The sequence below is a fragment of the Labilibacter marinus genome (genome assembly GCF_001659685.2).
In the GTDB taxonomy this organism is placed as follows: domain Bacteria; phylum Bacteroidota; class Bacteroidia; order Bacteroidales; family Marinilabiliaceae; genus Saccharicrinis; species Saccharicrinis marinus.
The window spans coordinates 1-57671 of record NZ_LXYE02000016.1; the positions used below are offsets into that span (position 1 = coordinate 1).

Below are 57671 nucleotides of genomic sequence, written 5' to 3' on the forward strand. Positions count from 1 at the left end.
AAATGTCAGGAACAATTGATGCTGTGGGTGAAGGAGTGAGTGATTTTAAAATTGGTGATAAAATTACGGTTCGTCCTTTGGATAATCGTGAAGAAGCACCTTCTGATAAAGGATTCGGACATATCGCTAAAAAATTAAAGTTTATCGGTATCGATAGTCCTGGAGCAATGCAAAATTACTGGAATGTTCCTGCTTTTACATTACATAAATTAAAAGAAGAAACAGATTTAAAATTGGCCGCTTTAATTGAGCCTCTTTCTGTTGCTTGTCATGATGTTCGTATGGGTGGATTAGTAGCCGGAGAAACAGCAGTAGTTTCAGGTGGAGGTCCTATTGGATTATTGGTTGCTTTAGTTGCCAAAAGCAAAGGAGCCAATGTAATCATCTCTGAAGTAAATGAGGTTCGTATTAAAATGGCTCAGGATATGGGATTTGATGTTGTCAATCCTATTAAAACTGATTTAGTGGAGTACGTTGACAAGAAAACCCACGGAGCTTTAGCTGATGTTGTTTTTGAGGTAGCTGGTGTTCAAGCTTCTTTAGATATTACAACAGAGGTAGCTGGTATTCGTGGTCGTATTGTAATGGTTGCTATTTACGGCGAGCCAAAACCAGTTAATTTATTTAAATTCTTCTGGAAAGAGTTGAAACTAATTGGAGCTCGTGTATACGAAAAAGAGGATTACGAAGAGTCTATCCAATTAATTACAGAAAATAAATATCCATTTGAAACAATCATCACCGATACAAAACCTTTAGAAGAAATTCAACAGCTTTTCGAAAGCATTGATGCCAACCCTGAGGGAATGAAGTATTTAGTGGATTGTCAATAAAAAGTCATTGACTTTTTATTGAGGAGTACGGAGAATGGAAAAAAGGAGACAGGAATTTACAGCTTACATAATAAGGCTGAAAGCCTGTAAGAACACAAACCGTCGCATCTCTCGGTTCGCAGATATACTTAAGATTTTGCGACGGAATAATCATCAAAAAATAAAGACTAATATGGAGATTGTTGAGTCCACAATACTTTTGTCTTTATGCTTAATACTTTAAAATAGAAATGAGCATACTAAATAAGTTTAGTGTAGAAGGAAAAGTAGCCTTAGTAACAGGTTGCAAAAGAGGAATTGGAATGGCAATGGCGGTTGCCTTAGCGGAAGCTGGAGCCGATATTATTGGAGTAAGTGCTTCGTTGGAGAAAAATGGGAGTAAAGTAGAGCAGGCTGTTACAGCTGTTGGTCGAAAATTTACAGCTTATACTTGCGATTTCAGTAATCGTGAATCATTATATGAATTCATCAAGCAGGTAAAAGCTGAACATCCAGTAGTGGATATCTTAATCAATAATGCGGGTACTATTTTAAGAGCGCCAGCGGCAGAACATCCAGATGAAATGTGGGACAAAGTGATTGAAATCAATCAAAATGCCCAGTTTATCTTAACGCGAGAATTCGGAAAAGAGATGGTTGAAAGAGGTTCTGGTAAAATTGTTTTTACCGCTTCATTATTGACTTTTCAAGGAGGAATTACGGTGCCCGGATATGCAGCTAGTAAAGGAGCAATTGGTCAAATGACGATGGCTTTTGCCAATGAGTGGGCTTCAAAAGGAGTTAATGTAAATGCCATTGCACCAGGTTATATCGAAACAGATAATACAGAGGCATTGCGTAATGATTCTGTTCGTTCTGAGCAAATACTGTCTCGTATTCCTGCAGGAAGGTGGGGTAAGCCAGAGGATTTTGCTGGACCTGCGGTTTTCCTTTGTTCCGAAGCTGGAGCATACATGCATGGAAGCGTGATGTTAGTTGATGGCGGCTGGATGGGAAGGTAGTTTCCTTAAAATATAGGAGGAGGGATGATTAGTGGCAGAAACTAATTATCTTTATTACAATTAAAAGAATACAAGATGCATATAAAATCACAATTTTTTGAAGATTACACCTTAGGTGATTTTCGTGAAACTTTAGGACGAACTATAACGGAAACCGATTTTGTAGTTCATGCGGGACAAACGGGCGATTTCTTTCCACATCATATGGATAAAGAATGGTGTAAAACACAACCATTTAAAGAGCGTATTGCGCACGGAACCTTAACGTTTAGTGTGGCTATTGGAATGACAGCTACTGAAATTAACCCGGAGGCTTTTTCAAAGGGCTACGACCGATTGAGGTTTATTAAACCAGTTCATATTGGAGATACGATTCATGTGAAAGTAACCATCTCGGATAAATCTGAATCTAAAAAACCAGAGTTTGGACAGGTAGTAGAACATGTGGAGGTTTTTAATCAACGAGATGAAATTGTGTTAGTTTGTGACCATATTTTATTGGCTAATAAAAAAGCATAAAGCAGATAAATTATTAGAACGGATTACTAAATTTAGTAGTCCGTTTTTTTGTATGTACTTAGGGTTCGACCTCTAATAAAATGGCTTTTGTTTTGAAGAAAGCTATAGTAAGTCCGGGAAGTTGAGAGCTTGCTCGAAAATCACCCGGCCGCACTTAAGCTTTCGATAAAAAAGAAAGGTATTTTATTAGCAGTCTTGATTTTCTTTGCTTCGTTTCTTACATCAAGGTAAGAAATGAAGTCGGGTTTGGGCGGAAGCCCAATTGTATTCATTTTCAAAACAATGAGAAAATACTAAATAATAAACAAAAGCATGCAGGTTATAACAGGTTCTTACACACAGCATGTAGGTGGCGATTTAGAAGGCACTGGTAATGGAATGGCTTTTTTTGAGTTTAACGAAGAAACGGGTCAACTGAAGTTTAAAAAAGAACACCATAGTACCAATGTAGGATACCTTGCCATCAATAAAGATGCTTGTCTCATATATACTTTTCAGGAGTTATTGCTTGACTTAGAACCGAAACTTCTGTGTTATCGTTTAGAGGGAGATAGTGTAGAGCTAGTTTCTGAAATACCTATTGCAGGAGGTCTTCCATGCCATATTTTATGGCTTAATGACGCAAAGCAAGTTGTAGTCAGTTGCTACCAAACAGGTAATGTATTAATTTATGCTTTGGATGATTTTGGCGTTCCAACGGAATGTGTTCAGCAAATTCAATTTGTAGGTTCAAGCATAAATGCCGAAAGGCAAGAAGCTTCTCATGCGCATATGACTTTTTATATAGAGCATCAAAATGTCTTAGCAGTTAGTGATTTGGGTTCGGATAAAATATACTTTCTGGCGCAGAATGAAAAACAACTTTGGGAGCAGGTATGTGAGTTAGAATTACCCAAAGGAGGAGGCCCGCGTCATTTATGTATGCATCCCAATGGAAACTATTTGTTTGTGATTAATGAAATGACGGCTGAACTTAGTTTGGTAAAATATCAGGATAATAAATGGGAATGGCTAAAAAATGAGAAGCTGTTAAACGCTCCGCAAGATGGTTGTGCTTCAGCTTCAGCGATAAAGATATCTCCCTGTGGAAAACATATTTACTGTGGGGTCAGAAGTGTTAATGCTATAGCAATGATGACTTTCGATATAGAAACGGATGAATTGAGTTTGCTTGGGCATACAGAAACCAAAGGCCAAACGCCTCGCGATTTTGAACTTTCAAAAGATGGAAAATGGTTGTTGGTAGGTAATCAAGATTCATCTTCAATATCCGTTTTTGAACGAGATGTTAAATCAGGTTTGCTGACTTATAAATATCAAAATGCTGAAGTAGAGTCGGTGTGTTGTATTAAGTTTTGTGAGTGAGTTGTGAGATATTATTAAAAATCAATATCTTTGTAATGTTATGACAAAGCCAAAAGAAGATGTAAATATTGTACAAGCTACTAAGGAAGGTAGGATGTATATTAAATCGGAAGATTTCTTTAAGCAAAAGAAAGTGAGGGTTTTACTGAAAAAACTGGAGAACTCTTCTATCTTGAAGACGATTGAGGATAATAAAAATCGATTAGAGTCAGCTTAAGGCATGCCGTGGAATCTGTGAATATTACCATTGGTAGGCGGCTACTATGTTATATCCAGATTTAATTATTATAAATTTTTGCAGCAGAGGTTAGATAGGCAGCGTTTAATCTTTGATTCCATTCTTTTAGGAATTTCAATTTTAGCCATAACCATAGTCATAAGAAAAGTTGCTGAGATATTTATACCGGAGTTTATTCAAACTTTACACAGTTACCTACCATTACAAACGCCATACATCGGAACAACTATCTTTTCATTTATTTTTTCAGTAGCTTTTACCGAGCTGGGTAATCTAACTTTTTGTTCAAATCATAAAAAACAGATTGAAAAAGCCATTAAAAAGGTGGGTAACGAATTAGAAATTTTGTTACGCTCTTCATTTAAGGATTCTAAACTGTTAGAGTTTACCCTTGATAACAATAAAGTGTACATAGCCTGGGTAAAGGAATTGCCTATTCCTACAGTGTCTAATTACATAAGGGTTATTCCTGTTTTGAGTGGTTATCGAAATGAACAAAGGCAACTCAACTTTACCACTCATTATCTTTCTGTGTATTCTGAATATGTAAATGAGGGCAGGGTAGAAGATGTTTCAGAATTAGATGTTGATTTAATTTTAACCTTAGATAATCTGGTTAGCGTATCGTATTTTGATATTGGAATGTACGAGAGGTTTAATAGTACTACAGGTGCGAATAATATGTAATTGTTATTTCCTAGTTTATACACTATCCAAGCTAAAATTAGGCATACGTTCCATCAAACTTACTTCAATACTAATAAAGCCATATTCATCCACCACAGTGCCTTCAATAACATAACATCCTGGGCCTCGAAACGGATATGTTTGTGCTGCAGGAGGAAAGTGAACTGTATCTAACCAATGTCCGTCTAAATCAATCCAGGTGCCAAAAAACATAGTTTTTCCATTCGATGTTCGGGTAGGTTTACGATGAATCAGATAGCCAACAATACGTACCAGTTTGCCAATAAGCTGTGGCAGATGGCAAGCTTTTAAGGAGGAAGGAAGTTCGTCTTTGAGAAGTTCAAATGGCGACTGTATGGATAAGCCCAATAACTCCATTTCATCAAAAGCATCTTCTAAACGATGACGCCAAAGTGCAGGAAGCTGGAATTCTTTTACCTCAGATTGAAACAAGGTTCGTTCGGGTTTGGTCTTTTTGTTGTGCCCCAGTAAAAAATGAGCATCCCAAAGCAGCTCCTTTTTGCCCACGCCCATAAATCGAAAAGCGCCTATGCGGATAAGAATGATGAGTTGCTCTAAACTAATAGGTACTCGTTTGATAAATTCGCGTAGATTGGCAAAATTTCCATTAATTCCTCTTTCATCTAAAATGAGCTTTACGTTGTTTCTTTCGAGTTCGCGGAGTAAATAAAAACCCAGAAAAACAGTATCGTCCTTAACAGTATTCTCCCAAAAGCTACGGTTGATGCAAGGTACTTCAATTTTGGCTCCGTGCATCATGGCATCGTGCAGGTATAGTTGTGGCGAATAAAAACCACCGCCATTATTCAGTGTAGCAACCATGTACTCTATGGGGTAATAGGCCTTAAGGTAAAGTGCCTGAAAACTTTCAACGGCATAACTGGCCGAGTGGCCTTTGGCAAAAGCATAGTTGGCAAAGCTTTCAATTTGTCGCCAAATATCCTGAACTACAGCATCAGGATATCCTTTCTGCTGACAGTTGCTGAAAAACTTGTTGCGAACCTTTCCAAATTCGTTTCGCTGTTTAAACTTCCACGACATGCCTCGTCGTAATACATCTGCTTCATCCAAGGCTAGTCCAGCAAAATAGTGCGCTACTTTAATCACATCTTCCTGATATACCATAACGCCGTAGGTTTCTTCCAATATGGCATATAAATCAGGAAGCGCTTGTTGTGCTGCTTCGCGTTTACTTTTATCCTGAAACCGAATAATATATTCGCGCATCATTCCGCTTTTTGCCACGCCTGGGCGAATAATGGAACTGGCTGCTACCAAACGTTTATAATCCTCAGCTTTAAGTTTGGTCAGTAGCATGCGCATGGCTGGCGATTCAATATAAAAACAACCAATGGCTTGCCCTTTTTTGAGCATTTTTTTTACGCGAGTATCTTCCATAAATAACTTGGTGTTATTGATGTCTATGTCTATTCCATGATTTTCTTTAATGATGCTCAGCGTATCTTTAATTTTGCCTAAACCTCGTTGACTTAAAATGTCGAATTTATGTAAGCCCAAATCTTCAGCAATGTACATGTCGAACTGTGTAGAAGGATAGCCTTTGGGTAATAGCTCGGTAGCAGAGTAATTACTAATAGGCTCTTCCGAAATTAAAATACCACTGGAGTGGATGCTTGTATGGCTAGGGAAATTGGCAATATATTTACTGTATTGTATTACCCATTTCCCATATTCATCGGCCTGCTCGGGAGTCGGATTCTTTTGCAGGCGTGTAATTTCTTCATCGGGTAAACCGAATACTTTACCTATCTCTCTAAATGCCGACTTGTGGTTGAAGGTGATAAATGTTCCAAGCAGAACTGTTCGGTCCCAACCATATTTGTCAAACAAATAACGGGTAATATCATCGCGGTCGGTCCACGAAAAGTCAATATCAAAATCGGGCGGAGAAGTACGGTGTGTATTAATAAAGCGTTCGAAATATAAATCTAGCTCAACAGGATCTACATTGGTAATGCGCAGTAGGTAAGCTACCAGACTGTTAGCGCCGCTGCCTCGGCCAACGTGGTAATAACCCATGCTGAGCGAATATTGAACTAAATCCCAATTGATGAGGAAATAGGAGCAGAAATTGAGTTCCCGAATTACACTGAGTTCTTTTTCTAAGCGAGCAGATATTTCATCAGTAATTTCATTGTATCTATATTTTAAACCCTTGTAAGCTTCGTTTCGAAGAAGTTGAAAATCGTTTTCTTCAGAGTCGGTAAATAGCTTTTTGTTTTTGTTGGTTTTAAACTCAAACTCCATGTTGCAGGAGTTTAGTAGTTGTTGGGTATTAATAATAATCTGCGGATAGTTTTCGTAAATAGAAAGCAGTACTGCAGCACTTTTGTACTGATTGTCGTAGCTGGATTGTTCTTCTTTAGCTAGCTTGCTTAATAGGGTGTTTTTGTCGATGGCACGCAATAATCGATGGATATTATAATCGCGCTTATTGCGGAAGGTAGCGGTTTGTAATATCACTAATTTATCCAGATGTTTTTTCCACGGATTAAAAGGTAGGTTTCTTAAATCCTGCGGACTAACACCAATGTATTCGTTGTCTTCCAGTTCTCTAAGTTGTGTTGTAAAAGGGTATATAATATATACATCGCCAAACTCAGGGGCATCGGGTTCAAATGTTAGGTTGTTATGCAGGTAAGGATTCAAGAATTCATTGATTTCTCTAAAGCCATCGGCATTTTTTGCCATCAGTACATATTGTTGTTGCGCACCATTTCTGATATCTGCACCAACAACAGGTTTAATGTTGTGTTCTGCAGCTAAGCGAACAAACTCAAGGCTGGTGGCGGTATTATTAATGTCGGTTAGAGCCACAGTAGAATGTCCTCCTGCAGAAACTTCTTGTAGAAGTTCTTCTAAAGAGAGCGTTCCGTATTTAAAGCTATAATATGAATGACAATTTAAAAGCATTTGTTGTTTGTGTTATTAAAATTGGGCAAGGGTAATAGTTATAGCATTTTTTCAAGACGGGAATCAGTTCTCCTTGGTAAGGAGGAGAACTGATTCTCACGATTACAATGACAAGATATCTTTCTGTGCACTAGAGTTTAGAGATTGGGCTACTGATTTTGCCCACTTTGGAGCTCTTATTTATATGGTGAAGACTGTGAACTGCCTACTGTATTGTTGCCCACTATTTCTACTACTGTCGCCGGTGTGCAGGAATTACAGGAGCTTGTCCGTTAAAAGGATTCATACCGCCAATGCTTTTTGCATCCATAGCCACAGCTCGTTTTACAGCATTCTGCCCGTAACGATTTCGCATCTTATCCATAGCCTGATATAGTTTTATAATCTTCTCCGAATCTTCGAATAATCTAATTTGATAGCTGCCTCCAATTAGGTGACTAAGTCGTACGCCGATGAGTCGTATTAGAACTCGGCGATCGTACATTTTTTCAAATAAATCCAAAACCGTATCAATAATAGTATGGTCCAGCGAAGTGTAAGAAACTCGCCGTTGCTTGGTGTAGGTTTGAAAATCGGAATATCTTATTTTTAAAGTGATGCAGGCGGTTAGTTTATTGCCGTTGCGCAGTTGGTAAGCCAAGTTTTCGGCCATAGCTACTAAAATACTACGAAGCTTAATTACATCGGTAGTGTCTTTTTCAAAGGTTCGTTCGCTGGATATGGATTTACGCTCGTGCCAGCCAATAACAGGCGTATTGTCTATGCCTTGTGCTTTTTTCCAGATAACAGTTCCGTTTTTACCCAGCACGCGCTCCATTAATTCAACGGGCATTTCTTGAACTGTTCTCACCTTTTCAATGCCCATGCTACGTAGTTTATGATAGGTTTTGTCGCCTACCATAGGTATTTTTTTTATGGATAAAGGAGCCAGAAAAGGTTTTTCGTTACCCTGTGCAATTTGAATATGGTTATTAGGTTTGGCTTCTCCTGTACCTACTTTAGAAACGGTTTTGCTAGTGGATAGCCCAAACGAAATAGGTAAATGAGTTTCTTTTAGTATTTCCTCGCGCAACTCCTGCGACCACAGATAACTGGTTTGGATGAATTTGTCCATTCCCGTGATATCTACATAAAATTCATCAATAGAAGATTTTTCAAAAAGGGGCGAACGCTCTTTGATAATGTCGGTTACCATATCCGAAAATTTACTATAGATACCACTGTTGCCTCTAATCACCACAGCATCGGGGCATAACATGCGAGCCATTTTCATAGGCATGGCCGAATGAACTCCATAGGTACGAGCTTCGTAACTACAAGCTGCCACTACGCCTCTGTCTGTAGTACCACCTATAAGCACTGGACGGTTGTTTAATTTGCTGTCCAACAACCTCTCACACGACACAAAGAATGTGTCCAAATCTAAATGTAATATTGTTTTTCTCACGATTGTCGAATATTTCGTCATTTATTTGACTATAAATTAGTCAAATAATATTACATTTGGAAGAAGAATGTAAAAGCATTGATGATGAATAATTCAGATATTAGAATATTTACAACGGAAGATGGAAATCAAGAGATACGAGTAAAAGTTGAGGGAGAGACTGTTTGGTTAAATCAATATCAATTAGAAGAGTTATTTGCTACAAATAGAACTTCTATTGTTCGGCATATATCAAATATTTATAAGTCGAATGAGTTGGACAAGGAAGCAACTTGTGCAAAAATTGCACAAGTTCAAAAGGAAGGTAAAAGAGAAATAACTAGGAAAGTTAATTTTTATAATCTGGATCTTATAATTGCAGTAGGCTATAGAGTTAACTCAAAAAGAGGTACTCAGTTTCGTATTTGGGCTAAAGCCCATTGGTGTTGTCTTATTTATCCCTAGGCTGAAGCCTAGATCTAATTATAAATGTAATCTGCAGCTTGTGTGAATCGATAGTTTGTAATCGGTTTTAACCGAAGCATAAGAGGTGAAATGTTTAAAAATGAAGCCTATGTCATTTATTAGAATATACGTGCATTTTATCTGGTCTACAAAAAATAGAGAGGCCTTATTGACTGATAATATTAGAGGAGATGTATTTAAACATATCAAAGAAAATGCAAGAGCTAAAAATATTTATATCGATTTTATTAATGGGTATGTAGATCATGTACATTGTTTGGTTTCGTTAAATGAAGACTTGAGCATTGGTAAGATAGCACAATTGTTAAAAGGGGAATCTTCGCATTGGATTAACAAGAATAGCTTGTGTGAGTGTCATTTTCAGTGGCAAAGCGAATATATGGCCATTGCAGTAGGAGAGGATAAATTACCTATGGTACGGCAATATATAGCGAATCAAGAGGAGCATCATAAGGTTGTCGGTTTTTCGAAGGAGTATAATCAATTTGTAAAGCGTTATGGTTTTGATGTTGTAAAAAAGGGAAGAGGCTAATTTATCACTAGGCATGGACTTTAGTCCGTGTTTTATGAGAGAATGTAAATCGGTTTTAACCGAAGCATAGAATTGTAGTTAATTAAGAAAAATATGTTTTTTCCAGAGAATATTAAATTTTTACGCAAGCGTCGTAAATTATCGCAAGCCGATTTGGCTAGTCAGTTAGAGCTTACCCGAACCACATTGGCAGGCTACGAAAAAAATATTCAGCCACCTTTTAAGGTACTTATTAAGTATGCTGAGTATTTTAACTTGTCTATTGATGCACTTGTCCGCTACGATATTCAAGCTTTATCTGAATTTCAGCTTTCGCAGATTGAAGATGGGTTTGATGTAGATGTTACAGGCAAAAAATTACGTTTGCTCACTATTTCGGTAGATGGCGACGGTAACGAGAATATTGAGATGGTGCCTGTAAAAGCGCAAGCGGGTTATACCAATAGTTATGGCGATATGGATTTTATTGGTTCTTTAGATAAGTTTTCGTTGCCATTTTTACCCAAGGATAAAACTTATCGAACGTTTCAGATAAAAGGCGATTCTATGTTACCTGTTCCCGAAGGGGCGTGGGTAACTTGTTCTTATATTCAGGATTGGACGAACGTTAAAGATGGAACTCCCTGTGTTATTGTAACGCAAGATGATGGGATTGTTTTTAAGGTAGTGTACAAACATCTTGAAAAAAGTAAGAGTTTGCTTTTGGTTTCTACCAATCGAGAATACAAGCCTTACGAGTTTCCAGTTAATAAAGTGGTGGAAATGTGGAAGTTTGAAACCTATAATCGTTTTGAGATAGAGGAGGACTAAGGGGAATTAAAACTCCAACTCTCCTTTTCCTTCTCTCAGTATTTCAAAATCGCCATTGGTGCAATCTATTACGGTAGAAGGGTTGTTGTCGCCATATCCACCATCAATAACAATATCTACTAAGTTTTGATATTTTTCGTAAATCAATTCAGGGTCGGTGGTATATTCAATTACTTCGTCTTCATCGTGTACTGAAGTGCTAAGTATAGGATGCCCTAATTCTTTAACGAGTTCGCGGATGATGTTGTTGTCGGGTACCCTGATTCCAACTGTTTTTTTGTTGTTTTTAAAAAGCTTGGGTACGTTAGTGTTGGCGTTTAATATAAAGGTAAAAGGACCAGGTAGGTTCTTCTTCATTGCCTTAAAAGTGGCGTTGTTTAAGCTTTTGGTGTATTCTGATATTTGACTTAAATCATGACAAATAAAAGAAAGGTGGTCTTTTTTAAGATTGATATTTTTGATACGTGCTACTCTTTCTACTGCTTTGGCATTATTAATATCGCAACCAATACCATAAATAGTATCTGTAGGATATATTACTACACCACCTTTTCTTAAGGTATCAGCTACTGTTCTGATATCTTTCTCGTTGGGGTTTTCTTCGTATAATTTAAGTAGCATAGATGTTTGTTCTTAAGTTTAAATGTTATAGTATAGGCACTTAGTTATTCAAATTTAGTTAAATGCAGGGAATATTACACTTTAGTGTACAAAAAAAGCCGACTGAATTTCTTCAATCGGCTTTTAGAGCGAAAGACGGGGCTCAAACCCGCGACCCTCAGCGTGGAAGGCTGATGCTCTATCAACTGAGCTACTTTCGCATTAAATAATTTTTTAAGAGCCGATGAGGGGACTCGAACCCGCGACCTGCTGATTACAAATCAGCTGCTCTAGCCAACTGAGCTACATCGGCAAATAATTGTGGGCAGAGCAGGATTCGAACCTGCGAAGTCGAAAGACAACGGAGTTACAGTCCGTCCCAGTTGGCCGCTTTGGTATCTGCCCCAATCAATTATTTTCAGTACTTTTAAAAAACAATTCTTAACATTTTAAGAATTCTAAAGAGCCAATAGTGGGACTCGAACCCGCGACCTGCTGATTACAAATCAGCTGCTCTAGCCAACTGAGCTATATTGGCGGGTGGGTAAGCTACCTGCATCGCACCGCTACAACCATCTACCCTTGCTGCCGTCAGGCCCTGGGGGAATTCAATGGGAGCTGGTCGTACAGGACTTACCCGTGCTTTAGCGGGTGCAAATGTAGAAAAAAACATATACGTGACAAGTGAAAATATAAAAAAAATGAACTTTTTTTTCGTGTCTCTTTTTAAGCGCTTTGTTATCAGTAAGTTATTTTTTAATGTTTTTTCAATAAAATTAATGAGAGATGAATAAATGTAGGCTGATGTGTATTTGTTTGCACCAGTACTTAGATAAGGGTGTTTATTTTTGAAGCCAATTGTTATAAACAATTTACTTAAAATTCTATCTTTGACAGAATTCTAATCTTAATTTATAAATTTTAACTTATGGAACAATCTGCATCAAAATCATCAACGGTTTACGGCTATGGACTTTATTTAGGTATCGCTTCTATTGTATATTTTTTAATGATGAGTTATAGTGGCTTGATGGGAAATAAAGCCCTCGGATTATTAGGTTTGGTTTTAATGATTGTATTTATTGTATTGGGTTTAAATAATTACAAGAAGAAAGAGAATAAAGGTTTTCTTGGGTATGGGCAAGGAGTGGGAATAGGAACATTAATTTCTCTTGTCGGTGGAGTTGTTTCGAGTATTTTCACTTATGTATTTTATGCATTTATTGATCCTGCAAAGCATACTGAGTATCTTGCAATTATGCAAGAAGAACAGATGAAGGCAGGTGTCTCGGAAGCTCAATTGGAACAAATGGAAGGCATGATGTCTATTTTTCAAGGGCCAATGGCTATGGCGATTATGGGAATATTTTCTTCTGTTATAGTTGGGCTAATAATTTCTTTAATTGTTTCAGCTATTCTTAAAAAAGATGCAGAACCAGCATTTTAATTGTAAAGTGCTAGGTGTCAAATAATATTATAGAATGAATTTATCAATTGTAGTACCACTTTTTAACGAGGAAGAATCGTTAGTTGAATTATATAATTGGGTAGGGGGAGTGATTACTCCCCTTGGTCTTTCTTACGAGGTTATTTTTATCGATGATGGAAGTAATGATACTTCGTGGCAGGTAATTGAAAAATTGTCTGCCGAGCATAAAGAGGTAAAAGGAATCAAGTTTCGTAGAAATTACGGAAAGTCAGCCGCTTTATATAGTGGTTTTGAAGCTGCAGAAGGAGAAGTGGTTATTACAATGGACGCTGATTTGCAGGATAATCCTGATGAATTGCCTGAGCTTTATCGTATGATAAAAGACGAAGGTTATGATTTAGTGAGTGGCTGGAAAAAGAAGCGTCATGATCCGCTAGGGAAAACGATTCCAAGTAAATTATTTAACCGTACGGCACGTTATATTTCGGGTATTAAGCTGCATGATTTTAATTGCGGTTTAAAAGCTTACCGTAAGGAAGTTATTAAAAGTGTTGAGGTGTATGGCGAGATGCATCGCTATATACCTATTTTAGCAAAGCGTAGTGGTTTTGATAAGATAGGGGAGAAAGTGGTGATACATCGAGAAAGACAATATGGTGTTTCTAAATTTGGAATTGAGCGCTTTTTAAAAGGCTTTCTAGATTTAATGTCTGTTTCGTTTATTTCAAAATTTGGTAAGCGACCGATGCACCTTTTTGGAAGCCTAGGAACCTTGATGTTTACCGTTGGTTTCTTTTCTGCTTTGTATTTGGGAGCGCACAAGTTATATAGCGTATATAACCATATCAACGAAGCGCGTGTAACAGAGAGCCCTTACTTCTTTATTGCTTTAACCAGCATGATTATTGGTACGCAACTATTTTTAGCAGGCTTTTTAGCGGAATTAGTGTCGCGTAATAGTCCTGAACGTAATCGGTATCAAATTGAGAAACGTGTAAATTAAAAGGTATGTCATTTTATAGTTCTATTGTAAAAGCTTACGACGAAATATTTCCGTTAAATAAAGCGCAGGCTAATTTTATTGAAAGTGTTTTTCCTGTTTTATCTGGAAAAAAGGTTTTAGATTCTGGTTGTGGTACAGGAAGCTTGGCGATAGAGTTGGGGCGAAGAAGTGCCTCGGTGGATGCTTTTGATTTAGACGGTGCTATGGTAGGTAAGGCACTGGAAAAATGCCCACAGGCTATTGATGTCCGTTTTGCAGAAAATGATTTGCTAAAGTTTGGGGCTGGTTACTCAGCTTCAAGCTTTGATATAATTTATTGTTTAGGAAACACTTTGCCCCACTTGCCTCAATTATCGGATGTTAAAACATATGTTGACTCTGCAGCAAAGGTTTTAAAGTCAGGTGGATATTTGTTGATTCAAATTGTGAATTACGATAGGGTAAAGCAAAATGAGGTGGCTGAGTTACCAACAATTGAGAGTGATCATTATATTTTTAAAAGAGATTACATTCATTTATCAAACGGAGTAATTGATTTCTCTACCAAGTTAAGCGATAAAAATAGCGGTGAATCCTATTCGCAGTCAGTGCCCTTAATTCCTATTCTTAAAAAAGATATGGATGCTTTATTGAAAGAATCGTTTACTGATATTCAGTATTTTGGTTCTTTTAAAAAGGAGGACTGGAGTGTAGATAGCTTTCATACCGTTGTGTTAGCAAAAAAGTGCACTGGACAAAAGGTGTAAACCAGAGAGATTAATTAATATTAAATGCCCAGTGCATTAAATTTCTTCTTGTATAAAACTAATCATATTATCTAAATTTTGTGGATTAAACCACGAAATTTCTTTGTCTCGTTTGAACCAGGTTAGCTGTTTTTTTGCGTACCTTCTAGAGTTTCGTTTTACTAATTCTATAGCTTTGTCTAAGTCATACTCTCCATCAAAGTGAGCAAACAGTTCTTTGTATCCTACTGTGTTTAATGAGTTTAATTCCTTGTTTGGATAAAAGCGTTGCGCTTCCTCTATTAGGCCATCTTCAACCATGATGTCAACGCGCCGATTTATTCTATCGTAAATTTCTTCTCGGTCCATTTCTAAGCCAATTTTAACCATTTTAAAAGGTCGTTGCTTTACCGAGTTTGTGCGCAAAGAGCTGTATGGTTCTCCAGTCATCAGGCAAATTTCCACAGCATGAATCACTCGTTTGTGGTTTTTTAAATCAACCTGATCGTAAAATATCGGATCCAACTGTTTAAGTTGTCTTCGAATAGATTCAATACCTTCTGTTTCGTATTGTAATTTTAGCTCATCTCGAAGATGTTGGTCTATTGTTGGAAGTTCATCAATGCCTTTGCAAACGGCATCAATATACATCATAGAACCACCAGTTAATACCAACTGATCGTGTTTCTTAAAGAGCTCTTCGCTCATTTTTATTGCGTCCTGTTCAAATTCCCAAGCGCTATAATAATCGTGTATGGAGTGAGAGCCAATGTTATGATGTTTGGCAGCAGCCAACTCTTCCGCGCTGGGTGTAGCTGTGCCAATTTGTAATTCTTTAAATATTTGCCTTGAATCTGCCGAAATTATCTCAGTATTAAAATGATTAGCAATTTTAATACTGGTGGAAGTTTTTCCTATTCCCGTAGGGCCAATAATTACTATAAGAGTTTTTTGCATCAATAGTTTGGTTCTAAAAGTCCTCCAAGTCGTCTGTGTACGAAATCATAGGGTCGTCATCAAAATCAGAATCAGAATATCCCAACAGTTCATCTGCACTAAGTCCTAAATCGGTTTCCTGCGATGGTTCTCCCATGCTGTCAGCTAATATGCTACTCATATCTAATTGCTCAGGAGCCTCACCTTGTTCACCAATGCATTTTGTCTCAGTAGAAGTGTTGTTGTTAATCTCGTAGGCTTCAATAAACAGATTTCGATCATTAAAGAAATCAAACAAATATAATAAACGTTGCTTTTTATCTTTAATAAAATGGTTGATAGTTGTTTCGGACATAATGAATGTTTCGGAATTTTCATCCATATTCATATCCATTAAAGTAATTTCCTCATTCTTCTGCCATTCTTCATCTGTCATAAAAAATGAAGCCATTTGGCCTTCGTCAAATTTAAGTAGTTGTTGAATAAAGTTATGCAGTGTTAAAAATGTTTCGCTACCACTTATTTCAATGTCTCTGTAAAAATTTTCGTCTTCCCCTGAAATAATTCTCAATCTAATCGTCATCGTCTATTTTTTAAAGGACGGCAAATATATTAAAAAGTTGTGCTTGCTAAGTGTTAAAAAATCCTCATTTTTACTTGCCTAAAACAATTTATTGTACTTCATGTTTATTGACTAACCATTTTGAGTATATCTGCGATCAGAGGTATTAACGTGGAACGTGTTAAAAGGTTGTGCTTAATGACATATATAGATAATTTAATTGCTCTTTAGATGAGCTTATTATAAAAATAAAAAAATTAAAAGCCATGAAAATTTTAATGACTTGTATGTTTATTACTTTGTTACTTTCCAGTTGTGGACAGGAAAATAAAGTGAAGGAAAATAAAAAAAAGGCAGAAGGTGTAACTCCATCTTCATCTTTAAGCAATAGAAATAGTAGCTATGATGCTGGTAAACTTGTGTATGATAGAAATTGCAAGGTGTGTCATCAAGTGAATAGAAAAGGAATTCCTAAAATTTATCCACCCTTAAAGGATACGGAGTCTATTAAAGGAGATAAAACTTATTTAATTGATGTGGTATTGAATGGACAGTCGGAGGAGATTGTGGTGGAAGGAGTAAAGTATAAAGGAGTAATGGCTTCGTACAGAAATCTTAAGGATCAGGATATTGCAGATGTACTCAATTATTTACGTAACGATAGTGAGGCTGCAAGCGATATAATTACACCTGAAGATGTAAAGCAAGCTAGATAAACAATGACAATCATTAGTTAAAATATTTTACTTTTGCAGCACAAAATATATTAGAATGACACAGCGTAAAGGATATACAACAGCTTCTATACATACCAAACTGCCTAAAAATGATGCATATAATGCTTTGCATATGCCTGTTTATGATGGCGTAGCCTACGAGTTTGAATCTTCTCAGGATATTGAGGATGCATTTATGGGTAAAAAGATGGCGCATGCTTATAGTAGGACATCAAACCCTACAGTAGAATACTTTGAAAAGAAACTACAGAGTGTTTCTGGAGCGCAAGGTGTTGTGGCACTTTCTTCCGGTATGGCAGCTATTTCAAATGCTTTAATGGCTTTGGTGGAATCGGGTGCTAATATTGTATCATCTAATCATTTGTTTGGACATTCCTATGCCTTATTAAAAACTACCTTGGATCATTGGGGCATTGAGGTGCGTTTTGTGGATATGGGTAATGTGGATGAAGTAAAAGCTGCAATAGATGATAAAACTAGGGTGTTGTTTTTTGAGACGATTACCAATCCTCAGTTGGAGTTGGTAGATATTAAAAAGTTGGCCGATATTGCCCACCAAAAGCAAATAGCTGTTGTAGTTGATTCTACTTTAACACCTCCATATGTTTTTAACTCTGTAGAGTTTGGTGTTGATGTTGAGGTGATGTCAACTACTAAATTTATTTCAGGTGGAGCTGCAGCTGTTGGAGGTGCAATTGTTGATAATGGAACTTTTGATTGGAGTAAAGTGCCTGCATTGTCGAATTGGACAGAGAAATTTAAAGAAAATGCTTTTACTGCAAGAGTGCGTAAAGAGATATTTCGCCACCTAGGGGCATGTATGACTGCGCATACAGCACATTTCTTAAATTTAGGTTTAGATATTTTGGCCTTAAGAGTAGATCGTTGTGTGGAGAACTGTGTCGCTTTAGGTGAGTATTTTGTAGCTCATGAAAATATAACTTCGGTTAGTTATCCAGGTTTAAAATCTGATCCTGGTTATGCTTTAAGTGTAAAGCAATTTTCGGGTAAGCCAGGTGGTGTTATGACCATAGATCTTGCATCAAAGGAAAGTTGTTATAAGTTTATGGATGCCTTAAATATTGTGCGACGAGCTACTAATTTAAATGATAATAAAACACTGATTATACATCCTTGGTCTACAATCTACTCCGAATTTTGTGACGAAGAAAAGATAGAGATGGGGATTAGAGATACCATGCTTAGAGTTTCAGTTGGGATTGAGGAGGTTGCTGATTTAATTGCTGATTTTGAATCGGCATTAGCAGGTATTTAGGAGTCGCACGAATTTTAATTGTAAGCTTAAATTTATAAGTTTGTTTCAATTAATTTATAGAGCTAAGTGAATACGAAGAAAAAATATTTAATAAAGCACTGTGCCATACTGGTTACAGTGCTTTTTTTTGGTAAAATAAAAGCACAGCAAGATACCGTTCGTACAGAAAAAGTACCTGGTTTATTAGAGAATGTAGCTGATTTGGCCGACTGGGGGATGGACTTAGTAACTTTTGAAAAGGAAAAGTACACTTTTTTCTTTCTCCCTTTGATGCACTATGAAGAGCGAACAAAATTGTCGTTTGGAGTGATGCCTGTTTGGCGTTTTTATATTGGAGGAAAGCAAGAGGGAAGCGCATATTATCGTCCGTCTAATATTGCTCCATCTGTGGTGTATTCTACTAGTGGTATGTATGAAGTTGAGCTTTTGTCGGAATTCTATACACCCAATAATTGGCGATTGAAAAACAGATGGGTTTATCAATCGATGCCAGATAAATTCTATCATATAGGAAATGAAACGGATAAAAGCGAGTATTCAGAATTCGATGTTAAAAAGCTAGAGTTTATTGGCGATGTGATGAAAGGGCTGAATCAAGAATTGTTTGTGGGCCTTAATTATGATGTGGGTTTTTATGAAATTACTGATGTGCAGTCTGATATTTTAAATGAAGATGTACTCGGGTATGATGGTGGAACTGTAGCTGGGTTTGGGCCTATGGTAAGTTATGATAGTAGGAATAGTGTTTTATTTCCCGATGCAGGGTCGTTTGTAAGTTTATCCTATACGTATTATCCAGAATCTATAAGTGAGTATAATTTCTCTTCGTTTACTTTAGATGCTAGAAACTTCTTAAAGTTGGGAAACAAACAGAGTGTTTTAGCTACGCAGTTGTATATGAAATCAGCGATAGGTGATGTTCCTTTTTACCGACTTCCAGTGTTGGCAGGTAAGAGACTGTTTAGAGGAATTTCACATCCATATAAGTATATGGATAAAAATAGCCTTTATTTGCAGGCAGCCTATAGGTCGCATTTGTGGTGGCGATTGGGTTATGAGGTTTTTACTGGTGCTGGTAATGTATTTCAAAAATGGAACTCAGATGTGTTTTCAAAAGTACACTTGATGGGAGGTGCGGGTTTAAGATTCAGGATTTTAGAAGATGAAAAGTTGAATTTTAGATTCGATTATGCAGTGTCTTCTAGGGGTAATTCGGGCTTCTTTTTTACCCTTGGAGAAGCATTTTAGTATTAAAGCCTACTATTATAGTGTGTTAATAATCCTGTTTATTTTACTATTTTCAAAAAAAACTGTGAACCATAAAGTGCTTAATGGGGTTTAATTGCATATATGTTAAGTATGTGTTAACGAATAAATCGAGTAGGTAATGAAATTTTCGAAGAAAACAGAATATGGCTTAAGATTTTTACTAGCGTTGGCTGAGCTGAGTGAGGGGAAATTTATGGGCATATATCAAATATCACTTAGGCATAGTATTCCCATGAAGTTTTTGGAAGCCATTGCTGTAGCCTTAAAGAAAGCAGGATTATTAGAGGTTAAGAAAGGAGCAGGTGGTGGATATCGTTTAAAGTTTAAACCCGATGAAATATCTTTGTTGATGGTTTTTGAATGCTTGGAGGATGCTTATAAACGAGAGTTAGATGTTACAGGTGATATTTCCAGTAACCAGAAAGCAGTGGCCTTGGTGTTGAATGAGACCATTGCGGGGGTGAGGGAAGTGCTTTCGGAACAAAAGTTGTCCGATATACAAAAGCAGTTTAAGGATTTGAACGAGAGTTTAATGTATTATATCTAAAAAATAACTTTAAGAAGATATTGAAAAGTCCAGCTTTTATTAAAAGCTGGACTTTTTTTATTTCTACAATTTAAAGAATTTAATATTCTTTAAAAGTTTCTCTGATTCAACAGATAGTTGATCAGAATTATCTGACATCTCCTCAGCTAGCTTCGCATTTTTTTGTGTGTGTGAGTTAACGCCTGTTATGGCACTCATTATCTGATCGGAACCTTGTTTAAGTTCTTTGCTGGTTACACTGATTTCAGCCATGTAATTCATGGTTTGATTCATGCTAGGCACTGTTTGCTCTATATTGTTTGATACTTCCTCGGAAAGAAGAATACTTTGATTGGCTAGTTCCGTAATCTCGTTGGCTGCAACCTGGCTGTTCTCAGCCAGCAACCTGACTTCTCCTGCAACTACATTAAAGCCCTTTCCTGCTTCACCTGCTTGTTTAGCTTCTATCGAAGCATTGAGTGCTAACAGGTTTGTTTGACTGGCAATTTCATCAATGATTTTTATTTTTTCATTAATTAATTGCATAGCTTGTAATAATTCTTCGGCACTTTTACTGCTGATTTGTAGCTGATCATTGGTCTTTTGGGTGTGTTGTTTTGATTTTTCGGAGTTGATATAAGAAGATTCAATGTTGGCATTCATTTCCTCTATCGATGCGGATATTTCCTCAATAGAACTTGCTTGTTCGTTATTTCCAGAAGATAGCTTGTGAGACATGTCACTTGTTTGATGCCCCATATCATCAATAATATTAGCTGACTGATGAATCGTTGTTAGGCTATTCTGAAATTTGTTGGTCAACTCTTTAATGCCAATGTTTAGTTCTTTTATTTCGCCACTATAAGTTTGTTTGTTGTCTTTGATGGCTGTAAAATCACCAGAACTCAGTTTTTTTATAGTCTCAATAAAGCCCAGTAGAGGTTTTCGTACTCTTCTGTAAACGAGGTAAAGCATGGCCCAGGTGAAACCTAAGCCAACGGCTAAAGCTACAGGCATCGGGTAAGCCTCAGGAAATGAATAATGTATTTTACTATTGATAACAGTTAAAAATACGTTGGTTATCCAAACTGCACCTATTCGTAGGAATATACTGTTTCTAAAAAATAATCGAAGGGCAAGAGTACCTGCTACAATAGCAGCCACAAGTATGATAAAGATATTCTGGATGTTCTCCATTTGTTAGTTGATTTGAGTTTTATAGGTGGATGTTAAACGTGTTAAAGATATCAAAGGTTATTAAAAATTAAAAATATCAATACTAAAGCATATTTGCTTAATTGCGCATTAAAGCATACTAAAATAGCATGCTAATAAACTATTTTCATAATTTTAAGTTTAAGTTGCAGGTATTTAGTGCTTAAGGTGTTTTTTTGATGTGTTTGTTATGTGTTTAATATACTATAATAGTAGGATATAGGAACATCTCGCTATTGCCAGTTAAATATGCATGGCCTATGTTTGTATCAAATTAAAACGAATAATAACAGACAAAAACATATAATTATGAGTGGAATTGCTAAAAATGTTACAGATTTAATAGGGAATACACCTTTAGTTCAAGTTAACCGTTTAAACCAGGGTGATGCACAAGTAGTTGCTAAATTAGAGTACTTTAATCCAGCTAGCTCGGTAAAAGATCGTATTGCTCATGCTATGATTGAAGATGCGGAGAAAAATGGAAAATTAGATAAGGATACAATTATTGTTGAGCCAACAAGTGGAAACACAGGAGTGGGACTTGCTTTTGTTTCAGCGGTAAAAGGATATAAATTGATTCTGACAATGCCTGAAAGCATGAGCATTGAAAGAAGAAAGCTTTTAAAGAAGTTTGGTGCAGAGTTGGTATTAACGCCAGCAGCACAAGGAATGAAAGGCGCTATTGCTAAAGCCCAAGAAATTGCGGATGAGCAAAAGAAAGCATTTATTCCGCAACAGTTTGATAATGCTGCTAACCCAGCTATCCATAGATGCACAACAGCGCATGAAATATGGAATGATACAGATGGAAACATTGATGTATTTGTTGCTGGTGTTGGAACAGGAGGTACCATTACTGGAGTAGGTGAGGAGTTAAAGAAGAAAAATCCGAACCTTAAAGTTATCGCTGTAGAACCAGAGGATTCACCAGTAATTTCAGGAGGTCAACCAGGACCACATAAAATTCAAGGTATTGGAGCTGGGTTTATTCCAGGTAACTTAAATACTGACATTATTGATGATGTAGTAAAGGTGAGTAACGAAAATGCTGTTAAAACCAGTCATAAAGCAGCCGTTGAAGAAGGTTTGTTAGTAGGATATTCTTCAGGAGCAGCGCTTTGGGCAGCAACAGAGTTGTCTAAAAGACCAGAATTTGCAGGTAAGCGTATTGTAGTTATTTTACCAGATACAGGTGAAAGATACTTAAGTAGCTTCGAGATTTAAGAGAAGCAAGTTGTTCTAATTATTATTTCAACATAAAATATTGGGTTTAAATTGTGTATTTAAGGCATAGGATTTTTTAATCTTATGCCTTTTAAATAACCAATTGTTATTGAGTTGATTGGCTTGGTTAATCTGGTCGGAATGTGATTAGTATGTCTAAAATTTTAAGAAAATTATGATTAAAGGTATAAATAATATTTTTACAAAAGAACAGGTTGAACAAGCTCAACAGCTGTTTACATCTTTGTCTACTGAGCAAAAATACTGGTTGTCTGGTTATCTGTCAGGCTTAAATAATTCAGGTAACCTACTAGAAGGAATAGGTTCTGGTAATGCGACTGTAGCGCAGGGTGCGGTGCCACAAGAAACGGTTAAGTTAACTATCTTATATGGTACACATACCGGAAATTCTAAAATACTTGCTGAGCAAGCTTTGCAACTCGCCTCGCAAGCAGGAGTGGAAGCAGTTACCCAAAGTTTAGGTGATTATAAGGTTCGTAAATTAAAAGAGGAGCAGAACTTATTAGTGATTGTTTCCACACATGGAGAAGGTGATCCTCCAGCATCAGCTGAAGATTTTTATGCGTATATATTCGGTAAAAAAGCACCTAAATCAGATAATCTAAATTTTGCTGTAATTGGCTTAGGTGATAGCAGTTATGCTAAGTTTTGTCAAACAGGAAAAGATATTTATGATCAATTAAGCTCTTTGGGTGCAAAAGCAGTGCACGATTTTATTGAGCTTGATGTGGATTATAAAGATACAATTGCGGATATTTTACCTGCAGTGGTTTCGAAGTTTAGCGCAGTTAATGGTGTTGTTGCTAGTAGCCAACAAGCAGGTAATGGAATTGCTTTAGCATCTGACGCTTGGGTTGAAGCTGAGGTGCTGGAGAAAGTGTTGCTGAATGGTAAAGGGTCTGCTAAAGAAACCTACCATATTGAGTTTGATATTGAAGATTCTGGTTTGGTTTATCAACCAGGAGATGCACTTGAAGTAGTCGCTCAAAACGGTAAGGCTTTGGTAAAGGATATTCTAGCGCAGCTAAATATCTCGGAAGATGAATATGTAAGTGTAGGAAATGAAAGTTTAAGTATTTATGATGCATTAGTTAATAAATTTGAGATAACAGTAGTTACTAATCCTGTTATTAAAAAATATGCAGAGATTGCTCAGAGTGAAGCGTTAAATGCGCTTATTTCAGATGACGAAAAACTTCAGGAATACTTATATGGTGCCGATTTTCTGGATTTAATTTCTTCTTATCCAGCTAAATTAGATGCTAATACATTAGCTACTCTGTTGCGTAAGTTACCTCCGCGTTTATATTCTATCTCATCAAGTTACGAGTATAGTCCTGAGGAGGTTCATATAACAGTAGGTGCGGTTCGTTACGATTTAAATGAAAGAGAGCATCATGGTGTGTGTTCAGGGTTTTTAGCTGATCAAATTCAAGAAGGAGCGACAGTTAAAATTAGGGTGAAGCCAAATTTAGGATTCAAACTTCCTGAAGATGATAATACGGCTGTAATTATGGTTGGACCAGGTACAGGGATTGCACCTTTCAGATCGTTTTTGCAAGAGCGTGAGGCTAAGGAATCAGAAGGAAAAAATTGGTTGTTTTTTGGAGATCAACATTTTGAAACTGACTTTTTGTATCAAACAGAGTTGTTGAAGTATAGAAAAGAAGGTGTTGTGAGTAAGTTGGATGTTGCTTTTTCTCGCGATCAAGAAGAGAAAATATATGTTCAGGATAGATTAAATGAGAATGGTGAAGAACTGTTTAAATGGTTAAACGAAGGTGCCTATTTTTATTTATGTGGAGATATGAAGCGTATGGCCAAGGATGTAAAAGATGCCTTATTGCAGATTATTCAAAAGTACGGAAACCTATCGGATGTTGAAGCGCAGGAATACTTTAGGAATTTAAAATCAGCAGGACGTTTTCAAGAGGATGTTTATTAAAAACTCAACCGATCTAAAAAAATAAAGACATGGCAGATATTATAGATAATGAAATATTTCCCTCTTGGAATCCATCTGATGTTGAGGGTATCAAAACACGAAGTAATTTTCTAAGAGGTTCTCTTGAGGAAAGTTTAAACGATATAGCTACTGGTTCAATTGCTGAGGATGATACACAGTTAATTAAGTTTCATGGTAGTTATCAGCAAACGGATAGAGATTTAGATGTAGAGCGTAAGCAGCAAAAGCTTGAGCCTCTGTATAGTTTCATGATTAGAGTTCGCATACCTGGAGGGGTAGCAAGTGCTGATCAATGGGTTGCTTTCGATGAAATATCAAAAGATCACAGTAATACGCTTAAGTTAACCACTCGTCAGGCTTTTCAGTTTCACGGTGTTATCAAGCGAAACTTAAAAAACACGATGCAAGGTATTAATGATGCTTTGTTCGATTCAATTGCAGCTTGTGGTGATGTAAACCGTAATGTGATGTGTACTACCAACGAAGGATTATCGCCTTTGGTGCCAGCTGCATATCAAATGTCAAAAGATATTAGCGATCACCTATTGCCTCGTACCACAGCTTATCACGAAATCTGGTTAAACCAGAAATTATTAGTGGACGGTAGACAAGATGAAGAGCCTATTTATGGCAAGACTTATTTGCCGCGTAAATTCAAGATTGCCATCGCTATTCCTCCATATAATGATACCGATATTTTCTCTAATGATATTGGTTTAATAGCGATTGGTAAAGGTGATAAGTTAGAAGGTTTTAATGTTACTATTGGAGGTGGTTTGGGTATGACTTTCACAGAGCCCGGAACTTATCCAAGATTGGGTGATGTAGTAGGGTATGTGCCTTACGAAAAAACATTGGAGGTAATTGAAGAAATTGTTAAGCTTCAGCGTGATTATGGTAATCGTGAGAATAGAAAAAAAGCGAGATTAAAATATACGCTTGACCGTTTAGGGCCAGCAGAATTCAAAGGTCTGTTAGAGAAAAGGTTAGGTTATAGTATCGCAAAAGCAAAGTCCTATAAGTTCACCAGTAATGGCGATGTTTTTGGTTGGAAAAAAGCTAAATCGGGAAAGTGGTCTTTAGGATTATTTATTGAGCACGGTAGAGTTAGAGATGAGGCTGGGTATGAGTTAAAAACAGGTTTAAGAAAAGTCGCAGATCTTAAAAAATGTGATTTCAGACTAACAGGTAATCAAGGTCTAGTACTTGGAGGAATAGAAGAAAAGGATAAAAAGGAGATAGAAGCTGTGCTGAAGGAATTTAGCATTTGGCCTAAAAAGACATTGAGTGGTGTAAGAAAGCATGCTATTGCCTGTGTTGCCTTAAATACTTGTACGATGGCTTTTGCCGAAGCGGAAAGATACTTGCCTTCTTTAATTGATAAAATTGATGAGATCCTGGCAGAGAATGACCTGACCAATGATGATATTTTAATTAGGATGACAGGTTGTCCTAATGGCTGTGGTAGACCATACCTAGGAGAAATTGGCTTTGTAGGTCGTTCGTTAGGAAAATACAATATGTATTTGGGAGCTGGCTTTAGTGGGGAGAGATTAAATACTTTGTATAAAGAGACACTTTCTGAGGAGGAGATTTTAAAAGAATTAAAAGTTCTTCTTCCAAGGTATGCTAAAGAAAGAGAAAAAGGAGAGAAGTTTGGTGATTTTGTTGGACGTGTGGGCATTATAGAGCACGCTAAAGAGATAGATCATATTTAATCCAGAAATTAAAAAATACCAATAGGCTTGCTCTTATTGAATAGGCTTATTGGTTTACTAATTTTAAATTGACCACAGATGGAAGAAAAACGTTATAGAACCATACTAAAAACTGTATCGTGGAGGGTGACGGGTACGGTGGATACTTTCCTAATATCCTATTTAATTACAGGAAAGATAGGGTTAGCAGCATCAATTAGTGGAGTAGAAGTATTTACAAAAATGATTCTGTATTACTTTCACGAAAGAGCTTGGAATAAAATAGATTACGGAAAAGAAAAGCCTAAACAACCAGAGTATTATATTTAAAGATGAAGTCAATACTGACTCTAATAATTCTGGTGAATAAATTTATGATGACTTAGTAATTGAACTAAGGAATAGCGAAGAATAAAGTTACAAATGTATATAACAAAAAAAAGGTGCGATATTCGCACCTTTTTTGATTATATAAAGAGTATTAAATCTTCTTTACTCGAACGGCATTCATACCTTTTAGTCCCTTTTCAAGCTCAAAGTTAACTTTGTTACCTTCAACAATTTTATCCAATAAACCGTTGATGTGTACAAAGAATTTTTCTTGCGTATCTAAATCTTTGATAAATCCATAACCTTTATCATCGTTGAAAAATTCAACACGACCAGTTCTAATTGGATCTTCAATATCTTCTTTTTTAGGAACTGAAATTTCGATATTCTCAGCCTTAATTTTTTTCTTCTTGGTTAAATCAGGTGGAGTATCCACAAGTCTACCATTCTCATCCACATAAGCAATCATACTGTCTAAACTACCGTCAACAGCATTCGCTTTGCGTTCTTCTTTACGTAAAGCTTTGTCTTTACGCTTCTTCATTCTTTTTTGCTCTTTGTCTTTTTTACCAAATGTTTCTTGAGATCTCCCCATTCAATATATTTTATTAATATTAATATAATTACAGCATTCAGGTAATAAATATGATTCATAAAATGGACTGTTAAGCGCCAAATTGGAGTGTATGAATGAATAGTATATTACTAGAAAGGATATATTTTGCTTATTATCGGGTGCAAAGGTAAAATAATTAATTGGACTTTCAGAATATCAGGATGATTTGATTTGGAAAAAATGTACATATTTAACTCATGTTTTTACGTCATTGCCCAATTGACCTAATATGGGGTTATCCATAAATTAAATGGTTTGAGTTATAAACTGTAAATGCAAAGCTTGCAAAATCAAAAAAAAGCAGCTTATTTTCTGTAAATGAATGTTTTTATAGAAAGTATAACGAAGTAGTTGAATTCATAGACAAACACTAATTATCGGCGTTATCTGTTTTTATATCTCTATTTAGCTTCCCAGATACCAATCCTTCATTATCTATTTTAACAGAGCTAAAACCATACTCTGTAATTAATTTTGGAATAACATAAGAGAGTTGCTTGTTCAATAGGCCAAGCTCTTTTTGTGGCACTTCTATGCTTGCTCCTCCATTTTTGTATCTTACCCTAACATCTTTAAAACCGTGTTTGTTAATGAGGTTTTCTGCATTTTCAACCATGCTCAATCTTTCTCGTGTAATATGTTCTCCGTAAGGAAAGCGGCTACTTAAGCATGGGCTGGCAGGCTTATCCCAAACAGTAAGTTTATAATGCTTACTTATATTACGAATACTTTCTTTAGTTATTTTACATTCAAGCAGCGGGCTGCGTACGCTAAACTCATTGGCTGCTTTCATGCCAGGTCTGTAATCACCTGTATCATCGTAATTGTTGCCATTAATAATTTCAAAATCAGGATACTTTGATAACAGTTTTTGAATAGCGTTATATAGGTTCGATTTACAATAATAACATCTATTTACAGGGTTAGAACTATAATTAATATCTTCTATTTCGTTGGCATCAATTTCAACGAGTTCAATATCATAGGTGTCTGCAAATATTCTGGCGTCTAACAAATCTTTCTGCTTTAAACTGGCCGAATTACTAATGACAGCAATGGCATTGTTTTTACCCAACTGCTGTCTTGCCATAAAAGCAACTAAGCACGAATCTACACCTCCAGATAAAGCAATAAGTACTTTGGGATGTTCCTGAAACCATTGATTTAGTTTTGTAATGTCAGCTTGCAAGTTTTCCATACACAGCTAACATTGTCAACAATAAAAAAGTTGTGTGAGCACTTAATAAGTTAAGTTTTTTTTGAGCTGTAGTTTTAGTAGGTATTATTCTATATCTATTTTGTAAGTTGACGATAAAAGTGATTTGAAAAACGAACCATTTATTTTTATGTATTAGTGTAAGTTTTAAGTTGCGAAAAATAAGAATTTAAAGGAATTTTAAAGATTTTCCTATAGATTCATTATAAATAAACCTATTTCAGATTTCTACTCAGGAATAAATTTTTATTTTTGCGATAAGAAATGAAGGTTCTTCATTGTAGATGCAATGGTTGAGTAGAACCTTGAATTTTTTCAAACAAAATAAAATGCAAAGTGTTGTATGATAAAGGAACTACTTTGTGTTATTTATTAGAAACTATTTAAACAGTTTCTAGAAATAAACTGATAGATTTCCATTAATTCCCAAAGAAAGTTTTTATGAGCAAATACAGTGAATATCTTAAAGAGATTGAAGAAAGAAAACAAGAAGGACTAAATCCTAAACCTATTGATGCTGCTGATTTAATTGGAGAAATCATTGAGCAAATTAAGGATGTAGATAATGAACACAGAGAGGAGTCTCTCAATTTCTTTATATATAACGTGTTGCCAGGTACTACGCATGCTGCTGGTACAAAAGCTAAATTTTTAAAAGATATTATTTTAGGAAATGCAGTAGTTAAAGAAATTACGCCTGCTTTTGCATTTGAGCAATTATCGCATATGAAAGGTGGACCTTCTATTGGAGTGTTATTGGACCTAGCATTTGGTGATGATGCCTCTATTGCTAAAGAAGCTGCAAACGTACTTAAAACTCAAGTGTTTTTATACGAGGCAGACATGGAGCGTTTGGCTAGTGCGTTTAAAAATAACAACGCAATTGCTAAGGAAATTATTGAAAGCTATGCGCAAGCAGAGTTTTTTACTAAACTACCTGAAGTAGAGGAAGAAATTAAAGTAGTAACATATGTGGCTGGAGTTGGTGATATCTCTACCGATTTACTTTCGCCAGGCAATCAAGCACACTCGCGTTCGGATCGAGAACTTCATGGAAAATGTTTGATTTCACCTGAAGCACAAGACGAAATTACGGCTTTAAAACAAGAGCATCCAGATAAGAGGGTAATGCTTATTGCTGATAAGGGAACAATGGGAGTAGGTTCGTCAAGAATGTCGGGTGTTAATAATGTAGCACTTTGGACGGGTAAGCAGGCGAGTCCATACGTACCATTTATTAATATTGCCCCAATTGTTGCAGGAACAAACGGAATTTCTCCAATTTTCCTAACTACAGTTGGTGTTACAGGAGGTATTGGTGTTGACCTTAAAAACTGGGTTAAAAAATTAGATGACCAAGGTAAACCAGTTCTGAATAAAGATGGTGATGCTGTTCTAGAAGAAGCTTACTCTGTTGAAACAGGAACGGTTCTCACAATTAATACTAAAACGAAAAAACTATATAATGGAGAGCAGGAATTAATTGATATTTCTTCTTCATTAACGCCTCAAAAAGTTGAGTTTATTAAAGCTGGAGGTTCTTATGCCATTGTGTTCGGAAAGAAATTACAAACATTTGCTGCCAATGTATTGGGAATAGATGTTCCTTTGGTATTCGCCCCATCTAAAGAAATTTCAAACGAAGGACAAGGTTTAACTGCGGTTGAAAAAATATTCAATAAAAATGCAGTAGGAACTACACCTGGAAAAGTGCTTCATAGTGGTTCTGATGTTCGTGTTCAAGTTAATATTGTAGGTTCTCAGGATACTACAGGTCTGATGACTTCGCAAGAGTTGGAGTCGATGGCTGCTACAGTTATTTCTCCAATTGTGGATGGTGCATACCAATCGGGTTGTCATACAGCCTCTGTTTGGGATAAAAAAGCACAAGCCAATATTCCTAAACTGATGAAGTTTATGAACGATTTTGGTTTGATTACTGCTCGCGACCCTAAAGGTGTTTATCATTCTATGACGGATGTAATTCATAAAGTTTTAAATGATATTACTATAGATGATTGGGCAATTGTTATTGGAGGAGATTCTCATACAAGAATGTCGAAAGGTGTTGCTTTTGGTGCAGATTCAGGTACGGTAGCTCTTGCTTTAGCCACAGGTGAGGCTTCTATGCCTATTCCAGAATCGGTGAAGGTAACCTTTAAAGGTGAAATGAAAGACCACATGGATTTTCGTGATGTAGTTCATGCCACTCAATCACAGATGCTTCAAAAATTTGGTGGAGAGAATGTTTTTCAAGGAAGAATTATTGAGGTTCATCTTGGAACATTACCTGCTGATCAGGCATTTACTTTCACAGACTGGACTGCTGAAATGAAAGCTAAAGCTTCAATCTGTATTTCTCAGGATGATACCCTAATAGAATCATTGGAGATTGCAAAAAGCAGAATCCAAATCATGATTTTAAAGGGCATGGATAACGAAAATAAAGTTCTTCAAGGCCTGATTGATAAAGCGGACAATAGAATTGCTGAAATTAGATCGGGAGAAAAGCCTGCTTTGGTACCAGATGAGAATGCTAAATATTTTGCGGAATTTGAGGTAGATATGGATCTTATTACAGAGCCAATGATTGCCGATCCAGATGTAAATAATGATGATGTTTCTAAGCGGTATACACATGATACCATCCGTACTCTTTCTTATTATGGAGGAGATAAAAAAGTAGATTTAGGTTTCGTTGGTTCTTGTATGGTGCATAAAGGCGATCTTAAAATTGTTGCTCAGATGCTTCGTAATTTAGAGAAACAAAACGGAAAAGTGGAGTTTAAAGCACCATTGGTTGTAGCTGCTCCAACCTATAATATTATTGATGAACTTAAAAAAGAAGGAGATTGGGATATTCTTAAGGAGTACTCAGGATTTGAATTCAGTGACTTATTACCAAAGGATACAGCTCGTACTGAGTATGAGAATGTGATGTACTTAGAGCGTCCAGGTTGTAATTTATGTATGGGTAATCAAGAAAAAGCAGCAAAAGGAGATACGGTTTTTGCTACATCAACTCGTTTATTTCAAGGACGTGTGGTAGGTGATGCTGATGGTAAAAAAGGAGAATCTTTATTGGCTTCAACTCCGGTGGTAGTGTTAGCTTCTATTTTGGGTCGTACACCAACTATGGAAGAATACAAAGTGGCTGTAGAGAGTATTAAACTGACTAAATTTGCTCCACCAAGCGAAAAAATGACTTTAAGGCTAGATGCCTAATGCGATAATAGTTGAATTCTTTTGAGAGAATTTGCCTTAAAAAATAGCCTTCCGACTTAATGTTGGAAGGCTATTTTTTTATTTTAATTCAGTAATAAAATCTTCTTTGCTATTTCTAACCTTTGTTAAGGGCTCTAGCCAGTCGCCACCTTTTTCTCTATATCCAAGAGGCAAAAGAAGAACGCTTTTTAATCCTTTTTCTTTAAGGTTTAAAATTTCGTCTACTGCAGCAGGATCAAATCCTTCCATTGGCGTAGCGTCAACCTCTTCAAATGCTGCGGCAGTAATAGCACTTGCAAATCCAATATAGGCTTGCTTAGCTGTATGTACAAAATTTTCCTCAGCAGAACGTTGTGGATACGAACCTAAAAGCATTTGTCTATAATCTTCCCATCCTTGGTTTTTAAAACCTCTAATATCGTTAGTTAAGTCAAACATTTTATTGATACGCTCTTCGGTATAGTTATCCCAAGCAGCAAAAACTAATAAATGCGAGCAATCTGTAATCTGTTCCTGATTCCAAGCAACAGGTTTAATCTTTTCTTTTAGCTCTTTGTTGGTTATTACCAAAATTTCGTATGGTTGCAAACCGCTTGATGTTGGAGCAAGTCTAGCTGCTTCTAAAATATTATCAACTTTTACCTGAGGTACTACCTCACCATTCATTTTTTTAGTAGCGTAACGCCAATTTAGTCTTTCTAATAAGTCCATATCTATTATTTTTTTTTATAATTTTTCTTTTTGTCGAACAGCTAATTTGTTATAAAGTTTTAGCAATATATTCTGTTTTGGTCCGAAGTGATTTTATTGAGTAATGAAGTACCGATTAGGTTAACTGAAATGAACCGTTTTTGCGAGCGTGGGTATCCTGTTTAATTTTATATATCTTTATCTTATATTCTTATAACGATGCCAAATAATCTATTTCTTGAAAATATTAAAGTAGCTGCGGGAGCAATTAAGTCCAACAAGCTTCGTACCATCCTCACAATCCTTATAATTACTATTGGTATTACTGCACTCATCGGCATAATAACAGCTGTGCAGTCCATTGAAAGTTCTATTTCTTCAAATTTTACGGGTATGGGAGCAAATACGTTTACCATAGAAAATCGTGGGCAAAATATTCAGATAGGTAAGAAGCGTCATAAAACCAAAAACTTTGGTTTTATATCTTATAAAGAAGCCAATGAATTTAAAGAATCTTTTGATTTTCCTGCAACGGTAACTATTTCGTACCAAGCCTCGGGTAATGCCACGGTTAAGCATGAGTCAGAAAAAACAAATCCTAATGTTGGTGTATTTGGTGTCGACGAAAACTTTATATCAACTGCAGGGCATAAATTATCGGAAGGGCGAGATTTTGTATTGAGTGATATCAAAGATAGTAGACATGTGGCTATATTAGGATCGGCTCTCTACAAAAAGTTATTTCCTAAAAAGCAATCGGGATTAGATAAAGTAGTTTCGCTGGCCTCAGGTAAATATAAAGTAATTGGTGTATTAGATGAAAAAGGGGCAGGCTTTGGCGGTCAAGGGGATAATATTTTATTGTTGCCCGTTAGTAATGTTCGTCAATATTTTAGTAGGCCCAAAATGTCATACAAACTGCAGGTTAAAGCCAACAACCCTACTCAAGTGGAAGCTGCTGTGAGTGAAGCAACGGGACAATTTCGATTGGTACGAAGGTTGAAGGTAACAGACGAAAACAATTTTAATATTGTTAAAAGTGATAATCTATCTAGAATGCTCATTGAGAATTTATCAAGTGTGACTATAATAGCCAATGTGATAGGTTTTATAACTCTATTCGGAGCAGCCATTGGTTTAATGAATATCATGCTTGTAGCTGTAGCGGAAAGAACACGAGAAATTGGCATTAGAAAAGCGACAGGTGCTACACGAAAAGCTATTCGAGATCAGTTTTTATTAGAATCCATTATGATTGGAGTAATTGGTGGAGCATGTGGAGTGATTCTAGGTATTTTAGTGGGGAATATTCTGAGTATTGTACTAAAATCGGGATTCGTAGTGCCGTGGGAATGGATATCTATAAGTATATTTATTTGTTTGGTCGTGGGCTTATTATCAGGTTTAATGCCAGCCATTAAAGCATCTAAACTTGACCCGATTGAATCCTTACGTTATGAATAGTCTATAAACGAAATCTATGCCTATAACTTCCTTAAAAACATTAATGCACTTCCTACAGAAGAAATCGACATTAATAATTGCAATTAGTGTAACAATTGGTGTTGTAATGCTTTTGTTACAGCCCAAAGTCTTGCCTGAGCAAAAGCGGATGTCCATTAAAATTTGTAATAGCGCAAGTGTTGATTCCATTGTATTAATTGATAGCACTATTGTGGTGCCTGTGCTGTATCAGAGAATTCCTGATTTGAAGGACATGCATTATAAAAAGCGGATGGTAAAGTTTATTCATATGATGCTTCCTTCTGTATTAATGGCTAGAGAAAAGATGATTTTGGAACGGCAAAAAGTTCTTGAAGTTGGAGCACTAATGACACAAGGGATTTCTTCGGAAGAAGATTCTTTATACCTGGAGAAATTAAAAGGAATGTACAAAACGGATAATATTGACGAAGTGGTTAAGCGGCTTCATCCGCACCCTGTTTCTATTATTTTGGCGCAAGCGGCTATTGAGAGTGGGTGGGGAACATCGCGTTTTTGCAGAGAAGCAAACAATATATATGGTATTTGGTCGTATAATTCAAAGGAGAAAAGAATCAAAGCTGGAGAGTCACGCAGTGGAACAAATATTTACTTAAGGAAGTATGATTCAATTTTCGATTCAATTTATGACTATCTATTAACCATTTCAAAGGCAAATGCATACAAGCAATTTAGAGAGGCTCGGTTATATTCAGATAATCCCTATCAATTAATTTGGTATTTAAGCAATTATTCAGAAAAGCGTTATGAGTATGTAAGGGCTCTACGGAATGTTATTGAATTTAACGATTTACATTTGTATGATAATTATGTTTTGGCAGAATTCGATAGAAGTGATCCAACCTGGAAAGAACTATTGGATTAGTTTTATTCTATGTTTATTATTTTTTACTTCATGCGCCTCAGCTAAAGAAAAACAAAAGGCACCAAAAGTATTAACTGAGGATTTTTATGCAGTTGGTTTAGTTTATCATCGCTTTAACGATGCAAGATATCCTTCGACTAATACGCCTGATGATAAATTTGAAGCTCACCTAGAGTATTTATTAGACAATGGATTTAAAACATACACAGCATCCAATCTATATTCAAATTCAAACGACTCGGTAAAAAAGATATTTATAACCATTGATGATGGGTTAAAATCCTTTTATACCAATGGATGGTCTTTATTAAAAAAGCATAATTGTCAGGCTACATTATTTGTAAATACAGAGAGTGTAGGATGGGGCGATTATATGAATTGGGAGCAGATTAGAGAAGTGCATAAGGCAGGTATTGAAATAGGGTCGCACTCTCACCAACACAATTACTTTTTAAATTATCCTGATAGTATGCGTGAAAAAGCTTTTAAAGCGGACCTAGAAGTTGCGGAAAAACTGTTCATGGATAGCTTGGGATTTATCCCAAAGGTTTATGCTTATCCTTATGGCGAATTTGATAAACAAATGAGCGATGTCTTAAAGGAAAAAGGTTATGATTTAGCTTTTGCGCAGAATTCTGGTGTATGGAGTAATGAGACTAATTTATTGTGTATTCCTCGTTTTCCTGTCGCAGGGAATTATGTAGGTATGCAACAATTTAAGCTAAAAGTTAATATGAAACCTATGAAAGTATCTGGCTTAAATGACTATCCCATTGAATTAAATGAAGCTGCACTTTTTTCATCTACCTTAAAGCCAGAATCAGGTCACACTTTCCGTTCGCTTAATTTTTTCTTTAATAATAAGTATAACGATAAAGTTGATACTTTTAATGGTGATTCAATTAAGGTAGCGCTTCATATGCCTGCATCTTCACGAAGAGTGCTCTATACGATAACTGCTCAAGACAAAAATAACCAATGGCATTGGTGGAGTAAGTTATTTATCAATACTAATATTCGTTAGTGCTACAAATTAGGTATGATTTAATGCTGTTCGTTCTGTTTGGTAAGTGCGTTTATTTTGGGGATAAATGGCTTTGTTTTATTGATGAGTGTTTTTGTTCTTAGATAATATGCCTTCGTTTTTCGTACTTACGACTAAATTATTCGAAACCTTAGTCTTACTATTCCCGTACATAGTTTCAAAGCAGGTGGGGACCTGAAATTATTGACATAATATTTTAAATACATGTATCTAGCAACAGTTTTATTGTTGCATGCATTGTACCTACACGTATGTTTTAATTTTTTTTCTCACACCAGCAGATGCTAGAACTTTTTTATTGTTAAACCCTATTGTTCCATTTTTTTAATGGATGCATAGTAATTAAATATTCAATATTAATTAAGTGTTGAATATGATAAATTATAACTAAGAGTTAAGAGGATGAAGTATTTATTGATTGTCTTTAGTTTCTTATGTACTATCACTTACGCACAAAAAGGAAATAGTTTTTGGTTTGTTGCGCCAGATGCCATTCATGCACATGGAGATGAACCGCTGTATTTCCGAATCACTACTTTTGATGAAGCAGCCAATACAGACGTAACTATATCAATGCCTGCCAATAGCGGTTTTAGTCCTATCAGTAGATCAATTGGAAGAAATAAATTAGTAACCATTGAGGTACCTAGAAGCCAAGTTGAAAACAGACCTGTAAACTCAGTTAATAATAAAGGAATTTTAATAGAGTCTAGCTCAGACATAACAGTATACTACGAAATTGCCGATGACGGTAATCCTGATAAATTTACCTTAAAAGGGGATAATGGTTTAGGTCAAGAGTTTTATGTACCCTCGCAAAATGCTTATGCTAATTATAGCAGTTACAATGGCGATGCTAATGAAAAGGTGGATATTGTAGCAACCGTCAATAATACGGTGGTTACCATTGTACCAACCGTTAATGTTACAGGGCATAGCGCAGGAGTACCATACGATATCACTTTAAATAGAGGTGAAACTTATTGCGTTGAATATAGAAATATAAGCGCCAGTGCTTCTATGGCAGGCACTTATATTACTTCAAATAATCAAATAGCAGTAACCATATCTGATGATTCAATTAATGAAACGAGCCATCCACATGATATTATTGGAGATCAGCTAATACCAACCTCTATAATTGGTCACGAATATATTGGAGTTAAAACCAACTCGGATACTAATAGTGCTCAAAAGGTATTTGTATTGGCAACGGAGGATGATACATATGTATTTATTAATAATGATAATAGTTTAGTTAGGCATTTAAATAGAGGAGAGCTTACAAGTTTTGATATTATTGATAATGCGATCTATATCAGTGCAACCAAACCTGTTTATGCCTACCAAGTTTCTGGATTAGCTAATGTTAGAGCTCCTAATTATGCCAATGAGCTGGGGTCAGCCTTATTGCCTACTATCGAATGTACAGGATCTTCAAAAGTGGCATTTACACGTGTGTTTATGCGAAGTTTCTGGGTTCAAATTCTTAGTCAAGGTAGGAACTTGAACGATTTTACGATGTTTGATAGTGATAATAATGAGGTAGATTACATCGATCATATTAATTGGGAACTAGTAACAGGTACAGATAATGGAGACCCAGATGATACTTGGTATTCAGCTATAGTTGATATGAATATTTCTACAGGAACTCCGTATACCATTGAAAATTCAAATGGTTTATTTCACTTGAGTGTCTTGGATGAAAATGATCCAACAACATCGGTTGGAAGTGTTAGTTATGGTTATTTCTCATCTTATGGGCGTATGCAAATTGAAGGCCCAACAAATGAGTGTAAAGGAAGGCATATTGAATTGACCACCAGCGTTGAGATGGATAACTATAGATGGTTTTCGGAAAGTACGGGTAATACAGTTCTTTCAAGCGCTAGGACGTTAGATGTAACTAGAACTGACAAGTATTGGGTAACAGCAGATGTATTGCATGGTGGCTGTACTATTACAGATAGTGTTGATGTGGTGTTTAATTTACCTGAAGTTAATTTAGGAAACGACACAACTGTTTGTCCTGGAGAAACATTAGTATTTGACTTACCAACTGGATACCCAAGTTATAATTGGAGTAATTCTGATAATGACAATTCTACTTCTATAAGTGTTGGATCAGGCTTCTCGCAAGAGCTCTCTGTTTCTGTAACTGATGATTTTGGTTGTGTGGGAGATGATACCATTCAAATTAATGCTTATTCTGTACCATCAATTACTTTAAATAAAACAAGTGTTTGTCGAGGAGAGCGAATAATAAATACTTCAAGTTTTGACAAATATCAATGGGAGTTTAATGGAACAATTTTAAATACGGATGAAACAAGAAATTATTTAATTCCAGATCAGTCTGGAGTATATACATTAACTGCATGGACTATAAACGGCTGCGTTCAAACTCAAAATATAAATGTTGTTGTAAATGAATTACCAATATTTCCTATGACAGATCAATGGGCTTGTGATGGAACAACTGCTCGAATTAATGGACCTGTAGGTGTTGGTTATAGTTATCTTTGGAGCACTGGATCTACTTCACCTCATATCGATTTAACTAGCCCAACGTCTTATTCGTTGGAGGTTACTGATGCTAATGGGTGTAAGGCAAGTGGTAATGCTAGTGTTGCATGGAGAACTCCAGAGCCTATTGATTTAGGTAGCGATAAAGAGATTTGTAAAGGAAATACGATTGACATTAATGTTAGTTCTGCACATACTGGTTTTGTTTGGAAGTATAAGAGCAGTGCTACAAGCTCAGAAGTAAATTTAGCTAACCCAACGCCTGCTAATAGATATCAAAAAACGAATGCTGTGCCTTCGGATGCAGGTATTTATATTGTTGAGGCTACAGATATATATGGATGTGAAGTTTCTGATGAAATTAATGTATTTGTTCATGATGTTGATGACCCAGCCTTAAGCTTATCGAAAGCTTACCTATGTGTAGGTGAAGAAATAGAAGTGGAAGCACCAGCAGGATACGATTCGTATGTATGGTATAAGGATGGAGTAATTGAGCCGACTTTTACGAATAGAACAATTAAAGTTAATGATGCTGGAACCTACCGAGTAGAAACCACAGCTAAAATTTGTAATAATGCAGCTGAGGTAATTATTGGTTTACATCAACCACCTACAGTTTCTGTGTCTAATGATTTTGCTGTTTGTGATGGAGAAAACGCTGAAATTAGAGTTACTAACTTTACACCGGGAGAGGCTTCTGCTACATTCCAATATTTAACGTGGAATAGTAATCCGCGTCATGAAACAAGTTTAACTTCTATATTTGAAACAAAAAGTGCAGGTAACTATTTTGTAACTGTTTATGATAATCATGGTTGTTCAGCAACGGATGATGTGGATGTTTCAGTTAATGCGCTTCCAACATTTACCTTAGCTGATGAATGGTTTTGTCCAGGAGGAAGTGCCACAATCAACGGACCGGCAGGTTATACCTATAATTGGAGTGACGGTTCAACAACCCAAAGTATAACCTTATCAAGCATAACCGATTATAGTCTTGAAATAACAGATGGCAACGGTTGTACGGCAACAAGTAGTGCTACTCTTAGAGAGTATATCCCAGAACCAATTGATTTAGGTGATGATACCGAAGAATGTGCTGGTATTGATCTTACCTTAGGAGTGTCAAGCACACACTCTAATTATAGATGGTCCTTTGATGATGGAACAGGAGCTGTAGCATTACCTACAACCAATGCCCAACATACTATTGTTAGTTCTACGGTTGCTAATTCAGGAGACTATATTCTGGAAACAGATGATAGAAATGGTTGTTTAGTTACGGATGATATAAATGTCACCTTTGTAGCAAGTAATCCTCTAACATTAAATGTTAATAAAGAATTATGCGTAGGTGATAATATTATAATCGAAGCTTCAAGTGGTTATGTTTCGTATGAATGGTTCTATGGAACTAGTACTGCGCCAATATCAACTTCAAATTCAATTAGTACTTCCACTGCGGGAACTTATAGGGTGGAAGCTACATCAGGAGGTTGCAAAAAAGAAACAAATATCCATGTTGCCTCTCATGCTCTTCCTTCTGTAACATTGATTAGTGGTTTTGATATTTGTGAAGGAGATACTGCGGAAATATCTTTAACTAATTTTACTCAAGCAGATGCGCCGTTCTCATACTTAACATGGGGTAGTGATCCGACTCGAAGAAGCAGTACTGATGTACTTAAGGTAACTCCTACGGTAAATAGCAATTATTCAGTAACTGTATACGATGATTATGGATGTTCCGCAACAGATGATGTTGATATAGCAGTCAACTCCTTACCAAGTTTTACATTAAGTGATATAACTGCATGTGATAATAGTAGCGAAAGAATTAATGGACCATCTGTTGCAGGGTATTCTTATAATTGGAGTACGGGTTCAACAGATCCTCATATAGATTTATCTTATCCTACCAAGTTTAGTTTGGAGGTTACAGATAATAATGGTTGTAAAGCAGAGGCTGGAGCTGAGTTATTTTGGTACACGCCTTCTACAATTAGTTTGGGAAATGATAAGTCAGATTGTGCAGAAAATAGGGTTGACCTAAATAGTTCTTCTGCTTTTACTAATTATGTTTGGAGTTTTAAGGAAACATCAACAAGTCCTATTAACACACTTGCGTCCACCACTAATACATACTCTATTGTAAATGCTAATATCAATAATTCAGGAATTTATACAGTAGAAGCCTTAGATGCTAACGGCTGTCCTGTTAGTGATGATATCAACATTGTAATAAACGATGTGGATGATCCTACATTAAGTCTTTCAAAAGCAAATTTATGTGTTGGCGAGGAAATTGAGATAAGAGGAACGGGTAGAGGTTATTATACCTACGATTGGTATAGGAATGGAACAAGATTACCAAACGCAGATAATTATATTAAGGTAACGGATCCAGGTACTTATAGGTTAGAAACTTCTTACGAAACATGTTCTAAATCAACACAATTAGTTGTAAATGCTTATGCACCACCATCGGTTAAAATAACTACTGATACTACTATTTGTGATGGAGCTACGTTAAATATTAAGATAGATACCTTTACAAAAGGTGCTGCAGATTTTCAATATTTAACTTGGAATGGTTCCTCTGATTCTAAAACATCCTTGACTTCTACCAATCCAGTAAATTCTGCAGGCAATTATTATGTTACTGTTTTTGATGATAATGGTTGTTCTGCTACGGATGATGTAAATGTAAATATTTATGCTCCAACAATAATTGCTGCAATACCACCAGTAGATGCTTGCGAGAATATTGGAGTTACTATGACAAACCCTGTAGCTGGTGCTTTATCATATGAGTGGTTTAAAGTTGAGGCAACAACAGATGTTGCAGGTCCTGTAGGTAGTAATTGGTTTGTAAACCAGTCAGGTACTTATAGAGTTAATGCTATTGATGCCAATGGCTGCCCATGTGAGGCAGAAGGAGAGGTGAATATTTTACCAGTTCCAACTTTAGAGTTAGGTCCAAATGTTGGTATGTGTAGTGGAACAACGGCAGTATTATCTGCACCACGAGATTACGCCGAGTATATTTGGAATGCAAATCCTCTCTTAAATACTAAAAGTATAAATGTAAATACAACAGGTACTTATACACTTTTGGTTAGGAATGCGGAGGGCTGTGAGGTTCAGGATCAAGTAGATGTGGTGTTGAATCCATCTCCTGTTATTAACCTCCCTAATCAGGAAGGGTGTCCAGGAACGGCTTTCACTTTAGTTGCTCCAGCTGGTTTGTCAAATTATAAGTGGTCAACTGGTGAAACCAGTACAAGTATTCAAGCAGGAGGCGGTAAGTACTGGTTATCAGCTAAAAATTCGCATGGTTGCATTGGAACGGATACTGTTGAGGTGAATTGGTACCCTGTTCCCAACGTTAACTTGGGAGTTGATACACTAATTTGTCCGGTAAATAATTTGGAAATAGATGCAGGTGCTGGTTTTGATGCTTACTTATGGCATACAGGAGCGATAACAAGGAGTATTCAAGCTGAATTACAGGATACAATTAATTTAGTTAGGGTTAGAAATAGTTATGGATGTTTTGGTTTTGATACCAAAACAATACGACAGCTTTATGAGCCGGATGTAGTTATTTGTTCAGATACATCGGTATGTCAACAAGATACTTTTTTAATTGATCCAGGACCTGGGTATATCAGTTACCTATGGAATGATAATACAACAGACCAAAGTAAAGAAATATCAGAGCCAGGTGAATACTGGGTAGAGGTTTCTGATGGCTGTTACATTTTTAGAGATACGGCAAATGTAGTTTATCAAGAACTTCCTTTAATTACTCAATTGGATACATCCATTTACGCCAGAGTAGCCGTATTAGTAGAAGGAGGTACAGCTCCATATAATTATATGATTGATGATTATAGCCAAGGTTCAGATAACGTTTTTACGAACTTAAAAGCAGGAGAGCACTTTATAGAGATTGAAGATTTTAATGGATGTAAAGCAGAGGCTACTGTTTGGTTGAGTGATGAATTTGAAATTGTTGTTCCACCGTTTTTTACACCTAATAGTGATGGAATAAATGATAGGTGGGAAATAGAAGGTATTGATAAATATCCGGACAGTACTATTAAGATATATGATAGGTTTGGTAAGTTGCTTATCAAATACATGGCTTCAGATCCAGGTTGGGATGGTAACTACTGGGGTAACCCTGTTCCTACAGATGATTATTGGTATGTAATTGAAATAACATCAAGGGGTAAAAACCTGAAAGGACATATTACTTTAAAGAGATAGTTGTAGAATTAAGTTGGTATAGAGAATCAGATTTAAAAGGAGAACTAATGAGAAGGCTTGTAGCCATATTTATTATACTTGGGTCAATAGGAATGATACATGCTCAACGGTATTATGTTACTAATTTGTATGTATACGATACCTTTTTAATGAATCCAGCTACAGCTGGTACGGATAAAACATGTCATAGTATTGGTGCAAATTATCAGAACCAATGGATAGGTATGGATAAGGCACCCACAACACAAATGCTTAATTACCAAGGCCCATTAAATAATCACCTAGGTATGGGTAGTTATGTTTATAATGATAGAAATGGTAATGTTAATCAGTTTGGTTTACACCAGTCATTTTCATATGAAGTACTCCTTAAAAAAAGCCGTAGGGAAGTAATAACTTTGTCATTTGGACTAGGATTATCTTATGAACAAGTTAGAATTGATGAAAGTAGCTTAAATACACCTTCTGGAGTTTTAGATCCAACCATAACAGGAGGTGTTGCTTCGGGTTCTGGAATCAATGCCAACTCTGGAGTCCTTTTTAAGTATAATGATTATCAATTAGGGTTTTCTTTAAATAACATGATTGACCACGTAAATCCGTTATATATGAATGATGGTGAGCCTGACTTAGTGATGGATTATCAAGTCTTTGGGTCTTCGATGTTTAAGATTGTAGATAGAGATATTTACTTGGAACCTATGGTGATGTATCGTATTAATGAGAATGAAGACAGTCGTTTAGACATGACTTTAAAAGGAACCTTTCCAACACCAAGTCCTGATTATGCATTGTGGGGAATGGTATCTTACAGAAGGAATATGGATCATCGATTAGGTAAAAGTCTTGGTTTAGGAGCCACAGCGGGTATTAATTACCGTAGACTAAGTTTTGGAGTAGAATACCAGTTAGGTTTGACCGGTGCACAACTCGATTATGGTAGTGCTTATCGCTTAGTAGTCAGATATGCAATTTGTAATAATTTAAGAAATAAAGCTATTCCTTGCTCTGAGAAACGAAAAAACAAGCGAGCACGATATAGTGGTTTAAGTTGGTAAGGAATGAAGCATTGGATTCATATATTAATTTGTCTTTTATTCGTGAGTACTTCTTGTTTCTCACAAGCTTCATCTGCCTATAGTTCCTCTAAAACACAAAGCTTAAGAGCTTATGGCGATTATGCGATAGTCAGCGAAATACATCCTCAAGATATTTTTATTTTAAATAATGATCAAGGTTTGTCAGAAGGAGCGAGTTCTTTACAGATAAGTCAGGCGCCAAGTTTGGGACATGTTGAGGTTATTAATAACGAGTTTATCAGATATACATCTACTGTAGGTTATTTAGGTACGGATGAGCTGGTGTATAAGGTTTGTAATAAGCATGGAGAATGTGATGAGGCAAAGGTTATTATTGAAATAAAAGATTTTAATTTTAAACCTATTGCTGTCGCTGATACAGTGTTTTTGAAACCAAGAGAACTGGCAGAAATTAATGTTTTAGAAAATGATGAGAAATTATATGATAAACCTATCCATACTTCTATTTTAATAGATATTGAGAATGGGTATAGTTCTGTGGATTCTGATGGCTTATTAACTACCACTTTTGATACCAGTTTTAGAGGTGTTGATTCTTGTAAATATATTATTTCAGATAAAGAAGGTGATGCGGCTGAAGCTTGGGTCTTTTTTAAAATTAAGGGAGATGTTAAGGACGATATCCTTATTCCACAAGCCATGTCGCCTAATGGAGATGGTTTAAACGATGAATTTAAAATACCAGATCTTCAAGGAGTACCAATGCAGCTTAGCGTGTTTGACGCTTTGGGTAAAGTCGTTTACCTAGATAATGTCTATCAAAATAATTGGGATGGTATGGGTAATTCAGGAATTTATTCAGGGAAAATATGTGATAATGGTACGTATTATTACATATTAAAAGTTCCTGATTTTGATAAGGAGTTTTCGGGCTTTATTTATATAAATAAATAGTGGTGAGGATGTTGGTAATAAATAAAACATTGAAAATTGAGCTAATTGTTATACTTCTTTGTGCAGTTAGTATTGTTTCGTATGCTCAATTAAATCCATCTTCCTCTCAATATTTACAAACGCAGTACTTTTTAAATCCTGCTTATTCAGGAACTTCCAATACAATGGCGATAAATATGATGGCTCGTAAGCAATGGGCTGGCATAGATGGGGCTCCAACAAATTATCAATTGTCAGTGCATACGCCTATCAATAAAACTATGATGTCTGTAGGTGGTGGTGTTCGATATCAGCAATATGGTATTAATAAGTTATATAATGCAGACCTAAGTTATGCTTATTTGCTAAAAATATCTCCCGTAACTTTTATTTCGCTCGGTATTAATGCGAGCTACTCAAGCTTTAATGTTGGATTCGATCAGTTAAATGTAATTCACGATAATGATCCATTTTTTGCAATAGGAAACGAAGGGGCTTCGAGTTTTAACACCGGGGCAGGGGCTTTCTTATATGGACGTAGTTTCTTTTTGGGTTTTTCAGCTTCTAATTTATTTGGGATTCAAACTGATAATTCTAATGAGAGTATAAATAGCCTGTTGAGCACTAAAAACTACCATGTTGTAACGGGGTATTTATTTCATGTAGGCAGAAGTATTGGCATTAGGCCTACGCTAAAGTTAATGTACCAGACTTCTGAAATCAATGAATTAAGCACAGGACTGCAGTTTCTATATAAGGAGTTGTTTTGGATGGGAGCTGTTTATAATAATAACGGATGGGTTTCAAGTATAATCAACTTTCAAATAAAATCAGATTTAGGGCTAGCCTATGCTTTTGATTTTACAGTTTCAGATAATTCTATTGATAGAAATAATCATGAAATTTCATTATCGTATAATATCAATTCTCTGATTAAGAAAAATAAGAAAAGAGAATTTGGTGTTAGAAAAGGTAAAAAACATAAAGAAGGCATTAAATCTCTGCGTAATTTTTAAGAATCTGTTTAAATTTTATTCTTGGGTATGTTTTTTGATGAATTAAGTTCTAGCTTTAAGATATTTTTAGAACCTAATTTTAAAAACATAATACATGAAAGCCAAAGTAATTGTCCCTGTTTTGTTGTTGATAATATCTGTTTTTGCAGGTAACTGGATTCTTGGAAGTATAGCAAGCAAAAAGTTAGATGAGCGATTAACGAAATTACCAGATCATATAAAAGTTGAGTATTCAGAATTAAAGGTGAATCCGCTTTGGTCTTCTATTACTTTAAAAAAAATCTCCTACACAAATCCTAATTCTGGTTATACTATACAAAGTGAAGTTTTACGGGTTAAAATGAAATATAAAGAGGCACTAGAAATTTTTAAAAATGGAAAGCTAGAGTCTTTATCAAAATTAGATTTAGATTTTGATCACTTTAAACTTTCTAATAATAAAGAGATGTATCTTTTGGGCGAAGATATGATAATAAACTTTGATGGTTATTTATCGCAGAAAGATTTAAAGGCTTTGCAGCATAAGTTCCCTGATGAAAATCAAAACCTCAGTATTAATCTGCAAAATGCAGAGGTATCAAAAGTTCAGCTAGAAGATGGTAGAATGAATGGAGCCTTAAATAAACTAACTACTATTAAAAGTGCTGAATTAAATATGGCTCTTCGTCCTAAAGCAAAAAGGCTTGACTTTGAAAGAATAAATATTGATGCAGGTGATTTAATGTTTGACGCAGATGTTAATATGGATTACCAGGGAGAAGGTATTGAAGGGTTCTCGGCCAAAATGGTTGACTTAAGATATAACACTCAGTTAACAGATGGAGTTGAATGGGGAGAAGAAGGTGAAGCCAAATTTACTTTACAGGAATTTGATTCAAGTTTTGATGGTATTTTAAACTATGATGAGGATGGAGAGCTAAAAGGTGCTCCAGAAAAAGCTAAGTTTTCGCTTAAGCTAAAAGATTTAGGAATGCAATTTGAAGGAAGTGAAAAACAAAAGATGGAAGCTCAGTTATCTATGCTGGGGTTAAAGTCTCAGGATTTATTTGTTACAGAACTCACTATTCAAGCAGATATTAAGGACGGGCGATGTGAGATTAAGAATACAAATTTAAACTTATCTGTATTCGAAGCTAGTTTAGATGCGGCATTAATTCTTGATGAGAATAAAGTTGAAGGCTCAGATATTGAGCAAATGCAAATGAGAATTAGTTCAATTAATCCTAAACTAAATGAGGCAGTAAGTAATTTGGCTAACACCTTTGGTTTTAAAATTCCGCGTGATGGTGACGATATCCTTCTGGAAGTAAGAGGTTCTTTAAGTAAACCCCAGGTAAAAGGCATACACTATTAATATTTCCGATTACTGTGGATTGAAGTTCATTGGAGATTGTTACTCGGGCTTTTTCTTTTGTAGGTATTGAAAAGTTCGGTTAACTAAAAGTATAAAACAAAAAAAAAGGCTCGCCATATTGGCGAGCCTTTCATTTATATTGTGAACTGTAAATTACTTTACAGAATCCATGTACTGAATTAATTCACATACTTTAGCTGAATAACCCATTTCGTTATCATACCATGAAACAACTTTTACGAAGTTGTCAGATAAAGAAATACCAGCTTTAGCATCAAAGATAGAAGTACGAGTATCACCGATAAAATCGTTAGATACAACCATATCCTCAGTATAACCAAGAACACCAGCTAATTCACCTTCTGAAGCTTCTTTCATAGCAGCACAGATAGCCTCGTAAGAAGCACCTTTTTCTAAACGTGCAGTTAAATCAACAACAGATACATCTGGAGTTGGAACACGGAAAGCCATACCAGTTAATTTACCGTTAAGCTCAGGAATTACTTTACCAACAGCTTTAGCAGCACCAGTAGAAGAAGGAATGATGTTTTGACCAGCTCCACGTCCACCTCTCCAATCCTTAGCAGAAGGACCGTCAACAGTTTTTTGTGTAGCAGTAGTAGCGTGAACAGTTGTCATTAAACCTTCAACAATACCAAACTTATCGTTTAATACTTTTGCGATAGGAGCAAGACAGTTAGTAGTACAAGAAGCGTTAGAAACAAAGTTCATATCGTTTGTGTACTTGCTGTTGTTTACACCCATAACGAACATTGGAGTATCGTCTTTAGAAGGAGCAGACATAACAACTTTTTTAGCACCAGCGTCTATGTGACCTTGAGCAGATTCTTTAGTTAAGAATAATCCAGTAGACTCAACTACGTACTCAGCTTCAACACCACCCCAGTTAATGTCAGCAGGGTTTCTTTCAGCTGTAACACGGATTTCAGAACCGTTTACGATAAGCTTACCATCTTTTACTTCAACAGTACCATCAAAGATACCATGAGTAGAATCATACTTTAACATGTAAGCCATGTAGTCAACGTCAATAAGGTCGTTGATAGCTACAACTTCAATAGTTCCTTTGGCAACAGCCTGACGAAATACGAAACGACCGATACGGCCAAATCCGTTAATACCAATTTTGATTTTTGACATTTTATAGGTTTTTTAGAAATAAAATTTACAACTCCATTAAAAATGAGGTACAAAAGTATAAAATCATTAACAATTGGTCAAACAAACTGATGATGTTTTTCTAAATAGAATATTAAAAAATGTGAAAGAGGGGCAAAAGCTGTTTTAAAGCATAATAAAGCGCTTAATAGGGTACAAAAAAAGGAGCATTTCATTTGAAATGCTCCTTTTTGGCTAAATAAATTTTAGCTTATGCGTTTGCAGTGTTCTTTTCTACCTCAACTTTGCTGTATGCCGGACAATCTTGTGTGCTTTTACAAGAGCTTAATCCAAATGCAACAAATAACACAACGGCTGCTAAATAAATAAAGGCTTTTTTCATGACTATAAGATTACAATATATATTAATGATAGTTTTTTGAATTTCTTTACGGTTCTTGATTTAGTAACGAATTACTTAATCTTTAGTTACAAAATTCTCTCTTTTTGTGATAAAAGCTAATAAATAACTGATTAAAAATGTAAGCTAAATCTTTTTCATCGAGATAAAAATAAAACTATTAAATCAATTGTAAAACAAAAACGTTACAATGATTCTATTTATTTCTTTGTTCTTAATTTTTTTAGTGCCGAAAATGCTCTGTCAACATCTTCATCGTTTATTAATACGGTAAATTCATTGGATGTGGATATTACTTCTGTAATATTAATACCTTCCCAGGCGATGGCCTTTAATATATAATAATAAAAGCCAGGAACCTGGGTATTGCTTTCATGAAGCTTTAGTGTAATAGCACTTAGGTTTTCCATTTTTAAATGAAGTTCTTCATTTTTAAAATGCTCTTCAATTAAATTGGCATGAATACTACTGATTACTAAATTAGATTCATGTACACCACGCACCAGTGTATAAAAGGTATCTTGATAATGGGCTAAAGATTCAAAAACTTTGGTGTGACACTTTATCAATGTATTAGAATTCTTGTAGCTATAGTCTGTCAAATCTGATCTTACAATAATATCTCCTAACATGGTAATCATCTTATCAATACCTCTGTTCAAATGAAAGTCGATTTGAGGGCTCAGTCTGTTAAGAGCCATGACAATTGCACCTTGCTTGGCATCCTTCATGATGATTTTATCTATTTCAGGCTTAATTTTTCGAGCTAAAGCAGATACATTGATTAAACCCTCAGCCAATGCTTCGGTTAGAAACGGCTGTTCTTTAATGATGGACTCTATGGCTTGTGGTATAGTAATCATGTCTATAATTTGTTCAAACTTACAAAATGTTAAAATATTAACAAACTGTTATAAATTAGTTTTTTTTGCAGTTTTTATTTCAGTGTTTCATCGTTCGATATATATTTGTATGCTTAAAAGTTATATTCGTTAAGTTTTATAAAGGGACAAATAAAAGTTTAAGGTGTTAATCATCACTTAATTTTGTAGCTTTAAAAGCTCAAGTTTATCAAACAAATATCATTAAATATTATCATGGCATTTACATTAAAAGGATCAATCGTTGCAATAGTTACACCATTTTTAGAATCAGGGGAAATTGATTGGAATTCGTTTGATAAATTAATCGATTTTCATCTTGAAAATAAAACTGATGGTATTGTAGTTTGTGGTACAACTGGCGAAACTCCTACTTTGTCTAACGAAGAAGATGAGGCTTTAGTAGCTAGAGCGGTTGAAAGAATTGCAGGAAAAATTACTGTAATTGCAGGAAGTGGAAGTAATTGCACACAAACAGCTATTGAAAAAACAAAGAAAGCCAAAGAGCTTGGTGCTGATGCTGCTTTAGTGGTTGTTCCTTACTATAATAAACCTACGCAAAAAGGTATTTATGGACATTTTAAGGCAGTAGCGGAAGCAGTGGATATTCCTATAGTATTATATAATGTGCCTTCTAGAACGGGTGCTGGCTTAACTCCTGAAACGGTTATTAGATTAGCTAAAGACTTTGAAAATATTGTAGCTGTAAAAGAGGCTGCAGGTATTTTGTCTTATTTTACCGAAATTATTGCGGATGCTCCAGAAGGATTTTTGGTGTATAGTGGAGATGATTTTTTATCGGCTTCAGCTAACTTATTAGGTGCAGATGGATGTATTTCTGTTATTGCAAATATTATTCCTGAAGATTTTCATTTGTTAATGAAATATTCTTTAGCAGGAGATGCCAAAGCAACACGTGAGCTATTTTATAAGTATCAAAGAATAATGGACTTGTGTTTTGTAGAGTCTAACCCAATACCTGTTAAAACTGCTTTGGCTGAGATGGGTTTAATTAAAGAAGAATTCAGGCAGCCATTGTGTACTATGGTTGATGACAATAAAAAAATGTTACTGGACGAAATGAAAAACTTAAAACTAATTTAAGGATTAGTTATATTTTATTACTGATTATAGGGAAAGGTCTTTCGGTAACGAAGGGCCTTTTTGTTTTATATTTGTAATCTATTAAAATTTAAGCACTATGATGAATACGTTATTGAATCATAAAACAATTAGAAAATATACTTCTAAAGCTGTGGAAACTAACTTGCTAAATGAAATTCTTGAAGCTGGCACAAGAGCATCAACTACAGGAAATATGCAAGTGTATAGCATTGTTGTTTCTCAGGATGAAGAAGCGAAAAGTAAATTAGCACCTTGTCACTTTAACCAACCCATGGTAAGGCAGGCTCCTGTGGTTTTAACTTTTTGTGCAGATTATAACCGATTTAATCGTTGGTGCAAATTAAGTAAGGCAGAACCTGGTTATGATAACTTTTTGTCTTTTGTTACGGGAGCTATTGATGCTATACTTGCGGCTCAAAACGTTTGTGTTGCTGCGGAAAGCAAAGGATTAGGAATTTGTTATTTAGGTACTGTTATTTATACAGCTGACAAAATTATTGATGTGCTTAATTTACCTAACGGGGTTGTGCCTGTGGCTACGGTTACATTAGGTTATCCTGATGAAAGCCCAGCCTTAACTGACCGATTACCCTTAGAGGCAGTAGTACATTATGAAAGCTATAAGGATTATTCAGATGAAGATATTTCTAGCTTATATTCGGAAAAAGAAAGCTTAGAAAGTAATATTCAGTTTGTAAAAGAAAATGAAAAAGAATCCTTAGCTCAGGTGTTTACAGATGTAAGGTATAAAAAGCAGGATAATGTGACCTTTAGTAAAGTATTATTGGAGGTACTTAAAAAACAGGGTTTTATGAATCAATAGGTGAAGTTTATATGTAAGGGGCATAATATTTAGGTTCTTGATTAATAGAACTTTATTAAGGTGTTGTAGAATTGTTAAATATTACGTAACTTGCTAACAGATATCGTATTGATGATAAAAGTATAAAATAAAACGATTCATTTGTTATGTTGTGTGTTTGCAAATGAATTTTGTGTGTTGTGTTAGTTGAGAATGAAAAGGCCTTTATTTCCCCAAAATAAGGCCTTTTTCATTCCATTTTTTTAAACTTTATCTGAAAATAATTTGCTAATTTTTCTAAATCCTCAATAACTTGAGGTAGTAAATTTATTCCGTGTTTCAATCTTTCTTTGCTTAATTTCCTTTCAGGATCTCCAGGAACAAGTACTTGATTAAACGCTGCTGTAGGTTCGGCATTTCGAAAAGTAGTAATCCAATTATCCATATGTTGTTTAAATTCATCCGCAGGTCTAAATGCATCCACACGCATGGCTCCTAAAAAATGACCTATGCCATCACCAACAGGGTTATCAAGCATTGGTACATAAGGAACAAAAGGAGGCACCCAAGGGCCGTAGTTGGCTCCGGGTAATACTGCTGAAAGAATATCCACTAAACCACCTAAGCAATATCCCTTGTGGCTACCATGTTCTCTGTCACTGCCCAAGGGAAGCATAGCGCCGCCGTTTTTAAGAACTGAAGCATCTGAGGATGGATTTCCTTCATTATCTTGAGCCCATCCATTGGGTATATCTTCTCCCTTTCGTTGTTTAACTTCAAGCTTACCGTTGGCTACAGGAGTCGTAGCCATATCTATAACCAATGGAGGTTCTTTATCTGCAGGAATGGCTACAGATATTGGATTGGTGCCGAGTAGTTTGCTTTTTGAAAATGTTGGTGCTACCAAAGGGCTAGCATTGGTCATTGACCATCCAATCATATCCTCATCTAGTGCTAGCATCGAGTGATATCCAGCAATGCCGTAGTGGTTTGAGTTTTTAACTGCAACCCATCCTGTGCCCACTAGTTTCGCTTTTTCAATGGCTATTTGCATGGCTTTAGGTGCAACAACAAGTCCAGCTCCTAAATCACCATCTAAAACTGCTGTGCTAGGTGTTTCGTGTACTATCTTTATATCTGGTTGAGCGTTTAATCGACCTTGCTTCCATAGTCTAACATAACCCGAAAGACGAGCTACTCCATGCGAATCAACACCTCTTAAATCAGCGGATAATAATACATCAGCCGCCAAGTTAGCATGCTCCAATGAGCTGCCCATCTTAATGAAGATTTTACGTGTAAATGATTTTAGATACTCAACTGTATACATTCTTTGGTTTTAGATAATACAGGGAGCAAATATAGGTAAAGATGTTGGCTGTTAATTTCTAATCAAAATGAATTTTTGAGATAAAGAAACTAGGCGTAAACATTAAGCTGATGCCGTAAGAGTAATCAAACTGAGAATTGAGTACATCGTAATATGATTCAAAAGTGGTACTGAATTTAACTTGTTTTAGAAAAGTGCGTGTAAAGCTGAGTTTTGTATTAAAAAGCTGTCTTTCTTTTTGGTAAAAACCTTCTTTATGGCTAGAGGTTGATTGAAATAAGTTGCTTCCTTTGGGCGCAATAAAATTTTTGGCTTTCCAGTAACCCATCATAAACTCGCCATACTTATAAGATACGTTTACAGTAGGGTAGATAGCACTACCTGAGTGAAAATCCCAACCTGATGCTTGCGTTAAATCCTTGTAATAGGCAAGGTATGCTGATGCCCCAATTTTTTGAATAAAGCCATTGCCTAACTTCTGCTCAACTTTAACTCCTGTAACTATATTTGCAAGTGATTGCATTTCTTCTGAGTAGTCACTTATTTGTCCGCCAACATGAGTTCCAATAAACTGGAATGGTGTACTTACTTTAAAGTCAGACAGTGATGACGTAAATGTGTATTCGCTGCTTATTCCTGCTGTGAATATCTCTGGTTTATCATCTCCTAGGAAGATAAACTGTTCCCAATCCACCCATGTGTCCACCCAAAGTTTATCATTGTTGTATAAAAACTGAAATCCATTTTCTATGGGACGAGTGTATTGATGTTCTGAGTTAAAAATCGGTTCGATTAATTTATGATGAACATCCCCTTGCAGACCGCCCATAACTAGGTCAAGGTTGTCGGTTAGTTTGGCATGTACCGAGAATACAGGAAGTACTTCTGTAAACTGAGAAACACCACTAAATTGTAATAAATGTACGCCTGCTTTTAACCTTAGTCTGGAGCCTGCGTAATACATAAAGGAAGGTTGTAATGCATATCCCATCATTGTGTAGCCTTGTGTGTAGCTACCGAAGTATTCATTGTTTTTTAAAAAGTTGTTATTTTCTAAGCGAAAGTATAAATTGTCCTTAGCTTCGTTATTAAACTCTGGATAATAATATCTCCAAACCTCATTGACTTGCCCCATTAAGCTTGTCGATAACAAAATAAAAACCAATGCAGTAATTGCCCTACCTATCTCTTTCCTTAACCCCATTCTTTCAAACCAAATATAATTCCCAAATAATCCTTCGTCATATAATACTATGCGTTTGTCAAAAAAGTTATATATTTTTTACATTGGATTGATGTTTGAAAATCATTACAAGTAAATGATTGCTCAAATGTCAATATATACCTGCCTTGCAGAAATATTCGAATATTATTTAAAATTTGTTTAAATAATAATTCAATAATATATTGATAAATCGGTAGGAAATTTTTGTGTTAAGTAATTGGGAATAATCGTCTAATAGGTTTGTGTATTCGATTGTTTTTGGAGATATGAGACAAAAAAAAGCCCCCAAGGAAACTCCTTGAGGACTCATTTTATTTGATGCCTTTATGTTTATCTTAATTGAGCATTCACTTCCTTTTCGAAGTTACGAATCATATTACTCATGATTTTGTCAATTTGCTTGTCTGTAAGCGTTTTATTTTCGTCTTGTAAGATGAAATTAACAGCGTACGATTTTTTATCAGCGCCTAGTTTTTCACCTTCGTAAATATCAAATAGAGAAACGCTTTTTAATAGTTTCTTTTCTGTTTTTTGAGCGATAGCTTTTATCTGACCATAAGTAACTGACTTATCTACCAATAATGCTAAATCGCGACTTACCTCAGGGAATTTAGAGATTTCTTTATAAATTAAGGTTTGACGACCAGCTATTTTAAGTAGGTTATCCCAATTAAACTCAGCAAAGTAAACTGTTTCTTTTAAACCGAAGTTTTTACCTAATTCAGGATTAACGATACCATAATCCACTAAGTGAATTTTATTTTTAGTAGAAACGCTAACCCCTTCAATGAAAATATCATTTTCAACTTCATTCTCGGCCAACATGCTTTCTGGTAGGTTTAAACGAGAAATTATTTGACCTACAACTGCTCTCATATCAGCAAATGAAACTTCTCTGGCTTGTGCATTCCAATTAGAACCTATCATATTACCAGATAAGAAAACGCCTAAATGATGTTCTTCGTTATATTTATCTAACGAGCCTTTTTCTCCTTCAGGATTTAAATAATAGCAATTTCCGAATTCAAAAAGTTTTAAATCACCATTTTTACGGTTTACGTTATGAACGATAGATTCTAAACCACCCATTATAAGAGTCTGACGCATTCCGCCTAAGTCATTACTTAGTGGATTAAACAAAGCCACCACATTCTTTTCTGGATATTTTTCCAGTTTTTCGTAGAATGAAGGTTTTGTTAAAGAATTGTTCATAATCTCGTTAAAACCTTGCGCTGTCAGTTGATTGGCTATAATGTTTTTAACCTTGTGGTCATCGGGCTTATCGGAATAAACTAATGTTGAATGAACCTCTGCAGGTATTTCAATATTATTATAACCGTATATTCTTAAAATATCTTCAATAACATCAACTTCGCGTTGTACATCTACTCTGTATGGAGGAATAGATAATAGCATTCCTTTATCATCCTCTTTTAGGATGTCCATTTCAAGTGAAGTAACGATAGTTTTAATGGTTTCTTGCGAAAGCTCTTTACCAATTAAACGGTTGATGTTTCTCCAGGTAACTACTACCTCAAAGTTTTTAATTGGCTCAGGATAGATATCAGTAATGTCAGAAGAAATTGTTCCTCCTGCTACTTCCTGAATTAAAAGAGCCGCTCTTTTAAGTGCAAAAACCGTAATGTTTGGGTCAATACCTCTCTCGAAACGGAAAGAAGCATCTGTGCTTAAAGTATGTCTTTTAGCAGTTTTACGAACAGAAACGGGGTTAAAGTACGCACTTTCTAAAAATATTTTTGTAGTATTTTCTTTTACACCACTTTTAATTCCTCCAAAAACACCAGCAATGCACATGCCTTCTTCTGCATTACAAATCATTAGGTCTTTATCCGAAAGCTCGCGTTCAACTTCATCTAAGGTGGTAAACTTGCTTTTGTCGGCTAGTGTTTTTACAATTACCTTGTTGCCTTTAATTTCGTCTCCATCAAAAGCATGTAATGGCTGACCTAATTCGTGTAGAACAAAATTAGTAACGTCAACAATATTGTTAATCGGCGCTAAGCCAATAGCTGTTAATTTATTTCTTAACCAATCTGGCGAATCTTTTACTTCAACACCAGAAATAGTTAGTCCTGCATATCTAGGACAAGCCTCTGTGTTTTCAACGGCAACATCAACTTTAAAATCGTTGTTATCAACTTTAAAATCCTCTACCGAAGGAAGCTTAAGTTCGGCTTCATCTCCGTTTGATTTTAGATAAGCGGCTAAATCGCGCGCAACACCATAATGAGAGGAACCATCCACGCGGTTAGGCGTTAAGTCAATCTCAATTAAAATATCTGTTTCAACATTAAAATAATCTTTGGCTAATGTTCCAGCTTCAACATCTGCAGGAAGAACCATAATACCATCATGACTGCTACCTACACCTATTTCGTCTTCAGCGCAAATCATTCCTAAAGAAGCTTCGCCTCTAATCTTACCTTTTTTAATGGTAAAACTTTCATCACCACTATATAAAACCGTTCCTACAGTTGCAACTACCACTTTTTGGCCAGCAGCTACATTGGGTGCACCACATACAATAGATAAAGCTTCTTCACCACCAATATTAACGGTAGTTTTACTTAATTTATCTGCATTGGGGTGCTTTTCGCAAGTTAATACTTCACCAACTACTAAACCTTCCAAACCACCTTTGATAGATTGAACTTCTTCAATTCCGCCTACCTCAAGACCAATGTCTGTAAGAATTTTTGAAACCTTATCGGTTTCAATATCAACGTTTAAATAATTCTTTAACCAGTTGTATGATATTTGCATTTGTAATGATTTTTATATTCTGTTGAAACGAAGAGCAAGTTCTATCTTACCTAAAGTAATTAGGATTTTGCTATTCAAGGGGACAAAAGTAATTATTTTGAGGTCTATTTACCAATAACATGATTGAAATATGTATGATAATTAAAGTAAGAAATAATAAAGTGCTTAAATAAATGATGCCGAATGAGAAAGTCGTCCTAATTTTAACAATAAAATTAAAATGCTGCGATTAAAGACGACGCACTACTTTATATATAAGTGTATGTATTGTATATTTGAATGCTCATAATAAAAACACAACAATCGTGACTAACAAACCATTGATTTTAATTACCAACGACGACGGAATTTATGCTAAAGGAATAGCCTGTTTGGTAGAAGCTATGAAGGAGTTTGGAAATATAGTGGTCGTTTCTGCTCATGAATCTTTTTCGGGCATGTCGCATGCTATAACCGTAAAAGATCCGTTATATATTAAAGATAAAGGTAGTACTGATAGGGTACAGTATTTTGTAACCAACGGTACGCCTGTAGATTGCGTTAAGCTGTCGCTTCATACTATTTTAGATAGGCAACCAGATTATATTGTTTCGGGAATTAACCATGGTTCTAATAGTTCTACTAGTGTCCATTATTCTGGTACGATGGGCGCAGCTCGCGAGGGATGTTTAAATGGAATACCTTCGGTTGGTTTTTCTTTGTTGAGTTATGACTCGGATGCTGATTTTACGAGCAGTAAAAAAGTGGTGAAAGCTGTTTTTAAGGATGTATTAAAAAATGGCATTAGCAAAGGGACTTATCTAAACGTAAATATTCCTGATGGAGATGATATAAAAGGTATTAAATATTGCCGACAAGGAGAAGGTAAGTGGATAGAAGAGTTTGCCGAACGTGTAGATCCCAGAGGGAGAAAGTATTACTGGCTTACAGGTCATTTTAAAAATATGGAGCCTGAAGCTGCGGATACAGATGAGTATTATTTAGAAAAAAAATATGCAACGGTGGTGCCGTGTATAACTGATGCCACTGATTATATATCTTTAAAAGAAAATAAAAACTATGAATTGTAAATGCAATAAGCTATATATTGGTTTGTTAATTGGTTTAATATTACCACTTATTACAACCTATCTTATTTTCTATTTTAGGTTTGGAGATACGCTAACCCTCATGGAATTTGTAAATGGTATGATTCAAATTCAAGGGTTTACTAAACTTTTGAGCATTAGTGTTATCCCTAATTTGTTATTTTTCTTGATGGCCATAAAAATGGAGCGATTATTGGCCGCTCGCGGAATTGTTA

47 protein-coding genes, 4 tRNA genes and 1 other RNA gene (1 of these 52 running past the window's edge) are annotated in these 57671 nt (G+C 35.7%); 33 read left to right on the forward strand and 19 right to left on the reverse strand.

Annotation, left to right across the window (positions count from 1 at the left end):
• The 6 genes from A8L32_RS06750 to A8L32_RS06770 all read left to right on the forward strand — a co-directional run.
• On the forward strand, window positions 1–833 hold an 833-nt coding region (locus A8L32_RS06750), incomplete at its 5' end, for a zinc-dependent alcohol dehydrogenase (RefSeq protein ID WP_066629350.1).
• A gap of 236 nt (window positions 834–1069) precedes the next feature.
• Window positions 1070–1834: an SDR family NAD(P)-dependent oxidoreductase gene (locus A8L32_RS06755; RefSeq protein ID WP_198931740.1), complete on the forward strand. Its 765-nt coding sequence runs from the start codon at window positions 1070–1072 to the stop codon at window positions 1832–1834.
• Window positions 1835–1909: 75 nt separating this feature from the next.
• Window positions 1910–2353 carry a MaoC/PaaZ C-terminal domain-containing protein gene (locus tag A8L32_RS06760; protein WP_066629363.1) on the forward strand — a complete coding sequence of 148 codons (444 nt, stop codon included), beginning with the start codon at window positions 1910–1912 and terminating at the stop codon, window positions 2351–2353.
• 312 nt (window positions 2354–2665) lie between these two features.
• A complete protein-coding gene (locus tag A8L32_RS06765) occupies window positions 2666–3718 on the forward strand; it encodes a lactonase family protein (RefSeq protein WP_066629365.1) in 1053 nt (350 codons plus the stop codon).
• 40 nt (window positions 3719–3758) lie between these two features.
• Window positions 3759–3935: a hypothetical protein gene (locus A8L32_RS23500; protein WP_158027206.1), complete on the forward strand. Its 177-nt coding sequence runs from the start codon at window positions 3759–3761 to the stop codon at window positions 3933–3935.
• A gap of 78 nt (window positions 3936–4013) precedes the next feature.
• Window positions 4014–4643: a hypothetical protein gene (locus A8L32_RS06770; protein ID WP_066629368.1), complete on the forward strand. Its 630-nt coding sequence runs from the start codon at window positions 4014–4016 to the stop codon at window positions 4641–4643.
• A 15-nt stretch (window positions 4644–4658) separates the two neighbouring features.
• Here the strand turns inward: A8L32_RS06770 and A8L32_RS06775 are convergent, their stop codons facing one another.
• Both A8L32_RS06775 and dinB read right to left on the reverse strand, forming a co-directional pair.
• A complete protein-coding gene (locus tag A8L32_RS06775) occupies window positions 4659–7598 on the reverse strand; it encodes a DNA polymerase III subunit alpha (protein WP_066629371.1) in 2940 nt (979 codons plus the stop codon).
• 232 nt (window positions 7599–7830) lie between these two features.
• Window positions 7831–9045 carry a DNA polymerase IV gene (gene dinB, locus A8L32_RS06780; protein WP_066629375.1) on the reverse strand — a complete coding sequence of 405 codons (1215 nt, stop codon included), beginning with the start codon at window positions 9043–9045 and terminating at the stop codon, window positions 7831–7833.
• 81 nt (window positions 9046–9126) lie between these two features.
• Between dinB and A8L32_RS06785 the strand changes: the two genes are divergently transcribed.
• The 3 genes from A8L32_RS06785 (at window position 9127) to A8L32_RS06795 (ending at window position 10852) form a co-directional block, all read left to right on the forward strand.
• Window positions 9127–9489, forward strand: a complete 363-nt coding sequence (locus A8L32_RS06785) for a virulence RhuM family protein (protein ID WP_066629377.1) — start codon at window positions 9127–9129, stop codon at window positions 9487–9489.
• 109 nt (window positions 9490–9598) lie between these two features.
• Window positions 9599–10042, forward strand: coding sequence for an IS200/IS605 family transposase (gene tnpA, locus A8L32_RS06790; protein ID WP_066629642.1), 444 nt, complete (start codon window positions 9599–9601; stop codon window positions 10040–10042).
• Window positions 10043–10135: 93 nt separating this feature from the next.
• Window positions 10136–10852 carry an XRE family transcriptional regulator gene (locus tag A8L32_RS06795; RefSeq protein WP_066629382.1) on the forward strand — a complete coding sequence of 239 codons (717 nt, stop codon included), beginning with the start codon at window positions 10136–10138 and terminating at the stop codon, window positions 10850–10852.
• A gap of 6 nt (window positions 10853–10858) precedes the next feature.
• Here A8L32_RS06795 and A8L32_RS06800 read toward each other — a convergent pair whose 3' ends face one another.
• The 6 genes from A8L32_RS06800 to ffs form a co-directional block, all read right to left on the reverse strand.
• On the reverse strand, window positions 10859–11473 hold the full coding sequence (locus A8L32_RS06800) for an L-threonylcarbamoyladenylate synthase (protein ID WP_066629384.1): 615 nt from the start codon (window positions 11471–11473) through the stop codon (window positions 10859–10861).
• 127 nt (window positions 11474–11600) lie between these two features.
• Window positions 11601–11673 (reverse strand) — tRNA-Gly (locus A8L32_RS06805).
• A gap of 18 nt (window positions 11674–11691) precedes the next feature.
• Window positions 11692–11765: transfer RNA gene (locus A8L32_RS06810), tRNA-Thr, on the reverse strand.
• 9 nt (window positions 11766–11774) lie between these two features.
• Window positions 11775–11857: transfer RNA gene (locus A8L32_RS06815), tRNA-Tyr, on the reverse strand.
• 59 nt (window positions 11858–11916) lie between these two features.
• A tRNA-Thr gene (locus tag A8L32_RS06820) sits at window positions 11917–11990 on the reverse strand.
• A gap of 7 nt (window positions 11991–11997) precedes the next feature.
• An RNA gene (ffs, locus tag A8L32_RS06825) (signal recognition particle sRNA small type) lies at window positions 11998–12091 on the reverse strand.
• Window positions 12092–12380: 289 nt separating this feature from the next.
• On the opposite strand from ffs, the gene A8L32_RS06830 reads away from it, so the two are divergent.
• The 3 genes from A8L32_RS06830 to A8L32_RS06840 are packed head-to-tail and all read left to right on the forward strand — an operon-like array spanning window position 12381 to window position 14630.
• Window positions 12381–12899, forward strand: a complete 519-nt coding sequence (locus A8L32_RS06830) for a DUF4199 domain-containing protein (RefSeq protein WP_066629386.1) — start codon at window positions 12381–12383, stop codon at window positions 12897–12899.
• Window positions 12900–12933: 34 nt separating this feature from the next.
• Window positions 12934–13884 (forward strand): glycosyltransferase family 2 protein, encoded by a 951-nt coding sequence (locus tag A8L32_RS06835; protein WP_066629388.1) that lies wholly within the window; start codon window positions 12934–12936, stop codon window positions 13882–13884.
• A gap of 5 nt (window positions 13885–13889) precedes the next feature.
• Window positions 13890–14630: a class I SAM-dependent methyltransferase gene (locus A8L32_RS06840; protein WP_066629390.1), complete on the forward strand. Its 741-nt coding sequence runs from the start codon at window positions 13890–13892 to the stop codon at window positions 14628–14630.
• Window positions 14631–14666: 36 nt separating this feature from the next.
• Here the strand turns inward: A8L32_RS06840 and miaA are convergent, their stop codons facing one another.
• Both miaA and A8L32_RS06850 read right to left on the reverse strand, forming a co-directional pair.
• Entirely contained in the window at window positions 14667–15566 is a 900-nt protein-coding gene (miaA, locus tag A8L32_RS06845) for a tRNA (adenosine(37)-N6)-dimethylallyltransferase MiaA (RefSeq protein WP_066629392.1), read from the reverse strand.
• 13 nt (window positions 15567–15579) lie between these two features.
• A complete protein-coding gene (locus tag A8L32_RS06850) occupies window positions 15580–16128 on the reverse strand; it encodes an IS1096 element passenger TnpR family protein (RefSeq protein WP_066629395.1) in 549 nt (182 codons plus the stop codon).
• 245 nt (window positions 16129–16373) lie between these two features.
• On the opposite strand from A8L32_RS06850, the gene A8L32_RS06855 reads away from it, so the two are divergent.
• The 4 genes from A8L32_RS06855 to A8L32_RS06870 all read left to right on the forward strand — a co-directional run bounded on the left by A8L32_RS06855 (window position 16374) and on the right by A8L32_RS06870 (window position 19936).
• Window positions 16374–16823, forward strand: coding sequence for a c-type cytochrome (locus A8L32_RS06855; RefSeq protein ID WP_066629398.1), 450 nt, complete (start codon window positions 16374–16376; stop codon window positions 16821–16823).
• Between the two features lie 55 nt (window positions 16824–16878).
• The gene (locus A8L32_RS06860) at window positions 16879–18120 is read left to right on the forward strand and encodes an aminotransferase class V-fold PLP-dependent enzyme (protein WP_066629400.1); all 1242 of its coding nucleotides are present in this window, start codon (window positions 16879–16881) and stop codon (window positions 18118–18120) included.
• A gap of 66 nt (window positions 18121–18186) precedes the next feature.
• A complete protein-coding gene (locus A8L32_RS06865) occupies window positions 18187–19368 on the forward strand; it encodes a BamA/TamA family outer membrane protein (RefSeq protein ID WP_066629402.1) in 1182 nt (393 codons plus the stop codon).
• A gap of 139 nt (window positions 19369–19507) precedes the next feature.
• Window positions 19508–19936 carry an RrF2 family transcriptional regulator gene (locus A8L32_RS06870; protein WP_066629404.1) on the forward strand — a complete coding sequence of 143 codons (429 nt, stop codon included), beginning with the start codon at window positions 19508–19510 and terminating at the stop codon, window positions 19934–19936.
• Window positions 19937–19999: 63 nt separating this feature from the next.
• Here the strand turns inward: A8L32_RS06870 and A8L32_RS06875 are convergent, their stop codons facing one another.
• Window positions 20000–21112 carry a methyl-accepting chemotaxis protein gene (locus tag A8L32_RS06875; RefSeq protein ID WP_066629407.1) on the reverse strand — a complete coding sequence of 371 codons (1113 nt, stop codon included), beginning with the start codon at window positions 21110–21112 and terminating at the stop codon, window positions 20000–20002.
• A 327-nt stretch (window positions 21113–21439) separates the two neighbouring features.
• Here A8L32_RS06875 and cysK point away from each other — a divergent pair, with 327 nt between their 5' ends.
• The 4 genes from cysK to A8L32_RS06895 all read left to right on the forward strand — a co-directional run bounded on the left by cysK (window position 21440) and on the right by A8L32_RS06895 (window position 26371).
• Window positions 21440–22357 carry a cysteine synthase A gene (gene cysK, locus A8L32_RS06880; protein ID WP_066629416.1) on the forward strand — a complete coding sequence of 306 codons (918 nt, stop codon included), beginning with the start codon at window positions 21440–21442 and terminating at the stop codon, window positions 22355–22357.
• Between the two features lie 175 nt (window positions 22358–22532).
• Window positions 22533–24323: an assimilatory sulfite reductase (NADPH) flavoprotein subunit gene (locus tag A8L32_RS06885; protein ID WP_083631213.1), complete on the forward strand. Its 1791-nt coding sequence runs from the start codon at window positions 22533–22535 to the stop codon at window positions 24321–24323.
• A 29-nt stretch (window positions 24324–24352) separates the two neighbouring features.
• Entirely contained in the window at window positions 24353–26062 is a 1710-nt protein-coding gene (locus A8L32_RS06890; protein ID WP_066629422.1) for an NADPH-dependent assimilatory sulfite reductase hemoprotein subunit, read from the forward strand.
• 78 nt (window positions 26063–26140) lie between these two features.
• The gene (locus A8L32_RS06895; protein ID WP_066629425.1) at window positions 26141–26371 is read left to right on the forward strand and encodes a DUF2061 domain-containing protein; all 231 of its coding nucleotides are present in this window, start codon (window positions 26141–26143) and stop codon (window positions 26369–26371) included.
• A gap of 151 nt (window positions 26372–26522) precedes the next feature.
• On the opposite strand, the gene A8L32_RS06900 is transcribed toward A8L32_RS06895, so the two are convergent.
• Together A8L32_RS06900 and larE are read right to left on the reverse strand one after the other, a co-directional pair.
• Window positions 26523–26966 carry a cold-shock protein gene (locus tag A8L32_RS06900; protein ID WP_066629428.1) on the reverse strand — a complete coding sequence of 148 codons (444 nt, stop codon included), beginning with the start codon at window positions 26964–26966 and terminating at the stop codon, window positions 26523–26525.
• 391 nt (window positions 26967–27357) lie between these two features.
• Window positions 27358–28185, reverse strand: coding sequence for an ATP-dependent sacrificial sulfur transferase LarE (larE, locus tag A8L32_RS06905; protein ID WP_066629431.1), 828 nt, complete (start codon window positions 28183–28185; stop codon window positions 27358–27360).
• 459 nt (window positions 28186–28644) lie between these two features.
• Between larE and A8L32_RS06910 the strand changes: the two genes are divergently transcribed.
• Window positions 28645–31428 (forward strand): bifunctional aconitate hydratase 2/2-methylisocitrate dehydratase, encoded by a 2784-nt coding sequence (locus A8L32_RS06910; RefSeq protein ID WP_066629434.1) that lies wholly within the window; start codon window positions 28645–28647, stop codon window positions 31426–31428.
• 78 nt (window positions 31429–31506) lie between these two features.
• Here A8L32_RS06910 and A8L32_RS06915 read toward each other — a convergent pair whose 3' ends face one another.
• A complete protein-coding gene (locus A8L32_RS06915; RefSeq protein ID WP_066629436.1) occupies window positions 31507–32139 on the reverse strand; it encodes an NAD(P)H-dependent oxidoreductase in 633 nt (210 codons plus the stop codon).
• 198 nt (window positions 32140–32337) lie between these two features.
• Between A8L32_RS06915 and A8L32_RS06920 the strand changes: the two genes are divergently transcribed.
• The 8 genes from A8L32_RS06920 (at window position 32338) to A8L32_RS06955 (ending at window position 46681) form a co-directional block, all read left to right on the forward strand.
• Window positions 32338–33582, forward strand: coding sequence for an ABC transporter permease (locus A8L32_RS06920; RefSeq protein ID WP_066629438.1), 1245 nt, complete (start codon window positions 32338–32340; stop codon window positions 33580–33582).
• Window positions 33583–33598: 16 nt separating this feature from the next.
• The gene (locus A8L32_RS06925; RefSeq protein WP_083631214.1) at window positions 33599–34486 is read left to right on the forward strand and encodes a glucosaminidase domain-containing protein; all 888 of its coding nucleotides are present in this window, start codon (window positions 33599–33601) and stop codon (window positions 34484–34486) included.
• Entirely contained in the window at window positions 34431–35510 is a 1080-nt protein-coding gene (locus tag A8L32_RS06930) for a polysaccharide deacetylase family protein (protein WP_158027207.1), read from the forward strand. The genes A8L32_RS06925 and A8L32_RS06930 overlap by 56 nt, the downstream gene beginning before the upstream one ends.
• A 423-nt stretch (window positions 35511–35933) precedes the next feature.
• Window positions 35934–42338, forward strand: coding sequence for a T9SS type B sorting domain-containing protein (locus tag A8L32_RS06935; RefSeq protein WP_066629440.1), 6405 nt, complete (start codon window positions 35934–35936; stop codon window positions 42336–42338).
• 47 nt (window positions 42339–42385) lie between these two features.
• Complete coding sequence (locus tag A8L32_RS06940; protein ID WP_066629442.1) at window positions 42386–43396, forward strand: PorP/SprF family type IX secretion system membrane protein; 1011 nt, start codon at window positions 42386–42388, stop codon at window positions 43394–43396.
• A 3-nt stretch (window positions 43397–43399) separates the two neighbouring features.
• Complete coding sequence (locus tag A8L32_RS06945; protein WP_083631216.1) at window positions 43400–44332, forward strand: T9SS type B sorting domain-containing protein; 933 nt, start codon at window positions 43400–43402, stop codon at window positions 44330–44332.
• A gap of 8 nt (window positions 44333–44340) precedes the next feature.
• Window positions 44341–45327, forward strand: a complete 987-nt coding sequence (locus tag A8L32_RS06950; protein WP_066629448.1) for a PorP/SprF family type IX secretion system membrane protein — start codon at window positions 44341–44343, stop codon at window positions 45325–45327.
• Window positions 45328–45421: 94 nt separating this feature from the next.
• The gene (locus tag A8L32_RS06955) at window positions 45422–46681 is read left to right on the forward strand and encodes a hypothetical protein (protein ID WP_066629451.1); all 1260 of its coding nucleotides are present in this window, start codon (window positions 45422–45424) and stop codon (window positions 46679–46681) included.
• Between the two features lie 153 nt (window positions 46682–46834).
• Here the strand turns inward: A8L32_RS06955 and gap are convergent, their stop codons facing one another.
• Both gap and A8L32_RS06965 read right to left on the reverse strand, forming a co-directional pair.
• The gene (gap, locus tag A8L32_RS06960; protein WP_066629453.1) at window positions 46835–47842 is read right to left on the reverse strand and encodes a type I glyceraldehyde-3-phosphate dehydrogenase; all 1008 of its coding nucleotides are present in this window, start codon (window positions 47840–47842) and stop codon (window positions 46835–46837) included.
• 579 nt (window positions 47843–48421) lie between these two features.
• The gene (locus A8L32_RS06965; RefSeq protein WP_066629455.1) at window positions 48422–49084 is read right to left on the reverse strand and encodes an aspartate kinase; all 663 of its coding nucleotides are present in this window, start codon (window positions 49082–49084) and stop codon (window positions 48422–48424) included.
• A 234-nt stretch (window positions 49085–49318) separates the two neighbouring features.
• Here A8L32_RS06965 and dapA point away from each other — a divergent pair, with 234 nt between their 5' ends.
• Both dapA and A8L32_RS06975 read left to right on the forward strand, forming a co-directional pair.
• Entirely contained in the window at window positions 49319–50206 is an 888-nt protein-coding gene (gene dapA / locus A8L32_RS06970; protein WP_066629458.1) for a 4-hydroxy-tetrahydrodipicolinate synthase, read from the forward strand.
• A 97-nt stretch (window positions 50207–50303) separates the two neighbouring features.
• Window positions 50304–51050, forward strand: coding sequence for an NADPH-dependent oxidoreductase (locus A8L32_RS06975; protein WP_198931735.1), 747 nt, complete (start codon window positions 50304–50306; stop codon window positions 51048–51050).
• Window positions 51051–51279: 229 nt separating this feature from the next.
• On the opposite strand, the gene A8L32_RS06980 is transcribed toward A8L32_RS06975, so the two are convergent.
• The 3 genes from A8L32_RS06980 to pheT all read right to left on the reverse strand — a co-directional run bounded on the left by A8L32_RS06980 (window position 51280) and on the right by pheT (window position 56368).
• On the reverse strand, window positions 51280–52359 hold the full coding sequence (locus tag A8L32_RS06980; RefSeq protein ID WP_066629462.1) for an Ldh family oxidoreductase: 1080 nt from the start codon (window positions 52357–52359) through the stop codon (window positions 51280–51282).
• Between the two features lie 58 nt (window positions 52360–52417).
• On the reverse strand, window positions 52418–53563 hold the full coding sequence (locus A8L32_RS06985) for a hypothetical protein (protein WP_066629464.1): 1146 nt from the start codon (window positions 53561–53563) through the stop codon (window positions 52418–52420).
• 351 nt (window positions 53564–53914) lie between these two features.
• On the reverse strand, window positions 53915–56368 hold the full coding sequence (pheT, locus tag A8L32_RS06990; RefSeq protein WP_066629466.1) for a phenylalanine--tRNA ligase subunit beta: 2454 nt from the start codon (window positions 56366–56368) through the stop codon (window positions 53915–53917).
• Between the two features lie 305 nt (window positions 56369–56673).
• On the opposite strand from pheT, the gene surE reads away from it, so the two are divergent.
• Together surE and A8L32_RS07000 are read left to right on the forward strand one after the other, a co-directional pair.
• Complete coding sequence (gene surE / locus A8L32_RS06995) at window positions 56674–57438, forward strand: 5'/3'-nucleotidase SurE (RefSeq protein WP_066629468.1); 765 nt, start codon at window positions 56674–56676, stop codon at window positions 57436–57438.
• Window positions 57428–57671: the 5' portion of a hypothetical protein gene (locus A8L32_RS07000; RefSeq protein WP_066629470.1), read on the forward strand. It continues 53 nt past the right edge of the window; 244 of the gene's 297 nt are visible here — the first part of the coding sequence; its start codon is at window positions 57428–57430; its stop codon lies off the right edge, out of view. The genes surE and A8L32_RS07000 overlap by 11 nt, the downstream gene beginning before the upstream one ends.

Coding starts and splice junctions, on each gene's coding strand:
- A8L32_RS06760 (WP_066629363.1), top strand. CDS start 1,910: ATGCATATAAAATCACAATTTTTTGAAGATTACACCTTAGGTGATTTT.
- A8L32_RS06765 (WP_066629365.1), top strand. CDS start 2,666: ATGCAGGTTATAACAGGTTCTTACACACAGCATGTAGGTGGCGATTTA.
- A8L32_RS23500 (WP_158027206.1), top strand. CDS start 3,759: ATGACAAAGCCAAAAGAAGATGTAAATATTGTACAAGCTACTAAGGAA.
- A8L32_RS06775 (WP_066629371.1), bottom strand. CDS start 7,598: ATGCTTTTAAATTGTCATTCATATTATAGCTTTAAATACGGAACGCTC.
- A8L32_RS06785 (WP_066629377.1), top strand. CDS start 9,127: ATGATGAATAATTCAGATATTAGAATATTTACAACGGAAGATGGAAAT.
- tnpA (WP_066629642.1), top strand. CDS start 9,599: ATGTCATTTATTAGAATATACGTGCATTTTATCTGGTCTACAAAAAAT.
- A8L32_RS06795 (WP_066629382.1), top strand. CDS start 10,136: ATGTTTTTTCCAGAGAATATTAAATTTTTACGCAAGCGTCGTAAATTA.
- A8L32_RS06800 (WP_066629384.1), bottom strand. CDS start 11,473: ATGCTACTTAAATTATACGAAGAAAACCCCAACGAGAAAGATATCAGA.
- A8L32_RS06830 (WP_066629386.1), top strand. CDS start 12,381: ATGGAACAATCTGCATCAAAATCATCAACGGTTTACGGCTATGGACTT.
- A8L32_RS06835 (WP_066629388.1), top strand. CDS start 12,934: ATGAATTTATCAATTGTAGTACCACTTTTTAACGAGGAAGAATCGTTA.
- A8L32_RS06840 (WP_066629390.1), top strand. CDS start 13,890: ATGTCATTTTATAGTTCTATTGTAAAAGCTTACGACGAAATATTTCCG.
- miaA (WP_066629392.1), bottom strand. CDS start 15,566: ATGCAAAAAACTCTTATAGTAATTATTGGCCCTACGGGAATAGGAAAA.
- A8L32_RS06850 (WP_066629395.1), bottom strand. CDS start 16,128: ATGACGATTAGATTGAGAATTATTTCAGGGGAAGACGAAAATTTTTAC.
- A8L32_RS06855 (WP_066629398.1), top strand. CDS start 16,374: ATGAAAATTTTAATGACTTGTATGTTTATTACTTTGTTACTTTCCAGT.
- A8L32_RS06860 (WP_066629400.1), top strand. CDS start 16,879: ATGACACAGCGTAAAGGATATACAACAGCTTCTATACATACCAAACTG.
- A8L32_RS06870 (WP_066629404.1), top strand. CDS start 19,508: ATGAAATTTTCGAAGAAAACAGAATATGGCTTAAGATTTTTACTAGCG.
- A8L32_RS06875 (WP_066629407.1), bottom strand. CDS start 21,112: ATGGAGAACATCCAGAATATCTTTATCATACTTGTGGCTGCTATTGTA.
- cysK (WP_066629416.1), top strand. CDS start 21,440: ATGAGTGGAATTGCTAAAAATGTTACAGATTTAATAGGGAATACACCT.
- A8L32_RS06885 (WP_083631213.1), top strand. CDS start 22,533: ATGATTAAAGGTATAAATAATATTTTTACAAAAGAACAGGTTGAACAA.
- A8L32_RS06890 (WP_066629422.1), top strand. CDS start 24,353: ATGGCAGATATTATAGATAATGAAATATTTCCCTCTTGGAATCCATCT.
- A8L32_RS06895 (WP_066629425.1), top strand. CDS start 26,141: ATGGAAGAAAAACGTTATAGAACCATACTAAAAACTGTATCGTGGAGG.
- A8L32_RS06900 (WP_066629428.1), bottom strand. CDS start 26,966: ATGGGGAGATCTCAAGAAACATTTGGTAAAAAAGACAAAGAGCAAAAA.
- larE (WP_066629431.1), bottom strand. CDS start 28,185: ATGGAAAACTTGCAAGCTGACATTACAAAACTAAATCAATGGTTTCAG.
- A8L32_RS06910 (WP_066629434.1), top strand. CDS start 28,645: ATGAGCAAATACAGTGAATATCTTAAAGAGATTGAAGAAAGAAAACAA.
- A8L32_RS06915 (WP_066629436.1), bottom strand. CDS start 32,139: ATGGACTTATTAGAAAGACTAAATTGGCGTTACGCTACTAAAAAAATG.
- A8L32_RS06920 (WP_066629438.1), top strand. CDS start 32,338: ATGCCAAATAATCTATTTCTTGAAAATATTAAAGTAGCTGCGGGAGCA.
- A8L32_RS06925 (WP_083631214.1), top strand. CDS start 33,599: ATGCCTATAACTTCCTTAAAAACATTAATGCACTTCCTACAGAAGAAA.
- A8L32_RS06930 (WP_158027207.1), top strand. CDS start 34,431: ATGTTTTGGCAGAATTCGATAGAAGTGATCCAACCTGGAAAGAACTAT.
- A8L32_RS06935 (WP_066629440.1), top strand. CDS start 35,934: ATGAAGTATTTATTGATTGTCTTTAGTTTCTTATGTACTATCACTTAC.
- A8L32_RS06940 (WP_066629442.1), top strand. CDS start 42,386: ATGAGAAGGCTTGTAGCCATATTTATTATACTTGGGTCAATAGGAATG.
- A8L32_RS06945 (WP_083631216.1), top strand. CDS start 43,400: ATGAAGCATTGGATTCATATATTAATTTGTCTTTTATTCGTGAGTACT.
- A8L32_RS06950 (WP_066629448.1), top strand. CDS start 44,341: ATGTTGGTAATAAATAAAACATTGAAAATTGAGCTAATTGTTATACTT.
- A8L32_RS06955 (WP_066629451.1), top strand. CDS start 45,422: ATGAAAGCCAAAGTAATTGTCCCTGTTTTGTTGTTGATAATATCTGTT.
- gap (WP_066629453.1), bottom strand. CDS start 47,842: ATGTCAAAAATCAAAATTGGTATTAACGGATTTGGCCGTATCGGTCGT.
- A8L32_RS06965 (WP_066629455.1), bottom strand. CDS start 49,084: ATGATTACTATACCACAAGCCATAGAGTCCATCATTAAAGAACAGCCG.
- dapA (WP_066629458.1), top strand. CDS start 49,319: ATGGCATTTACATTAAAAGGATCAATCGTTGCAATAGTTACACCATTT.
- A8L32_RS06975 (WP_198931735.1), top strand. CDS start 50,304: ATGATGAATACGTTATTGAATCATAAAACAATTAGAAAATATACTTCT.
- A8L32_RS06980 (WP_066629462.1), bottom strand. CDS start 52,359: ATGTATACAGTTGAGTATCTAAAATCATTTACACGTAAAATCTTCATT.
- A8L32_RS06985 (WP_066629464.1), bottom strand. CDS start 53,563: ATGGGGTTAAGGAAAGAGATAGGTAGGGCAATTACTGCATTGGTTTTT.
- pheT (WP_066629466.1), bottom strand. CDS start 56,368: ATGCAAATATCATACAACTGGTTAAAGAATTATTTAAACGTTGATATT.